Raw genomic sequence first — 54504 nt, 5'->3', positions numbered from 1 at the left:
GGCATTGATTTTTGATGCCTACTATGATAATTATCGCGGTGCCATCTGCTTTATACGGATTATGGACGGAACGATCCGTCCCGGAATGAAAATGCGTATGATGGCTACCGGCAGTGAATTTGACGTCGTGGAGGTAGGTACCTTCGATCCCGGTTACAGGCCCTGCGATGAGCTGAAGGCCGGGGACGTCGGTTATGTTTCCGCTTCCATCAAGGATGTGCGTGACACACGTGTCGGCGACACTATTACCGACGCGGCGCGCCCGGCTTCGGAACCCCTGCCGGGCTACCGCAATGTGACTCCGATGGTTTACTGCGGTATTTATCCTGCTGACGGTGCTGATTATCCGGCGCTCAAGGACGCCCTTGAAAAACTGAGAATGAATGACGCTTCCCTGTCCTTTGAGCCGGAAACATCCGTTGCCCTTGGATACGGTTTCCGCTGCGGATTCCTCGGCCTGCTGCATATGGATATTATTACCACACGCCTGGAACGCGAATTTGACCTGAATCTTGTCACAACTGCGCCGAGTGTTATTTACCGTGTGATTAAAACAAACGGAACCGAACTGATGATTGACAATCCCACCAATCTGCCTCCGGTCGGTGAAATCGCCGAAATGGAAGAACCTTTTGTCCACGCCACAATCTATACTCCGCAGGAATATGTAGGCACTCTGATGGAGCTTTGTCAGGATAAACGCGGCATTTTCATTGATATGCAGTATGAAGGCACCCGTGTCAAGCTGAATTATGACATGCCTCTCAACGAGATCATCTTTGATTTCTTCGACCAGATCAAAAGCAGGAGCCGCGGCTACGCTTCCTTTGATTATGAGCTGAAGGATTACCGTCCCAGTGATCTTGTAAAACTGGATATCCTGCTTAACGGAGAAATCTGCGATGCTTTCTCCATCATTGTCCACCGTGAAAAAGCCTATGCCCGCGGACGGGGCATCGCTGAAAAGCTGAAGGATGTTATTCCACGCCAGATGTTTGAAATCCCGATTCAGGCTGCCATCGGCGGAAAAGTGATTGCGCGCGAAACCGTTAAGGCCATACGCAAGGATGTTCTTGCCAAATGTTACGGTGGAGATATTACCCGCAAGAAAAAGCTGCTCGAAAAACAGAAGGAAGGTAAAAAACGCATGCGTCAGTTCGGTACCGTCCAGGTGCCCAGCGAAGCCTTCCTTGCTGTTCTTAAAATGGACTGACATATGGACAGGGAACATGATCTCCTGCCGGAAGGAATCCGTGAAACAGCCTTTTTTACAGGTCACAGATACCTTCCTGCCGATGAAAAAGCACATATTCAGCAGCGCATTGCTGACGCTGTTGTCATGGCATATAACGATGGTTACAGGCGTTTTATCTGCGGATGCGCCCTTGGTTTTGACACCCTTGCCGCCTTACAGGTGCTTCAGCTGAAAAAAAAGTATCCGGATATGATTCTCTCCCTGGCCATTCCCTGTGAAATGCAGGCAGACCGCTGGCATGATAAAGACAGGGAAATATACAGTAGGATCCTCGAACAGGCTGATGAAAAAACAGTTCTTTCCCCCTGCTATTTTCAGGGTGTTATGCTCACAAGAAACAGGTATATGGCTGACCGTTCCTCCCTGTGCATATGTTACCTCTATCATATGCGGGGAGGAACCGCTTCCACAGTCCGCTACGCGCTGAAACAGGATCATATCAGAATTATCAATCTGGCTTCCGCACAGGATTACAACACCGGATTGCTGAGGGAAAAAGCATGGAATTATATGTCCACATCCCCTTCTGCAGGAAAAAATGCCGCTACTGTTCATTTGTTTCTTTCACAGAGAAAGAATCTGACTATGAAGCATACATCGATCTTCTTCTGAAGGAGGCGGAATGGCGTGCGGATGAAGCAGAGGAACCGGTCCGAACCGTTTATATCGGCGGCGGAACGCCTTCCCTTCTTCCTCCCCGGCTGTTCAGCAGACTGATCCACGGACTTGATTCCATATATGATTTCAGCAGCGTATCAGAGTTCACATCGGAAGCCAACCCCGGAACAGTCACGAAGGCCTGGCTTGACAATGCCTGTGAACTTGGAATAAACCGTCTCTCTTTCGGAATGCAGGCTGCCCAGGATTCATTGCTTCTGATCCTCGGAAGGATTCATCATCAGGAGGATGTTATCCGTTCTGTGGAACTGGCAAGGCAATCCGGTATAACGAATATCAATCTCGATCTCATCTTCGGTATTCCTTCCCAGACAGAGGAAAACTGGATAGAAACGCTTAGGGCGGCGGTTGAACTGAAACCGGCTCATATCAGTGCGTATGGACTGATTCCGGAGGAAGGCACGCCGCTTTATGAGGATCTGCGGCTGAACCGTCTTCAGCTGCCGGATACAGATACGGAAAGAAATATGTACTCTTCCGCCGTATCTTTCCTCAGGTCAATGGGGCTTGAACGTTATGAGATATCCAATTTTGCCACGCCCGGCTTTGAATGTATTCATAATATCGGCTACTGGACACAGGTCCCGTATACCGGCCTTGGCATATCTGCCGCATCCATGACCAGGCTTTGTTCCCTTCCGGACGGTGTAACCTATATACGGAAAACCAACCCTGACAGCTGGCCGGAATACGCCGCAATGATCCGGAACCGTATTTCTCCGCCTGATGAAATCATATCATGCCGGGAAGCTCGTTTTGAGTCCGTTATGCTGGGGTTCAGGCTGGCGGAAGGAATAAATGAAGACACCTTTATGAAGATGCATAAGGTGTCCCTGGAAGAGAGCTATGGAAACAGGCTGAAGCCATTTGTTGATAACGGACTGATCATCCATGAAGGAAAACAATGGAGAATGTCCGAACGCGGTCTGGATATCCAGAATGCCATTCTGTCCGAACTGATGGATGATTAGTTAAGGGCAACGTTATATTCTTTTTCCCTGAAAAACTGTACAGCGTTATTCCTGATCTGATCAAGCAACGCTTTGTCGGAAGGATTTCGTGTTATCTGCTGGACACATTGTGCCACTTCGTCCAGAAGACGGACATCGGCAAACAGGAACTGTTTTCCCGGTTCTCCTGACTGACGCGTTCCGATAAGGTCCCCGGGGCCGCGAAGTTCCAGATCTTTCTGCGCAATCACAAATCCGTCATTTGTGGAGCAGAAAAGCCTCAGTTTTTCAGAAGGCTCCGCGAACAGGAAGCACCAGCTTTCCTCCTGTCCGCGTCCAACCCTGCCCCTCAGCTGATGAAGCTGGCTCAGGCCGTACCGTTCCGCGTTTTCAATGATCATAATCGTCGCGTTTGGATTGTTGACACCAACCTCGATCACAGTTGTGGATACCAGGACGTCAAACAATCCAGCCGCAAAGTCATGCAGCACCTTGTCTTTTTCCGCCGGTTTCTGCGACCCCCAGGTCAGGCCGATACGGAGGCCCTTCATCTCATGATCCTTCAGTTTTTCAAACAGGGCTTTCGCGCTGTGCAGTTCGCTGCTTTCATCTTCATCCTCTTCCACCAGCGGACAGACAATATAAGCCTGTTTCCCTTCAGCGATCCGGGTGCGAAGGAATCCATACATATCCTGTCTTTTTTGTTCAGGTACAATTCTTGTTTTGACCGGAATTCTGCCGGCAGGCATCTCATCAATCACAGACAGATCCAGGTCTCCGTACAGGATCAATGCCAGGGTCCGGGGAATCGGTGTGGCTGACATAACAAGCACATGCGGCAGAATGGTGTCTGTTTTTCCCTTCATCTGCAGGTTTGTCCGCTGCCTGACACCAAATCGATGCTGCTCATCGGTGATGACCAGGCCGAGCTTGCCGTATTCAACATCTTTGCTTATCAGGGCATGTGTACCGAAGAGTACGTCACATTGATGTTCTTTCAGCTCTTTCAGGATCTTCTTTCTTTCTGAAGACCGTGTGCTTCCTGTCAGAAGACGGCATCGTAATCCAAGCTTTTCAAACATCCTGCAGGCATTTTCATAATGCTGCACAGCCAGGATTTCCGTAGGAGCCATCATGCACGCCTGGTATCCCGCGTTGTATGCCAGCCATATGGCACCAAATGCAACCGCTGTTTTTCCGCATCCGACATCTCCCTGTACAAGTCTGCTCATGGCGCAGTCTCTTCGCAGATCAGAAGCGATATCGTTCAAAACCTTTTTCTGCGCGTTCGTTGGTATAAAACCAAGGGACTGCCAGTAACGGTCAATACAATCGTTGCTGAACTGAAAAGGAAATCCGGACTGTCTTTCCGTACCCGCGCATGAAACATAAACCAGATAAAGCAGTATCCGTTCAAATTCTATTCTTCTTCTGGCAGCCTGAAGCGCTTCGGGGCTGTCCGGAAAATGCGCCTGCCTGACAGCGTAATTCAGTTCACACAGATGATACCTGACGCGGAATTCGGCAGGAAGCGTCTCCGGGCAGCAGTCATCCAGCAATTCCAGTGCGTTCCGGATCAGTTTCCTGAAAGATTTGGACGGAAATCCCTTCATTGCCCGGTAAACAGGAATAAAGCCTTCTTCCGGTCCGACGATCTGAGGATTCTGCAAAACCCTTCTGTTGTTGCGGATAACAAGGCGTCCGTAGAGCCTGACAGTCTCCCCTTCCTGAATCCTGTCCCTGATCCAGGCAGCGTTATACCAGCATACGGGCATTTTACCGGTGCTGTCCGCTATGGTTACTGTTACCTTTTTGAGAGAATGGAAAAAGGAGATCTGGGGCTCTTTCAGGGCTTTTCCCTCCACAAGGATAAAGCCCTCATGACGGGTGCTGCACGGAAGTACAGTACTGTGATCCTCATAACGGACAGGCAGTGTAAACAACAAATCGCGCAATGAGAAAACTCCCATTGCGCGCAGTGTTTCAGCTCTAACAGGACCGATACCGGCCAGTTCTGTCAGTTCCATGTCTTACTCCACAGAAATCAGGTAATAATACAGGGGCTGTCCGCCATTATGATATTCCACATCGCAGTCTTCATACTGCTTTTCGATTTCTTCGGCTATCTGCTTCGCGTCTTCTTCCTTGACGTCCGCGCCGTAGTAAACGGTAATCAGCTCATCTTCATCCGTGATGATTTCCTTCATCATTTCAAGAACGACATCATGGATAGAGTGGCCCGAAAACTCAATCTGTCCGTTATGCAGTCCGATGATATCGCCCTGCTTGATCTCAATTCCGTTATACTCGCTGTCACGGATGGCATAAGTCACCATGGCTGTCTTCACATGCTGCGCGGCACCGATCATGCGCTGCATATTATCATCCGGTTCAGCTTCATTCTGGAAAGCAATCGCGGCAGCGATACCCATGGCTACATTTTTCGTCGGAATCACGCGTACATCCTTTGAGGAAAGCTCCGCTGCCTGGTTTGCGGCGAAAATAACATTTCCGTTATTGGGCAGGATAAACACGCATTCCGCGTTAACCTGATTAATGGCATTCAGCAGATCATCCACGGACGGATTCATTGTCTGTCCGCCTTCAACAATCTTGTCCACATTCAGGTCATGGAAAAACTGTGAAAAACCGGATCCAAGAGAAACGGCCACAAAACCGTATTTCTTTGCAGGTTCATCCGGCGCAGCGGGTTCCGCGTCCGATTCTTCCTGTCCGGCGGACTTTTCCAGTTCCCGTTTCATGGCGGCAAGATTGTCGATTTTGATATCTGTAATCTCAGCCAGTTCAATACCGTAATCCAGGGCAAAACCGGGATTATCAGTGTGAACATGGATTTCCGCTCCGCTCAGGTCTCCGTTGACAGATACGGCATCTCCGATCCGGTTCAGGCGGCGCCTGAACGAATCAAGATCATGTTCATCGCAGTCATCACGGAAACGGGTAAGCTTGAAGGATACACAATAGGTATAGGTAAGATCCTTTGTCAGATCGTGACAGTCATCAGATACAGCCTGAACATCATCATCCATCAGCGTATCGGCTGTGGAGATATCTTCACCCCGGAGGACGGCCGCGTATCCCTGGTAGATCAGCATCAGTCCGCGTCCGCCGGAGTCCACAACGCCGGCCTGTTTTAAAGCAGGAAGCATATCCGGTGTTTTTTTCAGGATGGCTTCACCGCTCTTCAGGATAACAGAAATCAGCTGGTCGTAATCCTCGGGGCTTTTCTGTGCCTGTTTCAGGGCATCTTCCGCAACAACGCGGGCAACCGTAAGAATGGTGCCTTCTTTAGGCTTCATAACAGCCTTATAGGCCATCTCAGAGCCTTTCATCAGGGCCTCTGCAAACTGAATCGGCGTTATTTTTTCAACCCCGCTCAGAGCCTTGGCAAAACCGCGGAGCAGCTGACTGGTAATAACGCCTGAGTTACCGCGGGCACCTTTCAGCGCGCCTTTGGCCAGTGCGCTTGCCGCTTCATCCGCGCGAAGATACTCTTTGCTGTTCAGCTCTCTTGTCGCTGACTGCATGGTCAGGGACATGTTTGTGCCGGTATCACCGTCCGGAACAGGGAATACATTCAGTGCGTCAACCGCTTCCCTGTTCTTTTCAAGTATGGCTGTTCCGGCCATCACCATATCACGCAGAAGCAGCCCGTCAATCGTTTTAAACTGTATCAAAGGATTATTCCTCCGTTATCCTAATTCGTCGCGTGAATCGGGTCAGATCCTGATTCCTTCAACAGAGATGCTGATTTTCCGAACCTTAACGCCTGTGGTGCTTTCCAGTTTATAACGAACTGTTTCCACAATGGTTTTGCAGACTTCAGAGATGGAAATGCCATACTCAACGATGATATAAAGATCAACGTCCAGCATATCGCCGACATTGCGGATCTGGACGCCTTTTGTCAGGTTCTCCCTTCCGAGCCACTCAACAATACCGTCCGTTGCCCTTTGTCCGGACATCGCAACAATACCATAGCATTCAAGCGCGGCATACCCGACAACTTTGAGCATTACATCTTCAGCAATATAGATTGTTCCGTATTCGTTCTTGATTTTACATTCCATGAGTTTCCCTCCCGCATATTACCGTGGCAGGTTTTCGGATTCACTGAAAATCCGATCAACAGGACTCAAGAATTATATAATAGAATCCTCTTTTTATCAAGTGGCAGGCATCTTGACAATCCTTATGTTTTCCAACATAATATATATAATGCAATGAAGGGAAGAGTATTCTGATCCCCTGTTTCACAGAGAGCTTCCGTACGCTGAAAGGAAGTAAACAGTTTTCAGAGGAAGTACATCCCGGAGCAGTCACCTGAAATCTTTCAGTAGGGATGACACGGTGCGCCGTATACAGCGCCTCAGAGAGCAGGACATACCTGCTGAATGGAAGTGGTACCGCGGTTTTCGCCTTCCGGCGAAAACTTTATTTTTTTATCAGGAGGAAACAAAGATGGACATATCCTCAATCCGGTATGCACACAGATTTGATCACGTTACGGGAAGCGCCATACGGGAGATTTTTAAAGTGATAGCGCAGCCCGGTATGATTTCTTTTGCCGGAGGCAATCCATCCCTTGACGCGCTGCCGGACCGCCAGGTTGATGAACTGGCGCATTATGTACTGGAAAAAGACGGCAAAGCTCTGCTGCAGTATGGTGCCACTGAGGGGTATCCGCCTTTTGTTGAAAGCCTGAAAAAATACGTTGAAAACCAGCTTGGTGTCGACATCCCCGCTGTTCTTCCCGTGACTGGATCGACACAGGCCATGGACCTCCTTTGTAAGGCCCTCATTGATCCGGGAGATACCGTACTTGTTGAGAATCCGTCTTTTCTCGGCAATCTTCAGTGCCTGAAGCTTTATCAGGCAAATCTGGTTGCCCTTGAGAGCGATGACCAGGGACTGATTCCCGAAGATCTGGAAAAGAAGATCAGGCAGTATCATCCGAAACTCCTGTATACCATTCCCACTTTCCAGAATCCGACCGGTAAAACGCTGCCTGAAGAACGGAGAAAAGCTGTCGCTGAACTGGCCAATCAATACGGTATGGTTGTCGCGGAGGATGATCCCTACCGGGATCTTCGTTATGAAGGGACTCCCTTCCATTCCATCAAGTATTATGACAGGAACGGATGGGTCATGTTCCTCGGCAGTTTCAGCAAGAATATTTCTCCCGGCCTTCGCGTTGGCTTTATCGCGGGCGACCCAGGAATCATCAGGAAGTGCACTGTCGGCAAACAGTCAACAGACGTCCATTCCGCAAACCTGAACCAGGCAATTGTGGATCAGTATCTCCGGCGTAATCTTCTTCCCGGCCATATCAGCAGCATCTGCGACGGATATAAATCCAAAATGCAGCTGATGCTGAAAGCCCTTGAAAATTTTCCTGAAGATGTTGCTTTTACCCGTCCGCAGGGAGGTTTGTTCATCTGGGCTGAACTTCCCGGGCATATGGATACCGTTTCACTGCTTTCCAAAGCCGTGGACCGTAAAGTCGCTTATGTTCCCGGAACTTACTTCTGTGTTGACGGCGGCCACCTGAATACGCTTCGTCTCAATTTCTCAAACAGTACCCCGGAACAGATCGTTTCCGGCATGAATGTGCTTAATGATCTGATCCGGTCAGAATTAAAATAATAAGGAGATACAAAAATGGAACATATTCTTGACATTCTGAAAGAACGCGGATTTATAGCACAGATGACTTTCGAGGATGAGCTATATGAGCAGCTTAAATCCCCCACGACTTTCTATGTTGGATTTGACCCCACCGCTGACAGTCTGCATATCGGACACTATATTCCGATCATGGCCATGGCCCATATGCAGCGGGCAGGTCATAAGCCCATCGCGCTCATGGGCGGCGGAACCGCAATGATCGGTGACCCTTCCGGAAAAACCGACATGAGAAAAATGCTGACCGTGGAAACCATTGACAGGAATGTTGAGTGCATCAAAAAACAGATGTCCCGTTTCCTCGATTTTGACGATGACAAAGCGCTGATCGTCAATAACGGCGACTGGCTCCGTCACCTGAACTTTATCGATTTTATGAGGGATATAGGTTCTCAGTTCTCCGTCAACCGCATGCTGACCGCAGAATGCTATAAAGCCCGGATGGCTACTGAAAACGGTCTCAGTTTCCTGGAATTCACCTATATGCTTATGCAGAGCTATGATTTTCTGGAACTGTTCCATCGTTACGGATGCCGCCTGGAAATGGGCGGAAATGACCAGTGGAGCAATATGCTCGGCGGCGCGGATCTTGTCAGGAAAAAAGAAAATGAAAAAGCCTTCGCCTGTACTTTCCAGCTTCTCCTGACCCATGACGGCCGGAAAATGGGCAAAACTGAAGCCGGCGCCCTTTGGCTGGATCCTCTGAAAACCACCCCCTATCAGTTCTATCAGTACTGGCGCAATGTGGATGACAAGGATGTTGAAAAGTGCCTGGCCCTCCTGACTTTTCTTCCCATGGATGAAGTCCGCAGGCTTGGCGCCCTCAGGGATTCTGAGATCAACGAAGCCAAGAAGGTGCTCGCATTTGAGGTAACCAGGCTCGTACACGGTGAGGAAGAAGCTAAGAAAGCCGCTGAAGCGGCAGAAGCGCTTTTCGGAAAAGGCGCAGCCGCGGCTAATGTTCCTACGCTGGAAGTATCCGCTGCTGATTTTGCCCAGGACGGCCGGGTATCCACAATGCTTGTGAAATCCGGCCTGTGCAAGAGCCAGAGTGATGCCAGGAAACAGATTGAACAGAACGCGGTATCCGTTAATGACCGGAAAATCAGTGATCCCGCTTCTGTCCTGACCGCTGAGGACATTGGCAAAGACGGCGCTATGCTGAAAAAGGGCAAAAAGGGCTTCTGCCGTATACAGCTCATATGACAAACGCCTATATTACTGTTTCCCATCCTTCCAGGGAGGAAACCGTCATCAATAAAAGCCGTTTTATCGGCTATGCCGCTCCCTGTACCTCTGAATCAGACGCCTTGTCCTTCCTTCAGGAGATCAGGGATGAACACAAAACCGCGACTCACCACTGTTACGCCTATATTATCGGGGAAAACAGCGGCATCATGAGGTACAGTGATGACGGCGAACCCGGCGGTACAGCCGGGCTGCCGATGATGGATGTCCTGAGGGCCCGGAATATTGTTAACTGCTGTGTCGTTGTGGTGCGATATTTCGGCGGTACCCTTCTGGGAACCGGCGGCCTTGTCCGTGCTTATTCACAAAGTGCGCAGTCCGCGCTGAATGCAGCGGAGATCGTCCGGATGGAGCAGACTTCCCTTCTTTCCTGTGAACTTCCCTATCAGGTATGGGATAAATTCCGCTATACAGTCGAACAGCTTCATGTCATGATCAGGGATGTTGAATACAGCAATATTGTTTCTTTCATTCTTGCCGTACGGTCATGCGATAAAGACTCTCTGATGCCAAAGCTTCTCGACTCCTCAGAACGGATGCTGAAAATCCATTCGGAGGAGGAATCCTATGAAGCATGGAAAGCCAAATGATATTTGGGCTTAAATAAAACAGCTGCCTGTTTGTTGCACAGGCAGCTGTTTTCGTTTATTCCTGTCAGATCAGTGACAATCCAAGTTCCATCATATTTCTGAATCCGACCTGTCTTTCCTCTGCAGGCAGTTCCTCTCCCGTAACCAGACTGTCAGATATGGAACAGATGGCCAGTGCGTTTTTGCCGGCTCTCGCGGCGTTCATATATAACGCAGCCGCTTCCATTTCGACCGCAAGCACGCCCAGACGTGACAGGATTTCTGTCTGGCTGCTGTCAGAATAGAAGGCATCGGATGAGAGCAACGGACCGCACACAACATTGCACGGGAGATTTTTCGCGTATTCCATAGCTCTGGAAAGCAGCTCATAGCTGCAGCATGGGGCGGCGTTGCCGCGGAAACCAAAGCTGTTTATATAACCGGAATCTGTATACGCGCTCATCGCCACAACAATATCCTTCAGTTTCAGTTTCGGGGAAATTGCTCCGGCAGAACCGATCCGGATAATATTTTTCACATCATAAAAATTGAAGAGTTCATAGGAATAAATACCGATTGAAGGACAGCCCATACCGCTCGCCATAACCGATACTTTTTTCCCTTTGTAGGTTCCCGTATATCCCTGAACATTCCGGACATTATTGACCAGAACAGCGTTATCGAGATACTGTTCAGCGATAAACTTCGCGCGGAGGGGATCGCCAGGCATCAGGACAGTCTCCGCAAAAGCACCTTCCGGAGCGTTGATATGGGGTGTTGGAATTCTGGAACTCATTTTTTTCTTCCTCCTTTGATTTACTGTCTGTTTGGCCAGTGCTGGTGAATAAGTTTGCACAGATCCCGCAGGCTGGCTATGTCTGTTATGCTGATTGCGCCGTATGGCAGCGAAAGAATACGGGAAACAGCGGTTCTGCAGCTGTCAGTCAGCCGAAGAAGCTCATACAGGTCGGTTTCCTTTCCCTGATCCTCAGCCATGATAATCATATCACATATACTGATCCACAGTCTGTTCACAACGGATAAAATGATATCCGTGGTATATTCAGGATCGGTGCAGAACAGCTGCTCCTGTTCCGCGGCCTTTTCGATCTGCATTCTGACCGAATCCCGAAACTGTTCCGAAAGTGCTTCACTGTAATAATTTCTGACAGTTTTACCTTCATGAAACCTGAAAAGCGGCAGAAGCATCAGAAGAAAAGACAGTTTTTCATCGTGAAACGGAATCATGCCGGAAATCAGATGATCCAGCAGCATCACGGCGTCTGTTGACTGTTCCGCTGTTTTGATGGTCATTTCGAAGTTTTGTTCAGCCCTTTTTCTGCAGATTCCCTCCAGCAGGGCTTCCTTGCTGATAAAATGATGGTAAAAACTGCCTTTACTGGAATGCAGAGCATCTATGATATCCTGTATGCTTGTTTTTTCATATCCGTTTCTGCAAAACATCATTTCAGCTGTTTTGAGAATTTCCTGCTTTCGGATATCTCCCTTTCTCAATGGCAATCTCCCTCCCCGGACATTTACACAGATTTTCCGGCGGCCAGCCCTGATGAAAACGCAAACATGAGATTGAAGCCGCCGCAGTCGCCGTCAACATTCAGAACTTCACCTGTCGCATATAAACCTGACATAACCGTCGATTCCATTGTTTTCGGATCAAATTCCCTGCAGTCAGCACCGCCGGCCGCTACCTGGGCATATTCAAATCCTCTGGTCCCTTCTATGCTGATCCGGTAATGAAATGCAGTTTCAGCGATCGCTTTCAGAAGCTCATCAGATAACTCTCCGGCTTTTTCGCCCTTCAGCGGAACACCGGCCTGCTTCATGACCGCATAGGCGATCCGGCTGACCAATACACCGTCAAGCAGTGAAACCGGAGAATACTCATGATACATGTTCCGCCGTCTTTTCAGCTCATGACAGAATTCTTCGGGCTTGTCATAATATCCATGCAGGAAATTGACGGACAGATAAGAACTTTTATCTTTTATAAATCTGGAACACTGCATTACGCAGATACCGCTGATGCCGTATTCCGTAAAAAGGATCTCCCCTTCTTCTGAATGAATCAGTTTATCCTGATCATAAAGAGAGACTTTTCCCCTCACTCTTATTCCGGACAACCCGGATATGCTTTTCCTGTCCGTGTAAAGCGGAACAAGGGACGGAACAGCGGGAATAATGCGATGGCCCAATGAGCTCAAAAGTTCATAACCGTTGTCTGTTCCTCCCAGTTTGGGCTGGGCAGGACTGCCGCATGCAATAATGAGTTTCGTCGACTGCCATTTTCTGCCGTTTGTATCGGTTACAGTAAATAGATCGTTCTGACGGGAAACAGAAGAAACAGTCGTATTGGATTTCAGTTGTACCCCGTTTATGCCCATGGCATTTTTCAGAACTGACAGAACAGATGCAGACTGAAACGTGGAAGGATAGATCCTGCCTTCATTCTCGGAAGCAAGCATCAGCCCGTACTGATTGAAAAAATGCCTGATATCATCCGCAGTGGAATTTTCCAGTACATGGTCCGCGAATTCCTGATCCCCGTAATACCTGAGCGCGCCGCTGTTCATCATATTGCACCGGCCGTTCCCTGAAGCTGAGATTTTGCGCCCGGGAGTATCATTTTTATCCAGGAGAAGAACGGATTTATGTCTTTCAGCAGCTTTAACAGACGCAATCATACCAGACGCGCCTGCACCGATGATCATTACATCAGGATTTCTGTTCAATCTTCTGTTCCTCATAATTAGAATTCGGTCTGTTCTTGTATATGATAAACAGACTTCAGTTCGTTTGTCAAGCTTCCGTCCTGATTGTAAATAATCAGCGGAGGACGTGTATGCAGTGTCGGTCTTGCGTCTTTAACTGCTTCTATCAGCACAAGATTGGCAGGTTTATGAATGTACGGATAGGCCAGCTGAAAAACCTTTGGCTCCAGATGATGTGACCTGAGCTTTGTCATAATACTGAACATTTGCGATGCCGGATAGACCAGAATGAATTTTCCCCTGCCTTTCAGGATGGAAAACGCGCCTTTCAGCATATGATCCAGCGTATCTTCCTTCTGGTTCCTGGCAATTGATTTCGATTCACTTGGACTGGCCAGTACAGCGCCCGGCTGACCGTACGGAGGATTACAGATCACCGTGTCAACGGAACAGGGTTGAATGTATTCAAGCGCGTCTCTGGCGTCAGCATGGATCACTGTCATACTGTCTTCCAGCCGGTTCAGCCGCACATTCCTTTCCGCAAGTTCGGCGGCTTCCTCCTGTATTTCAAATGCGTAATACCGTTTCCCCTTTTTTCTTCCCTTCAGGAGGAAAAGAAGCACCCCGTTGCCTGTACCGAAATCAGCAACTGTGTCAGATTCCCTGATGTTCGCAAAATGTGCCAGAAGCACTGAATCCATCCCAAACCGAAACGCGTTTTTCTTCTGGATCAGCTGCAGTCCGTCAAGCTGTAAATCTTCAATTGTCTCATCGTTATCCGGTATCATAGATATAATTTGCTCCTCTGAAAACAGGGATGCGCTGTGACAGCACATCCCTTTCTTTTGTGTTTCCCGCTTACTGTCTGTTAAATATCAACAACGACAGGATTGGGTTCATCACCCGCCGGTTTTTCCGCTTTTTTTGATTGAAAAAGCGATTCATACAGTTTCAGATACTCTCTGGCAGAATGATTCCAGCTGTAATCACCGCTCATGCCGCGTTTCTGAAGCGTCTTCCATATATCCGCATGATTCCTGTAATACTCGGACGCCCGCTCGATCGTATGAAGCATGTCATGAGCATTATAGTTGAAGAATGTAAATCCGTTGCCTTCCCCGTTGAACTCATTGTAACTCAGGACAGTATCCCGCAATCCGCCGGTTTCGCGAACAATCGGAATGGTTCCGTATCTCATTGCGATCATCTGGCTAAGGCCGCATGGTTCAAACTGACTGGGCATCAGGAATACATCCGTTCCTGCATAGATTTTATGCGCAAGCGTATGATCCATGGTAAACCTTGCCGCAACACGTCCCTTGTATTCTGTTTCCGCCCAACTGAACAGGTTGAAGTATCTACCTTCTCCCATACCCAGTACAACAAGCTGAACGTCAAGCCGCATAATGTCCGAAATGACATAATCCACAAGGTCGAGCCCCTTCTGGTTGCTCAGTCTTCCAACCATGCCGATCATCAGCTTGTCCGGGTTTACTTCAAGCCCCAGTTCCTCCTGAAGCTTTTTCTTGCATTCCGCCTTTCCTTCCGGCTTATCAAGACTGTAATTGACAGGAATCCGCTTATCGGTGGCAGGATCATATTCATTCATATCAATGCCGTTCAGGACACCGAAAAGTTCTTTATTCCTTGCACGGAGAAGCCCATCAAGTCTTTCACCGTAATATGCAGTCTGGATTTCCTCTGCATAAGACGGACTGACAGTTGTGATCAGGTCTGTGTATACGAGGGCCGCTTTCATGAAGTTGGCACATCCGAAGCATTCCAGCTTATCATCTGTCCACAGGCTGTCGCCCAGGCCAAGAATATCCTGCACTTCACGTATGCCAAAGATCCCCTGATATTGCAGGTTGTGGATTGTAAATACTGTTTTGATGTTCGCATAAAAAGGCAGATGCGCATACTGGATTTTCAGCAGCGCCGGTATCATACCGCTCTGCCAGTCATGGGCATGGATAACATCCGGCTGGAAACCGATGAGCGGCAGCATATTTAGCGCGCCGCGGCAGAAGAATCCAAACCGTTCATACTCATCCCCGCCCATACCGTAGATATACGGACGGCCGAAGTAATATTTGTTGTCCATGAAATACCATGTGACACCGTCTTTTTTGATCATTTCTATGCCGCAGTACTGTCTTCTCCAGCCAAGCTGCACTTCGAAATCACAGACATGTGTCATTTGCTGCAGGTATTCTTGCGGAATCGCGCTGAACTGGGGAATGATAACTCTGACATCATGTCCTTCCTTTGCCAGAACCGGAGCAAGCGCACCGACAACATCTGCGAGTCCGCCTGTTTTTACAAAAGGAACAGACTCACTGGCGGCAAATAGGATTTTCATATGAAATGCCCTCCCCTTAGTAATCAGATAACAACATTCTTGGCAATAACGATCGGATAGGCCTCCGGCCCGATCAGTTTGGAATTCCGTTTGATCACAGTCTGTTTGTCAAGTATGCAGTTCTCAATATATGCACCCTCCTGTACCTGTCCGTCCTGCATGATAATGCAGTTTTTAACATGTGCGTTCGGCGCGACCTTCACACCCCTGAACAATACACTGTTTTCGATTTTTCCCTCAATCTGGCATCCGTCTGCCACCAGGGAATTGATGGCATGAGATTCTTTGCTGTAGAAAGCCGGCATCTCATCACGGACTTTTGTATAAACAGGCAGTTCATCAATAAACAGTCTTTTTCTTATTTCCGGTTTCAGAATGTCCATGTTGAATTTAAAGTAGCTCTGAACAGAATCAATGTTCCAGCATACTCCTGTATATTCAAAAGCATTCACTTTTGCCTGTTTTTCCTGAACAAGGCGAAGGAGGATATCCCGGGCCAGATCATGAAGGCCGTGCGCAACGGCTTTGTCAACAAGATCCTTCAGGAATTCCCTTTTCATCACGCACACCTGCATAAATGTATTGCCATAGGACGGATGAGTCGGTTCCACTTCTATATCAGTGACATCCCCGTTATCATTGACTGAAATATAAGTGCCGTATTCATCCCGCTTCATGGATGGGTCTTTTGTGTAAAGCAGGGTAATATCAGCGCCTGTGGATTCATAATAATCGATCATCTGATCGAAATGAGCATTGTAAATAATTCCGCTGTTGCTCAGGACTACAAGCTCCTGTTTACTTCTGGTCAGATAATCTGTATTGGAACGAAGTCCGTCCAGAACACCCGGATAGAGGCCCACATTTTCCCTGGTCAGGAACGGCGGAAGAATGTGCAGTCCGTTATTTTTTCCGTGAAGATCCCATTCCTTTCCCGATCCAAGATGGTCCATCAGGCTGTGATAGTTTTTCTGCATAATCACGCCGATGTTCTTCATACCGCCATTGACCATGCTTGAAACAAGGAAGTCAATAACCCGGAAACGTCCCGCAACCGGCAAAGCCGCGATAGCACGTATAATCGTCAGTTCCCGCAGGCGGGCGTCATTTTCACCTGTATAAATAATTCCCATTACGTCTTTCATACGTTTTTACACCCTTTCATTCATTTTTTCCGTTCAGAAAGTGCAGGTTTCATCAACCTGCGTTCCCGCAGGAACGGAAACACCGGCCGGTAATGTGACGCCCTGTCCGATAACCGCTATATTTCCCGTATTCTCACCGATGATTGATCCGGCGCCGACTGTAGCGTTTTCAGCTACGATGGTGCGTCTGACAATCGAACCGCGTTTGATAATACTGCCGGGCATGACAACGCTGTATTCAACGTCTGCTCCCTCTTCAACAACAACGCCGGCAAAAAGAATGGAATGGTTTACTTTGCCATATACTTCGCAGCCTTCCGTAATGAGGGTGTCTGTCACGACAGCGCCTTCAGCGATATAATGCGGCGGCATCCCGGGATTTTTGGAATAGATACGCCATTTTTTATCATGCAGATCCATCGTGGTGGGGTTGTCGATCAGGTCCATATTGGCTTCCCAGAGGCTCTCGATCGTACCGACATCCTTCCAGTAGCCGTTAAAGTCATAAGCCATCAGGACCTGTTTGTCATTCAGCATGTCCGGAATAATGTTCTTGCCGAAATCGTTCGAACTGTTTTTGTCTTCCTCATCCAGCGTCAGATACTTACGCAGTTTTTCCCATGTAAAGATATACACACCCATCGAAGCCTTGTTGCTTTTGGGATTCTTTGGTTTTTCCTCGAATTCGATAATCCTGTTATCAGAATTGGTATTCATGATACCGAAACGGGAAGCTTCCTCCCACGGCACTTCACGGACTGCGATTGTGGAATCGGCACCGTTCCGGATATGATAATCCAGCATCGCGTTATAATCCATTTTGTATATATGGTCTCCGCTGAGGATCAGTACATAATCCGGATGGTATTGCTCAATAAACGCCATATTCTGATAGATGGCATTGGCTGTTCCCCTGTACCACTCTCCGCTTTTCCCTTTCTGATAGGGCGGCAGTACAAAAACGCCTCCGTTGGATATGTCCAGATCCCAGGGGGCTCCGCTTCCGATATAGGCATTCAGTTCAAGCGGCTGATACTGTGTAAGGACACCGACTGTATCAATACCGCTGTTTGTGCAGTTGCTCAGGGGAAAATCGATGATTCTGTATTTACCGCCGTAAGGAACAGCAGGCTTGGCAACATTTTTTGTCAAAATACCAAGGCGGCTTCCCTGTCCTCCGGCCAAAAGCATTGCAATACAGGTTTTCTTTCTTAACACGCTTCACACGCTCCCTTTTCCTTTATAGATATAAGAATCTGATTTTTCCTAAGAATTCATGTCCTTTTTGTTATTACATTTTACCTTTCCATGCTTGATTTCGTCAAGTGCTGATTCCCCCGTTTTTTCTGCAAAAACATGCAGACAGGCCATTGTGCAGATTGAAATGTATGCTATAATACATAAATGAAATTTTATTTTATTTTTTTTTAAATTGTTTGGAATCTTACCGGTTTCTGAAACGTTGATTAGATGGAAGAGGTGATCATGAATTGTCTCAGCAGCCTGAAATAACAGATCGCTCTTCCAGTTCCCTGTCCTTTGACCAGCTTTATGAGCTGTATGCAACGGATGTTCTTCGTGTTTCGTATTACTATCTGGGAAACAGGGAAATGGCTGAAGACGTAACGCAGGATGTGTTTGTCAAACTGATTATGAACAAGCCTTTCCTTGAACAGGGACGGGAAAAAGCATGGCTTCTGAAAGTCGCGCTGAACCGGTGCCGTGATCTGTGGAGAAGTTCATGGATCAAAAAAGTGGTGCTCGGACATCCCGGTTTTGAATGCTTTCCTGCGCCGGATGAGATCGGCCAGATCACAGACCGTCATTCCCTCGCCGAAGCGGTCAGCCTTCTGAAACCGGAATTCAAAGAAGTCGTCCTGCTTTTCTATTACCAGGGTTTTACGGTTACTGAGATTTCCGACATGCTGCAAATTGCTGAAGGAACCGTTTCCTCCAGACTGAGCAGAGCAAGGGAAAAGCTTCAGAAAGAATTGAAAGGAGATGAACAGCAGTGATGAAACTTGAAAATCTTCGTGAAGAAACTGAATCAGCTCTTTACGGCCTGACTGCAGATGATTCTCTGAAATACAGAATTCTTCAGAAAGCTGCTCAGACACCCGCCGAAACAACAAAAAAAGGATTCCATCCTTTCCCTGTCCTGTGCTCTGTTCTGGCAGTGCTTCTGCTACTGACTGTTGCACTGAATCATGTTCGTCCGCTCACTCCGGTTGAGCCCGGCGAAATGACCGTGTTTGCAGCCGGTGGAAAAGAAGAAGGAAGTACATCTGTATTCAGCAGCATTAACGCATCCGATATTGTTTCCATGGAACTGACATCTGTCGGAAAACTGGAATCATCAGAAAAATGCGCCCAGCTTCTCAGTATGCTTCAGCAGGAATCCTTCCCCGCAGCCGACGAAAAGTGGGATAATAATGAATACCTTATTATCAGCACTTCAGACGGCCAGAGTGTTAAATATCCCGTAAACGAACCGTATTTCCTCTACAATACCTGCTGGGAATGCCAGTCTTTCTTCGACCTGTTCCGTAACAGCATCGGTAAGTAAACCTGTTTCCTTTCAGGAAACTTCAATCTTCCATAAAAAACACCTCTGATGACTTCATAACATCATTCAGAGGTGTTTTTATATTTTATCCGGTCAGATACTGACAGTATATATCACATTATAGCGCCATGGTGCATGAACCGGCCTGTTGTTGATAAACGCACAGAATCGATGTTTCAGAAACGCCCGTTCTCTTCCAGGTATTTTTCCAGTTTCCTTTTGACCCTCTGTAAAGCATTATCGATTGATTTAACGTGCCGGCCAAGTGTTTCAGCTATTTCCTGATAGCTTTTGCCGTCAAGATAAGCAGACAGGACCTCCTGTTCAAGTCCCGAAAGGACTTCATTGATCTTCTGATGGATATTGCCAAGATCCTCCTGGTTGATGATCATATCCTCCGGATTGCCGGCTCCTCCCTCCATGATAATATCAAGCAGGGTCCGGTCACTTTCCTCGTCATATAACGGCTTATTGAGTGAAACATAGCTGTTTAAGGGAATATGCTTCTGTCTTGTGGCTGTTTTAATGGCTGTGATAATTTGCCTTGTGATGCAGAGCTCGGCGAACGCGCGAAATGAGCTGAGCTTTTCCGGCTTGTAATCACGTATGGATTTGTATAAACCGATCATACCTTCCTGAACAATATCTTCATGGTCCGCGCCGATCAGGAAATAGCTTCTGGCTTTGGAACGGACAAAATTCTTGTATTTGTTCAGAAGATATTCTTCCGCATGCGTATCTCCGTCATGACACATCTGAACAATTTCTTCATCAGTTTTTGATCCGAAAACATCTCTGAACGGAATCACATCGTCACTGCGCTCTTCTTCCATATGCACTTTTGTGTGTTCTTCGGGAAGATTATTCATCTCAGTTCCATGCTCATCTTTGTTCATCACAGTCCTTCTCCATTATCAGCATTTTCAGCCCCTGCATTCCATAACTCTGTACATCATGATACCGGCTGCAACGGAAGCATTGAGGCTCTCGATCTTTCCTTTCATCGGCAGGGAAACTGCATAATCGCACTTTTCAGCCACAAGACGGCTGATGCCATCTTCCTCGGCGCCTATAACAAGACCAACCCCGCCGTCAAAAGATGTTTTCCTGTAATCTGTTCCGTTCATTGTAACCGCATAAAACCATATATTCTTTTTCTGGAGATCTTCAATCGTCCGGGCAAGGTTACCAACCCTGGCGACCTTGACATATTCAACCGCTCCCGCTGAAGACTTTACAGCAGAAGGTGATAATCCGACGCTTCTGTGCTGAGGTATGATAATGCCGTGAACGCCCGTGCATTCAGCCGTACGGATGACCGCGCCGAGGTTGTGCGGATCTGTAATACCGTCCAGGATGATCACAAAAGGAGCTTCTCCCTTGCTGGCCGCGTCCTCCAGAATATCATCCACTGTTGAATACTGATAGGCTGAAGCCATAGCAATCAGACCCTGGTGATTGGGAGCAATGGCATCCAGCCTGCTTTTTTCAACAACCTGGATCTGGATCTTCTGTTCTTTTGCTTTCTGAACAATCTCCCTGGCCGAACCCGAAAGCTCTCCCTTCTGAACAAGGAGCTTTTCGAGATCATGGTGGTTTTTCAGCGCTTCCCGAATCGGATTCCTGCCCGTAAGGATATATTCATTTGACTGTTCATTATGATCAGGTTTATCAGAAAACTCTTTCTGATGATATTCATACTGACGATAGTCTCTTGTCCGGGGTTCAGCTTTTACATGATCCTTTCTTGTATTTCTGTCACCGGAATACGTTTTGCCTGATATACGGCTTCTTTCTGACGTAGCCCTGAATCCCCTTGTATTGTTCTTCTTCTTATCAAATGACATATATTTACTCCTTTTCATGCGCACGGATCATTTCTTCCCGTTCCTGTCTGATCTTCACAGCCTGACCGCAGCTTTTTTCACCTTCCGGGCATTTACCCCTCAGGCAGGCCGGTCCGGCGTTTTTAAACAGGGCCGGTGCGGTTTCGAAGCAAAGCCTGAACATCTCATTCGCCATCTCCCTTATTTCCCACTGGGCGCGGCTGCACATGCGCAATGAGAAGAAGTGCCTCAGTTCACGTACGTTCATGGTTACCATGATTCTGGTCTCACAGGCGTTCGGCAGCACGAACCGGGCGTCTTCATTTGATTTTTCACCCTGACATCCCAGTTCAGCCTGCCATTCCTTATACCAGGATTCTATAGTATCCATCTGTTCACTGTATCTTCTGACCGCGTCTTCACCAAGCGCTTCGATACTTTTCGGAATGATGTATCCGTACCCTTTTTCATAGGACACATACCGCTGGCTCTGGACGGAAAAACTGGCAATTCTGTGCCTTGTAAGCTGTGCGAGAAGAACGCGGCTGACACCTTCCACGCCAAAGGTGAAAGATGCGTGTTCCAGGACGGATTCATGTCCCATATCCATCAGTTTTTCAATAAATCCGGTCTGATCCTTCGCGGATATTTTTTCCTGTAAATCAGAGATGGATGATTTTGAATAACACAGTTTCGCACCAAGGGCTATCGCTTCCTCCGGAGACAGTGTGTGCCGCAGAAGCACAACCTTCATTCTTTTTTGCTCAGCCATCCGATATCACCTCTTCGATATGTTTTACAATCCGGCAGATCCTTTCATCCTGTCCGGTCAGATACAGAAAACCGAACAACGCTTCAAATCCGGTGGAAGCGGCATATTCATCCGGATCCTGATTCCGCGGAGCAGCATGTCTGGCATGCGCGTTTCTCCCCCTCCGGACAATCTCTTTTTCCGTCTCGGTCAGTTCATCCTGTATGGATCCGAGGATCATGTACTGAGAATGCGCGTTCACAAGACTGACGCATTTTTTGTGCATATGATGGACGTTGTATTTACGTGAAATAAGCTTATACCGGACAATCATTTCCCATACGGTGTCTCCCAGATAAGCCAGCTGTATGGCATTCAGCTGGGCGGCTTCCATTTCGTCCATTGTCTTTTCAAAGCGCAGACTCAATCACATAACCTCCATTATATGTTCTATAAATTATATCATAAAATTTCCTCAATAAACATTGTTTCTTTTTTGAAAAATTCTTCTTGACAGAGTTCGAATAATATGTATAATAGCTTTTGTTGCTTGAGCACCATTAGCTCAGTTGGTAGAGCACCTGACTCTTAATCAGGGTGTCTAGGGTTCGAGTCCCTAATGGTGTACCAACCGTGTCACATCCGAACACCAGAGTGACGATTTATCAAATCGCAATCTGAAACCGGATAAAAAGAGAGATGCTACAAAAATGTAGCATCCCTTTTTTGTTACCTCTGGCCGCCCATGCGATCCATGTCATCCCGCATGTCATCCGGTCTGCCGTAGTATCTCCGTCCGCTGTAGCCGTCCCGGCGGTCACCGTCACGATAGGAACGGCCATACATCGGATAATTCCCGCTGTATCCGCCCTCCTCGCTTTCCAGCATCGCGCATGTGGTTACCAGGCTTTTCATGCTGTGAGTCAGTTTGTCAATCACGTCCAGGTCAGATGTGCTGATCTTTCCGCCAGCGTTCTTGATCCGCTTGTTCGCTTCACCAATCTCATAGCTCACGGCCTCTTTCAGGTCATACAGTTCATCAATGATGTGTTTCATCTTTTACCCCTCCCATCAGGCCGCGGGAGTGTTGGGATTTGCCACCGTATAGCTCGGAATCGGATACGGAGCAACACGGTTCACGATGTACTGTGTCTGTGCAGTGTTGTCAGCAATCAGCGCTGCCGTCTGGGCCGTCTGACTTGCGGACAGGTTAAGCATGTTCACGCGGTTCTGAAGCTCCAGGTTCTTGTCCTTCAGCGCGTCAATCTCCTGCTGGCACATCTTGTCCAGGATCGCCTGCGTCTGCTGCTGAATGGCCATCCGTGTGGCCGCACCCTCGTTCTGCACAATGTTCTGTGTCTGGCAGGTAGCCAGCCTGTTGTCACAGCAGCACTGTGCCAGTTGGCTCTGGATAGCGCTCATTCCGGATGTTGCCGCAGTCTGCGCCGCAAAGCTCCGCTCCAGATCATTCATCTGGTAGTTGTTCAGTTGTGAGCCGATTCCGGTAATACCGTTCTGAATGCCTGTGATGTTGTCATTCAGCATCTGATTCTGGAAACCGGATGCCATCTGGTTGCTGTTGTTCATCCACGGATAAAGGTTGCCGTCCATTCCTCCGCCGAAACCGTTGCCCCATCCTCCCATCATCATAAACAGGAAGAACAGGACGATGATTGACAGATCTCCGCCGAACAGGTTACCCATCCCGCCGCCGGAATATCCGGACGGCTGCACCAGCATGGTTGTACCCATGCCATTCTCTTCAGTAAGTGCCATTTGTTTTTGATTCCTTTCGATTTATTTATCCTTTAATCGGTCTATGCGCACTCAACCGAAAAGAATCAATATGAATATTTACTTCCCGCCCATCATCTGCTTCAGTTGCTGTGCCATCTGCACAGCTTGCTGATACTGCTGCTGGTTTACTTTCCCTGTGTTGATCATCTGCTGGATCTGTTCCTGAGGATTTCCCTGAAATGACTGCCTAAACTGCTGAAACTTTTGCATCATGTTCATCATCGGATTACCCATCATGTTGAATAAAGGATTGTTCATCATTTCACCCTCCAGAAATATGTTGGTGTTAAAATCCCGCTGTCGAAACTGTCATAATAATCTCCGTCTATGCAGGCCACCGCATGATCTCCTGTGCCGATCACATAGATCCCCTCCGGATACCGTTCACAGAATGCCTGCACCGTGATGCAGTCCGGACAGCTCTCCGGCAGTAAAAACTGCCTCGCTCCCCGCTCCCGCAGATACATGCCCCATATAGCATTACTGTTCGGCAGATCCGCATGCTTTTCGCCCAGGTCGCACAGTTGCCGGTATACCCTCCGCCAGCTCTGGTCTGTGGCTATGGCAATGGCCCTGATCACGCAGTCCCCTGTCTGCTTGCCCAACGGATTCGGATTGCATCTGATCCACATGCTCTGTGTCCTCCGTTTCTTTCTGATAAAAGTGTATAAAAAAAGAGAGCCGCTTGCGAGTGCGCAAACGGCTCTATATATGCTCTTATTCAGTCCACTTTCAGCTCATCCCCCGGCAGGTACCTCCATATGTAAGCGCAGCGCTTAATGGCCCGCTTTACTGTCTCTTTTGATACATCGCACTCCTCCGCCAGCCTTTCCAGGCTTCCCGGATAGTCTGTCAGATAGACGGCCATGATCTCCCTGTCTCTTCTCACATGGATGTATTGATCCAGCACTTTCAGGATGTCATCTTTGCTGATGTCATTCTGGTGCTGTTCCATTCAGCACCTCCGTGATCGGTTCCCCGCAATGCAGGTGTGTAATGATCTCGATAATCTGTTGATCACGTTTTGCGTTTTGTTCGATTATCTGCTGCTCCCGCTGCGTGTTCTGTGTTGTGAAGAAAACAATGGCGATGATGAACGCAATGCATGTGATCACATGAGCGATCAGCAATCGCCTTCCGGCAAATGTCATATGAAGCAGCGCCTTGTCCGCGTCAATGGTTTTCCGGTCATTCATCCTTTTGATCCTCCTCCGGTTTCTTTTCTTCCGGAGCGTCACCCTTTTCCTTCATGATCTCCAACAGTTTCAGCAGGATACGCGGAACCGGCACCCCCATACTGGCCACATTTTCAAGAATGCTGAATCCCTCTGATGCAATGAACCAAAGGCATGTTGCTCCCATAACCGCCTCAAACTGTATACCCGCCCCCTTGCTTACCGCAAAGTCCAGCGCAGCCGCCAGCAGAACAACAAAAATAATCAGCACTTTCTTCATCAGTCCCTCAAAGGCCGCGTGACTGGCAATATATCCGTTTTCCGTTTTCTTGCTTTTGCCCATTGCCGCGCAGATCAGGCCGGTGATAAAGTCCATCGTCATCACCGCAACCAGAATCCACACCAGCGGAGGCATGGTAGTGAAGAATGATACGATTGCCCCGCCAATGGCCGCCAGAATTTCACTCACTTTTTTCCACATTGTCCTTTTCTTCCTTTCGTTTTTTGTTTTCATAGTATCTTTGCATCATCGGACAATAGACGCATACCTGGCGCATTTTCCTTCCACTGGCTCCCCGGCATTCGCCTTCCGGATCGTAGGTGAAACATCTCTCCACCTCATCCATTATTTTTCTTTCATAAGCATCCCCCCCTATTTATGAATTATTGAAGGCCGCCGGATTTCCCCGGCGGCCCTTTTACCTGGTTGTTGCTGACGCCGTGAATAGCGTCCTTTTCACGGCTCACGTATCAGCAGGAATTGTTTCCTCACTGTCTGAAATGCCAAGATCAAACAGCAGTTTGTTGGCAATCTTGCGGAAACCTTCATCTCCCGGATGGATTGCCGCATAGTACGTGCTAACAACGTGATAGATGCCTGTGACCGTAATGCTTGTGTCAGACGATGAAGTGTAGGAAGTATATGACGGTATCGTTGCCGTGTGCTGCACTCCGTCCACCGTGAACACAAGCGTAATCTGCCCATTGTTCACCGTGAAGGAATCAACGGTATACTCTTTGGTATAGTCTGATTCCATTTTATAGACAGTGCCAATAACAGACACATTCTCTGGCAGATAAAGCTGACGAATATCAACATATTCACAGCCGGTATTTGCCGTGTTTTCAAGTAGTGTTTTCACCCATCCACGCTCAAACCAGACACCCATCCATACAACCCTTGCTTTCGGACATTCCGTCCGTAAATGCTGAAGCAACCACATAGAAGATTCTGGGAACGTTGCGACAGCACTTGCATTGTCTACAACATTTTCGCAAAGCTGAACAACGATCAAATCAAGATCAGAAGAAAGCAACGGATCAATGTTGTTTGTTACCCATGTTTGAGCATCCGCAAGGGATGTTTTCTGTTCAAAGTTCGTTGACCACTTCCGGCTGAAAGTGTAATCACTGTCAAGGCCTGAAACCACATCACTAAACCTTGCAACAAAGTCCTTGTCTGATTCCGTTGCAGCTTCACCGAAGGTCTGCCAGCCGGAAGTCAGGCTGTTACCGATGAAAAATGCCTTTTTCGGTATAACTCTTGCACCCACAACAGAACCGTCATTTTTAATCATCGGCAGGAACTTTGTACCATCTGGTGAAATAATGAAGTCCTTTCTTGTGGTTGTGTCATCGTCTTTTCCGAATACGGTATATTCAACCGTAGAAGCAACGGCAGTATTACCGCTGTTCACAAACTCAATAATACCGTTCGGTACAACCTCAATCCTGTTATTCGATGCAAGCTCTTCCGGTGTGTATGTTTTTTCCGAATATGCGTCATATGAGAGAGTTGTTTCGTCATCATGCAGTCTTGCAATACACAACCCACTCAAATCACCAAGATTTGAAACGGAAGAAGCATAAACGATAAAGCACCCACCGCCAGGATCGGTGATACTGACTTTCATCGGAAACTGTTCTTTATACATGGTAGAGGAGTACACACCGTTTTCGTATCTCTTTACCATCGTATAAGCACCGACATTTCCAAGAATTACATAGTATCGTCCGGCAGGAAGTCTTACGGTCTTGATGCCTTTTTTCATCGTGTGATCTGCGTCTATCTCGACATCATCAACAGCGTTTTTATCTGCAACGTTCCTGCTCAAAATAGACCGAACCGTTGTGACGGTGTTCGCAATGTTCGTTACCCTTGCGACAGGTTCGGCGTTTCTCGGCACAACCTTTGTCCATGCAGACGATGAATCAATTTTTGCCCTTGTGATTTTATCAATTACGGAATCAATATCAGACAGGTCTTTCAGCACGTTGTCCATGTGATATTTACGCACTTGAATAATGTTTTTTAACCACAAACCACAATCGCTTCCGTTTGAGTTAATATATAAATAACCTGTCCTTAAAGCTGTATATTCCTTTTCTTCTGCCTGCGCTGTTTCATTCGTTCCCAACACATAATCAAACGTTCCCGGGTTTGCAATACCACCACTTGTAACAACAGAATCTGCAACAATCAACAGTGGTCTGACGTTTGTGCTGTTGCTATATCCTTTTACTTTGTATGTTTTTCCGATCTCAACAGGATAAATAATCATGTTGGTAGATGTCGGTTCAGATATTGACGCATAACCATATCCGTTAATGGTAGATCGTTTTCCATTGACAGTTGTGTTCGGTGTAACAGGTGTATACTCTGATGCTCCACCTTCTGTATAGGTTTCATGGTCAAGGATGTTATCAACGGAATTGCCCACGCCCTGTAAACCGCTCTTTACATCAGTTATCTCTGTGTCCAGTTTGTCAGCGCTCCAGGTCTTGTCCGTGTCCCCTTCGCCTGCGGTGTCATCAATCACGTCAGCGCCCTGGCCGTCTTCGCCGTCCAGGATCTGCGCGAGCTGATCACCGTCCGCAAAGATGGTTGTGGTTTTTCCGCTTTTGCTTGATGTCAGCACCGGGCTGTGTCCATCCTGGCCCTGTGCCTTCGTGTTTGTCTTTTCATATTCGCCGGTTCCCTGGTTCCATGTATACCAGTATCCATCCAGGCCGATGATCGGCTGATGAGCCTCCGCCGCCTCCAGATCGTCCAGCACTTCCTCCGCGTTGTCCACCCAGTCCTGAACAGGATCAGGAGCAGGCCCGTTCCCTACCAGTGACCGCTTGATGTCCGTCCTTGCGATGTAGGATTTCTCCACCATCGTATCATCAGTAAATGTGAGCTGAAGCTCTCCGCTTCCTCTGTGCGCTACATCTGCCGCCTTCACCTGCCAGATGACGGCATTCCCGTCCCTGGTCACTGTTGCCGGATAGATCCCGCCCTTCGGCGGCTGCACCTTCATTGTGACCTGTGCGTCCGGATGCTTTTTGAAAACCTCCTCCGCGTCAAAGATCACCCGCGTGAAGTCATTTTCTCCTACCATACCAATAGGAATGATGACGCCCTTCCGCAGATCCTCCAGCTTGTAGGAAACTGTGCCTGTTCTCATAGATCTTCACCCGTCCTTTCCCTGTCTTTTCTTATTCAGCGGCCATTGTGCCGCCGTATTTGCTGATGATTTCCTCCGCCTGGGCTTTTGTCTTGTTTTTGATCGTCACCGTGTAATATGTCTCCGTCACCGGTGCCGTCTGGTTCAGTGCCGCCCAGGTCTTCTGGCCTGTCACTCCGTCAGCCGTCAGTCCGTTTGCCTTCTGGAAGGCTTTCACTGCTGCAACCGTGTCATTTCCGTAGATTCCATCCGCGCCCTTGCTTCCGCATGAATAGCCGCGCATGATCAGCTTATTCTGGAGAATCGTCACCCAATCCCCGCGGCTTCCCTTCCTCAGCGTAGGCTCGTTTTCCTTCGGCTCTTCTTTCTGATCCTTGTCCGGCATTGGCTGTCCCTCCATTTCCACACAGGCCGGGATGGCCCAATGTGTCCACTTGTCTTTGCGTTTTGCGAAATACTGCACGCCATTCTGGCACTCAACCGTCTCACCGTGGAATCCGATACCGGTATGTGCCATTGTGCTTTTCTTATTCTTATCCTGCTGAAACAGGCAGACGATGATATCATCAGGGCATGTGTCTATTGTTCCCTGCGCCCTCCAGTTTGCTTTGGTGTTCCACTGTGAAGTCGCACCGGCACCCATGATCTCAAAGCCGTAGACGATTTTGAAAATCCAGTATGGAAAACCCCTGCAATCAAAAAACCGCGTCAGCAGGTTTCCCGGATACCACTTGCAGCCCTGGCACCCTTCTGAAGATGATCCGTTATAGTTCTTACATGCCGTCTTGATGGTCGGATGTGCGTCAGAGTATCTCGCCCTCCTGTTCGCCGGTGTGCAATACTGCCCCCGTGCGCCGAAAACGTATGCCCAGCCCACACAGGCCAGTGCGATCTTCCAGGCAATAACCATCAGGGCCGTACCGGCCTTTTTCAGCTCTTCAAGCAGATTACTGACATATTGTGCGCTGTTCATGTTTTCCCTCCTTTATTTCATCATTTCAAAGAGGATGTACTGCCCCATGCGCTTCATTCCGCTTGCGTTCGGATGAATTGCGCTGTCTCCGCAGTAGCTGGCCACGTTGCTCTGGTTGATGTCACACTTCCGCAGATCAATCACTTTGAAAACGCCGTAAAGCTCTCCCAGCGCCTTGATCCGCTCCGCCACCTTTTCCACCAGTTCCGCCGTATATTGCGGTGATGTTTCATGAACTGTGTCAATCTTCACAGGTTTCGGGATCAGCATAACGATCCTGGCGTCACTGTATGCCGCCTGGAGCTTCCTGATGGTCAGTGCGATGCCCTTCGTCGTGGATTCCGGCAGCGCCTCCAGCGCTGTGATGTCTGATTCGTATGTCATGCTTCCGATGTTGTTCAGGTACGGATCATTCGTTCCCATGTTCACGAAGATGTAGCTCGGATAGTGTACCGATCCCAGCCGTGCGATCCGCGTGCTGTCATATGCCGGCGGAAGGCTTTCGTCGTTCTGGTCAATGAACGTTGTCCGGCTGATGGCGCTCACCGTCGCGCTGTCGTATCCCAGCCGCAGGCCCTTTGCCACGATTGCCCACCATGTTTCATCCACCGTGTCCACGTCGCCGGACGGATAATATGCACCCTCGGAGTATCCATCGTATGTGCTGATGCTGTCGCCCAGCACCGCGATGTATGCAGGCGCGTATCTGTAGTTGTACAGGAATGTGAACTCCGGACAGCTTCCTGCGCTCGTCACGCCATCCACCTTGAAGGCGCTCATGATGTTCATATAGACAACCTGCGCACCGTTGGTCACGCCTATCAGGTACAGGTTCGGATCATCAATCGCTGTTACGTAGTCCCTTGTGACGATCTCATTCGTGTCCTTCTTGTAGTAGATGATGCAGCTCTGCTGGAGTTGTACGTCTCCCTGGATATTCAGATTTATTTTTTCACCGAAGGATGTGATCACCCGGCAATAGTTGTTTATCGGGAAGCTCAGTACCCATGTGTGCGTGTCCAGTTCTATCGGCACGCTGGCCAGGATGAACGCCTGCTTTACGATGCCGATTTCTGCCTCCGCTCCACTGACGATCTTCATGCCCATGTTTGATCCTTCTGAAGGAACGATGGTTCCCCAGTTCGGTTCCGTACATACCAGCGCTACATAATCCGCCTGCGCTGTGATGTATCCGCTTACGCTGTTTTCACTGCTCACAAACTGCGAAGCGTTCGCTCCGTTGTACCATCTTACGTGCCCTCTGTATCCGTTGCTCGTCGTGATCTTGATCACGTTTCCCTTGCCCACGTATATGAACCCGGTGCGGATCTGGATTGTGCTTGTGTTGAATGCACCCGTATCGCCATCGATGCCGCCCTGTTCCCAGGACAGTGTCTGTGTCTGTATGCCCGTCTGCTGGAGCCGCAGCGCCTTGTTCACATTGCTGTAGTCCAACGGAATGGTTGCCTCCGCTGCCGCAATCTCTGCCAGCATCGCTTCCACGCTCGGAATAATCGTTCCCGGATCTACCGCGCTTCCGCTGCTTGTCCGGCTCACAACGCCGTCAACGATCCTCATTGTGACCGTCTCGCTGCCGTTTATCACCTTAATGGCAAGGCTGAAAACACCCTCCACCGCGTAACAGGTTTCCGGCAGTATTACATATGCAACATTTCCCTCAACCACTCCGTCCGTCACGGTCACTGTTGCACCGTCCGCTCGGATGAAAAAGCCCTTACAGCTCCCGCCCAGCGTCACCGGTTGCCCGTTTCTGTACACCCGCACTCCATACCGGTTTGCTTTCGCGTCACCCTCTCCGATGCTGTGATGCAGGAAACTCCTGTGCAGTGTTCCGTTTTCCAGTTCAATATTGATGATATCCTCTTTGTAGTTTGCCATGCCTTATCATCTGCCTTCCTCTTCTATGCTGCGTCTGTTCGGTAACGGCTGGTAATTCTGCGCGATCCAGTTTTTTATCTGAGAGTCATATCCGTTTATGGCGTCATCCGTGTCCGCCGCGGCCTGCTGCCGTGTCTGGTAGGCCTTCTGGTCTGTATATTCCGTTGCACTCTCTGTGGCGCTGTTCACCGCGCTGCTGATGAGCTGTTCCCCTGCTTCGTCCGTCAGTTTGTCCCCCGTGATGCTGTTGTCCAGCACATTGAACCCGCCTACATTCTTCACGTTGTAGGCTTTGTAGTTCGTCAGCTTCGCCGCCGTGATCTTTTTCTTTACGATATCAAACTCCAGTTCGTCCACCGTCACGCTGGCGCTCAGGCCCGTGTCTTCGTCAATGGCGATCACGGTATCATACAGCACCATGCTCTGGAGCGCTTTCAGCCACGGATATTCCGCCGTATCTCCCATCATCTCGAAGGCCACCGTGATCTCATCGCTCGGAACGTCTACATGGTCGACATCAAAAAGGCTCTGCGCCTGCTTCCGCATTTCCGCCCGCAGCGTTGCCGCCGTCCATTTTGTATCCGTCTCTGTTCCGTCATCCTTGCCTACCTGGCCGTTGACCTTCAGCCTCTCCATGTATATGGTGTCATAGTCATTGATATGACTGCTGTTGATCCATTCTGTCGGCGTCAGATACAGGTCGCTCCCGTCCTCATCCTTCGCCACCGGCACGATCCGCGTTTTCAGGCTGCTGCTGTCCGTCTTCCACTGAACGCCCTGCATGTTGTTGCTGTATCGGATGCGGAAGCCCCTGTCTGTGTTGGTTTTCGCCATCACAAACAGATCCCAGTTGTCCCGCCTGAACTCCGCTCCGAAACACGGCACAACGCCCTTGTCCGGATCGATCAGCGCATACATGCCGCTTTTCCCGCTGATCTCCGCGCTGTATGTCGCGTCCGCGTTTGTCGGCATGTTTGTGGCTATCGTCCCCGGATATGTGATCATGAACGCCTGCTCAATCCATGCCAGCGCCTCCGCCGGAGACTTCCGGTTTATTTTCGCGTTTTTGATCAGCACCCCGTTCATGTCATAGCTGATATGCTTCGCGTTTACCGTCACGGTATTGTTCATTTTGTCCCTGTTCACCGTCTTGATCCGGAAAAGCTGTTCCGTGATGGTTCGTGGCTGTGTCTCCGCCGGTGTCAGGTGCCTGCTGTATGTGATCTGCGTCCCTTTGATGTATCCCTCCAGGCCGTATGTTGTACACATCGTGTACCATCCGTTGCCGTCCGGGCCGGATACGTAATACAGACTTGTCCCGCTCTTCAGATTCACCAGCACAGGATCGCCGCTCGTTGTCCTTGCGATCTCCGTCCACCAGCTATTTGCATTCGGCGGGATGACGCTCTGCGGGCTTGTCGCGTCAAACTGATTACACTGATAGTTTTTATTCAGGTATGTTACCTTACTTCCCGCTGTGTACGGCGTTTCAGGGTTTGCAGTCCATGTCGGATAATTGATCGTGCTTGGCTCGTTTTTCCCGCTCCGCAGGGCCGCCGCCTGGTTCGTTACATACAGGTCAACCTCCATCCCACTGTAAGCGGTTTCGATTGTTTCCTTCGGCACCGGCGCCTTGACAACCGCCTCCCGGATCAGGTGCTTGTATCCGCCCTCCGCGTCCATCGGACAGACCATCTGAAGCTCATAGTTGCCTCCGGCTGCCATCCTTACCGTGCCGTTCTTTGGGAAAAGGATCACATTGCCGTTTTTGTCATAGGCGCTGTTTCCTTTGTCATATACATGAATCACAGGAACCGCTCCCTTCGGTCGATCACCAGCTTGCTCCATCCGCTGCCGGTGATCGTATTGCTTCCAGGCGCCAGCATCGGGAAACTCCCAACGCTGTCTTTTGTGATCAGTGCCGTCCTGGCCGCGTTGCTTACCTCCATGATCTCGCTGTCAATGATGTATTCGCTCCCGCTTGTCAGTCCCGTGATCGTCAGCGACTTCCCGCCGATGGTGATCGTCATGCTGCTTGCGTTTGCCTTCGCTGTGATCTTCGGCCTGCTCTCCACGTCCCCGGCGTTTATCACCGCAGTACCGCTGCTTGTGACCGTCACCGTGTCCTCCGTCAGCTTCTGCTTCAGCGGCTGGCAGTAAAACTGAACTTCACCCACCCACCAGTCCAGGTTCCGGCTGTGTTTGTTCAGCGTAATAGCGCCCACGATCCGCGCCGCTTGTTTTCTATCTGGTTCTCCGTGGAATGTGACATACCCGGAGCCTTTCAGCCAGTTGTATATCTCCCGCACCCGGTATCCGCCCTGTACCATGATCGTGGCCGTCTGGATGTAGCTGTTGTATACCTGCGTCCCTTCCAGCTCTGTTAGGTCGCCGCTCCGTCCCGGGATCTCCACATGCTGAACCCTCTCCTCCGGGCGGATGATCGGCACAGGGCCGGACAGTTTCACGCCCATATCCCGGCAGTCAATGCCTTTCCAGATAAAATAACTCTGTGCCATTTCATACACCTCTTACATGCTTCCGTATCCGCTCATTTCTCTCCGCTGCTGGGCTGTGATCCTCGCCGCCAGTCCCTCCGCGTCCTGTCCGTTGTTCACGTTCACGTTCTCAAAATACATATTGCTTGTGAAGTTCCGGCTTGCCACCTGCCGCGCAGGCACTACCTGCTCACCCTTATGGAGCAGTGCCAGATAGCCGTCATAAGGCACCGCCCATATGCCGTTAGCTTTGGGCATCGCAACGTTAGGCCGTCCGCTTCCTCCGCCTCCGCTCGCTCCCTGTACGTATCCGTTCATCAGCGGAACGATATCCGCGTATACCGTCACCGCGCCGATCTGCTCTGCCAGTTTTGCAGCCGAATCTTCCGGAGCTTCCGGCGTAATCTCTACCGGCACCGTTCCGCCTGTCGCTTCCCGCAGTGCGTCCTCTATTGTCCAATCATCGCCATATGTGTTTTCGCCAGCGATCTGGATATATTTCCCTGCTGTCTGTGCCGTTTTTCCTGCATTTGTATAGAACTCATTCCAGAAGTTGATCGCGTTTTCGTATCCGTCAATGATCGGCTTTATCAGTGCATTGTTTTTCCAGTCATCCGCGAATGTGTTTGCGTTTTCCTGTATGTCCTTCCATGTGCTTCCCTTTTCCCTTGTACCCAGGAACCACTCCTGGCCCAGTGATGTATTATGGACAAACCAGTCTGCAATCACAGGAATATTGTTCATCGCGATCTGGTTTCCCATCACGGACATCGTTTTCCCAACTGTTTCAGTTATTTTGCTTGAAATCGTTGTGCCGATTCCTCCGGCAGCGCCAGCGCCTGCTGCCGCACCTGCTCCCGCGCCTGCTCCGCCGATTCCCATCAGGTCTTTCAGTCCGTTGATAACTTTTAACACGTCCAGTATTCCGCCGGTGAGCTTCAGCGCTCCCCATCCGAGCACAATATACTTCAGCGCTTCAACTACTCCGTCTTTGTTGTCTACGAGCCACTGGATGCTCCCCACAACCGTGTTTAATACATCCGTGAACCCTTTGACAACCTGATCCGGATCAATCTTGCCCAGGTCTTCAAACAGGCCGCTCACGGCTGTTCCCAGGTCTTCAAGCGCTTTCTGTCCTTCAGGTGTCTTCAGATAGTCCAGCACACTTGTCAGCAGACCGTCCAGTGCCTCTGTCGCTCCCGTCAGCGCCGGAGCCAGCCCGCCCACAACCTCCACCTTCAGGCTTTCAAAGTCGCCCTGTAGTTTGATCAGTTTGTCATTCAGTTCCGCGTTCGCTTTGATTGCTTCCTCGCTGGCCGTCTTCTGAGTGTTTACTTCTTTTTCAAACTCGCTCCGGCCCATTTCAAACAGGTTGTTCAGGTTCCCGTAGCTTCTGCCGAAGAGTGCGTTTGCGTATGTGTCCGCCAGATCCTGCGTCATCTCGCCGCTTTTTACCTTTTTTCGCAGCGCCTCCCCGATTTCCCAGAAAACCTCTTCAAATCCTTTCGCCGCTCCCTGAACCTCTCCCAGTTTCCCCTGTTCGATTTCGTGCGTCTGAATACCCAGCAGTGCCAGGATATCCACCTGCTCATCTGTCGGATCATTGATGGCCTTCTGAACCTTCTGCTTTGCCTTCTGCCATTCCTGGACAGTGATCTCGCCTACCGTGTCGAATACCTTTTTGTATGCCTGGTAGTCCTCAATGTCCATGTTCAGGATCATGGCCTGTGTTGCGGTGTCATCGCTGAACCGCGCCACGTCCGTGATGTTTTCCCAGATAGCCTTTCCCAGGTTCACGGCCTTCTTCGCCGCGTTCTCAAGGCCCTTGTCAATGGCGCTGATTCCGCTGCGCACCTGTTCCAGGCTGATCTTTTTGCTGATGCCGTTCAGGTTTGTCTCTAATTTTCCTACCCCTCCGGCTGCCTCTTCCGCGCTCTGGCCCATGTTGTTCAGCGCGGCCTGCGTTTCCATCATGCCGGTCTGTGCCGCCAGCAGTTCACGGCTCATTTTCTGATAGGCTTCGCTGGTCGGCTTGATGCCGTTGTCGCTCATGGCCTTCAGCGCTGCCTCCGCCTGCTGTGCTATGCTCTTCTGTGCCGCCATCCGGCTGTTCAGCGTCTGGGTTTGCAGGTTGAGACTCTGTTCGCTCTTTCCCTCCGCCTTCATGGTAGCGTCCAGCATCTTCATCTGCTGGTCGAGCGTCTTTACCTCGCTTTTCGCTGAAGCTATGCCGCTCTTAAAGCTGCTCATTTCAACGTCAAATTTTGCGCTTGGCATTCTCTCACATCCTTATTCCCAGATTCGCGTCATACTTCTGTCTGTAATAAAAAAGATCCAGGATCTCTCCCGGTCTTGATCTGTCAATTTCTTTTCGGTTCATTCCTGCTATCAGGCCGTAGGAGACTAACCGCAGGTATGTTAGTTCTCCGGCTGTTTTTTTGCCTTTTCTTCCTCCAGGATCACGTCTGTCTCTTCACCCTTGTTATCCTCCGCCCTGGCTTCCATCATGTTTCCGGCGGTTATCACCGCCATCATGGTCATGGCGTAGATGGTGAGCATTGACGGCCTCATGTGCCTCAGTATCCATTTGTCCGTCAGATCCGGCTCCTGTCCTTCTTCTTCCAGTCCGGCGTTGCCCAGGATGCGGATCAGCTTTGCCAGCTTCTCCATCTTTTCCGGATCGTCCACAATGTTCAGCCGGATGTTGCCCAGGGTTTCATCCCCGTCCTCGTCAACTTTTTCCACGCCGAAAACCTTGTCTTTCAGTTGGAAGGCCGTGCAGCCTATATCCCGCTGAATGGCGATGGTTTCATACGTGGAATAATACATCGGGATCTCCCGACCGCCGATCTTCAGTTCCGCCAGCTTTTCCATATCTTGTCCTTTCTGTCTTATGCTGAAAAACTCCGGAGGGCCTTCCGCCCTCCGGAGTCTCATGTGTGTCAGGTGGTTACCACGCTTACGTTCAGCAGGCCGTTCAGCCAGCTCTTCGCCGCGCCGATTGTGTCGAAAGTCTTGTGCAGCCGGAACCGCTGATGTCCGCCGTCCACGTCCAGGGCCGCGCCCCGTCCGCTGAGCTGCGGTGTACCCCATGTGATCTGGTTGCCTTCCTTTGTCCGCGTCTCCTGCCTGGTTTCCTGGAATTTGATTTTCAGTACCAGCCACGCCTCATACTTCGTGGTACTGGTACCGTCCTGTCCTCCGCCAACCCGCATCTTGCGGATGTAGCCGAAGCCGCCGTAAGGTGTCGCGTTGTCGCTTTCCCACTGTCCGCCGGTCACCGTGTTGGCGTTCGTTTCCTCGCCGAAAATTGCGATGCGGTCATCGTCCGTCAGGCCGGTGCTTTCAAACTCGACCTGCAGGCCGGTCAGTCCGTTGTCTTCATCCTGAATGGTGTCATCGCCGTACAGCGGGTTTTCGGTGAACTCCTTCGTGATGGTCGCAACCCGCGCCTCCTGGATCACGCGGCCCGTGCCGTATGTCGGCATCGATCCCGCCGTGTGGCTCGTCAGCGGTGCAAATACAGGATAAAGCATACCTACACTTGCATAGCTCATTATGATTGTCCTCCTTTGTTTTTAGTCCAGCTCAAGCTCGTCCTCACGGCTTTTGATGCCGGCCTCGATTGCGGCCAGTGCCGCGTTTTGGTTCTGTGAAAAGGCTTTCCTCAGGAACGGCTGTTTCTGCATGAAGCTCGTTCCGTGGTTGATTGAGTTGGCGATCAGCGGAACCGGCTTCATGCTGTCTCCGCTTCCCTGGCTCGCGTGAACCATGTGGCCCTTCTTGCCCATTTTGTATTTTGTCCTGACGTTCGTCCGCGCATGGTTCCATGTGATTTTTCCGTATCCCGAATTTTGGAAACCCACGCTCGTCTGTACGGATGTTCCTGTCTTTTTGAATTTTGCAACTCCGTGCTTTGCGCTCATCAGGATCTGCTTTTCTTCCGGGGAAGGCTTTCGTTTCTTTCCGCCCTTTGCGTATTGAAACTTTTCTGTGGAGATCCCGCGGATCTCCCGGCTGACCGCGTCAGCCATCACCCCGGCGCCCTCGTAGAGCGCCTCCGCCGCTATCTTTTCGGCTTTCTCCGGGAGCTTGTCCATCTTGCGGAGAAGCTCATCCGCGCCTTCCCATTGAACATTGAAGGGCATCTTCCTCACTCCTCGATCTGGAAAACCCATTCCCACCGAAACATCCTTGTTTCCGTTTCGTATTCGTGCAGGTCAAGCCTCCAGCAGTTATCACAGTATTCTGTCAGCGTCTGCTCGATCAGCGCGGGCCATCCCTCGCCGTCCCGCTTCCGGCTGTACAGATCCATGCTGCCTTCAAAGGCCCTGTCCTTTTTCCGGTTGTCCCCGTCCAGGCTCCCCGCTTCAAACTCCAGGTAAATCTCGCCGTAGCTGTCCGCGTCCGGCCTGGTGTTCCAGCCGTCCTCCGCCACCTTCAGAACCTTGTCCGGTTCGCTGGTGACGGCGCTTGCCTGTGTCAATGCCTTCATAGCGGTGACAAGACTTGTGTAATCTTCAGGCATTCGTCACCGCCTCCTTCGCGCTGTTGCCCTTCTTCCGTGCGATCCGCAGGATCACTCCGTTGTAATCGTTGTACGGATTAACGCTGATCACTTCATAGCGCTCGCCGTTGTAGATCAGCTCCCGCTCTCCGTGATAGTCCTCATCCATCGGAATCAGGATCTTCGCTTCCGTTTTCAGCCCCGTTCCCCCGGCCTCCGTGATGTCCGCCAGGTTCAGGCTCATCTCTTCCGCCTGCACCTGCGTCTGTTCGCTTACGGGATCGGTGCCTACCTCATGGGCGTCAGGGCTGAAGGCGATCAGCACAATGTCGACCAGCTTTCTCATCCCTCCGCCTCCTTACTTGTACTGGCTGCTCATCCTCATCTGCCCCTTCAGGCTTTTGTAGGTGGCCAGCAGGTTGTCATGGTTCGGCGGATTTCCGATGTTCATGCTGCAATACGCCGCGCAGGCCGCGAATACCAGCTCGTCCTCTATGGAGCTGTTGTCGACAATCTCCCACACGCCGTCATTCTGTTCCATTTCGATGTCGCATACCCCGTCCAGCACGATCTGATCCATTTGCAGATCTCTCACAGCCGCCTTTGTCCACAGAATGATCTGTGCGTCATAGCTGTTTCCGCTGATCCGGTTCTGGAGCATCCTTTTCACTTCCGCAAACATGCTCTCACCTTCTTTCCGCCATATACTCCTCATACAGTTTCCGTGTGTATAGGTGCCTTGCCGGACAATGGCTGTCAATCCACAGCTCAAAGCCTGCGCAGGCCGCTCTCACGCAGAAATGCCTGTCTTCTCCCCGCAGTGCTGTGTGGATGTTCGGTATCTTCGCGTAGCTCACTCCGGCCTCGAAGACTTTGCGCTTCACCAGCGTCAGCGCTCCCGTCATCCCGCATTGGTACAGTCCCGGCTTGTGCCATTCCTCCGGCATCCCGAAGCTCTGGTCAAACATCCAGGCGTTGCACCAATATTTTCCGTTCGGTGCCTGCGTCCAGAAGATCTCGCTCACAATATCCTTGTCCGCCTGTATCAGGTGATACAGCGTCCACGGATCAAGCACAATGTCCGTGTCAACTGAGAGCCAGTAATCATATCCGCCGTCCAGCATCTCGCGGATTGTCCTGTTTCTCAGTTCGCCCATCTTCCACATCAGGTCAAGCGTCCACAGGTGGTCATTGTGCGTCTTTTCGTATGCCTCGCCCGTCTCCGTGACCTCAATCTTCGCGTCCCTGATATACGGGATCACTTCATTGCAGTCATTGACCACGAAAAAGCGGTCAACCTCAAAGCCTTCCGGCACCTCCAGCCGGTCAAGCCCGTCCTGGTATGCCTGGAATACATCCACGTCCTGCCGCAGTGGTGCGGTGATCAGGATCTTCTTCATGTGGCAGGCTCCTCTCCCGGCCAGATCGGCACATGCGCTATGTGTCCGCATCTCGCCGTAGGCTCGCACCAGATTTCAAATCCGCATTTCCTCGCCCGCCAGCAGAAGGCCGTATCCTCCCCGAAGGTGATATCCTCAATGATGGCAGGATCAAACGGATTGCCGTACTGGCTCTGCACTTCCTTGATGATCTCTGTGCTGATCATCGTGCAGGCCATCCCGCACCCTTCCACCTGGAAAGGCTCTATCCCGTATTCCTTCACCCGTCTCACAGGCTTCAGGCTGGAGAATATACAGCTTCCATATGGCGCCCGCCTGCTCTGGAAAGCTCCGCACACGAAATCCTTCCCGCAGAAGCACAGCGTTTCCACGATGCTCTCATCGAAAACCATGTCGCTGTCGAGAAACAGGATATGTGTATATCCCTCACAGGTTGCCTTGCTGGCCAGTTTGTTCCGTGCCAGGTATACCAGCGTCCCGCTCAGGATCTCCGTGTGGTAATTGATGCCTTCCCTTTGCAGGTGCTGGCACAGCTTCAAAAGGCTGTTCACAAAGTCCACGTGCATGTAATCCATGCACGGCACCGCGATCAGGAGCTTGAAAGGCTTCTTCATTTTTTCGACCTTGTAGACTTCGGTTTGTTTTTGGCTTCCGGCGTTTCCTTCGCTTCTGCCTCTGCCTCCGGAGTCTCTTTCTTCGCCTTCGTCTCCGGCTTTTCAGCCTTCACCGGTTCGGCGTATTCCACTGCGCTGTTTGTGGAAAACAGAAAACCGGCCTCCGCCGGGGAGACCTCTACGATCTCCCCGGCTTTGTGCCGGATTCGTGCTTCCCGCAGAAGTTTAACCTTCATCGGTCAGCCCTCCTGTGTTATTAGGTGGTTACGGCAGCCGCCTTCTTGACGTTGCACAGCATGCCGGGGCCGGTTACGCCATGGCCAGCGTACTGGCGTCCATGCACCTTCACCATGTCCTTCTCAGCTTCGGTCACATCGTCATACTTGGTGATGATGCCCTCGCCTTCCGGATAGTTCACCTGCACGGCATTCAGATCGCCCACGATCATCCACACCGCGTTAGCGTCCGCGCTGGAGTATGCAGGCAGAGCGGAGCTGTACAGCACCGTCAGGCCATCATACGGATCAACATTGAAGTTACCCGCGACCCGTGCCTGATGGAACGCAGCGGAAGTCTTGCGGTTGATGATCACAACCACGTTTTCCGCCTCGTCAGTCAGTTCAGCTTCCGCAGTCACAACCACGGACAGGTCAGGCTCGCCGGAGATCTTCGGAATACCCACTGCGCTGCCGCTGTGGCTTGTGCTGGCTCCGGTAATGTCACCGATCACCTTGGAACTCAGCAGCTTGATAATCTGGTGAGCCAGTTCACGGTACACATAGGAAACCAGCGGCTCTCCGCCGATGGCAACGATCTCGTCACTGAGCCGGATATACTTCTTGATGTTCTTCGGCTTCAGTTCGACCACGCCCAGGGTCAGGTCTTCCTCTGTGATGGCTGTGGTGCCTTCACCGTGTTCATAGGCAGGATCGGCGGCCCGTTCAAACGGGACTTTCAGGTTGCCCTTGAAACCGGTCTTCCGGACGCGGTTCAGGATCTCATCCTTTTCCCAGGCAGTGCGGATGATGGTATCCACCAGCGTAGGCACCGGAAGCTGTCCGTTGTTCGCCGCGTTCGCGGTCAGCAGCGCACGGCATTCCTTGTCATCTTCGCTGATGATGTACCGTGCGTAAGCATCCATGTACTCCTTGCTGGAGCGGATCTCGTCCACGGTCTTTCCTGTGGTTTCAGCCTTGTGGCTTTCGCCCATAGTGATCCCGGCGGCTCCGCTGGCAATCTGCTTGCGGATTTCCTCCGCCTTCTGGGCCGCGTTGCGCAGGTCTTCGGCGTTCTGCCGCAGTTCGTCCATTTCTTTCTTCAGAGCGTCCAGATCGGCGCCCTCCGCTTCCATCTCCTGGAGGATAGCGGCTTTGCGGGTTTCGATTTCCGCGAGAGTCTTGTACTTCATCGTTTTGTCCTCCTTAAATCATTTCCGCCATAATGGCAATCTGTTCTTTTTTCCGCCGCTGGGCCTCAATGGCAAGGCGCTCCTCCTTAACCTCCGCGATTACTCCCTCGCTGAGATTCCTTGCGGATATGCTCGTTGCATCGTTTGCTGGCTGCGATACAACGGAAACATCAAAATGTTTTGCGACCTCCATGATTTCACGATGGACGTCAATCCTGCCTTCGGCTGTGTTTTCCACAACCGTCCGCTTTTCTGTCTTCCTGTTGGATCGGAATCCGTGGCTCATCTTTGTCAAATATCCTCCCTGGATCTCTTCAAAGATCTTTCGCCCTTCTTCCGTTCCTCCCAGGTATGCCCGCACCTTCAGGCCGATTTCATCAGGAGCTACAACCAGCGTATTGTTGCTTGTCCTTGCGAATACGCGGCCCTCATGGTTTAGCAGGAAAATATCGTCAGAGAAATCCGTGCTGTCGAATGAATGCTCGTTGAACCGCTCAAACATACGGTATTCACCATCATCCCAGAGCTGGTATTCATTCCACTTTGTCGCATATCCCTCGACAATATACTGGCCATCGTCCTGCTTTCGCAGTTCAATGTCTTCCATGCTGATGTCTCTGTATTCCCGCTCATTCAGTTTCACCGGCATCTGTATCCCCTCCCAAATTCAGCTTTTTTCCGAATGTAAAAACAGCGCTTCTGTCATCCACATAGACATCCGCGCTGATCTTGCGTGTGTTCCCTCTGTATGCCCTGATGCGCTCCGGCAGGTTGTCATTGACTCTGTCAAACTTCAGTCCCTGTTTCCCGCACCATTTCACGGCATCCTTCAGTTTCTGTCCGTCCCGGCATGTGAACAGGATCACCGCCGTCCCTTTTTTCCGTTCCTCCGCCAACTGCTCAATCAGTTCTTTGTTCGGCTCGCCGATTTTCGGATATTTGTTTTCGCACAGTGTCCCGTCAAAGTCCACGGCGATGACTCTTTTCATTCTTCACCACCGTCCGGCTCGTTCACGTTGTAATATTCACCCCGCGCCGGGATCTGGCTGCCATACGGCTCCTGCAGCGGTGCCAGGTTCTCGATCTCCCGCAGTTCGTTTCTCGTCATCAGTCCCCTGTCTGCGTTTGTCTTGATGGCTTCCAGCTTGTCCTTGTTGCTCATGTACTGGAGCCGGTTGCTGGTAAAGAAGATCTCATTTCCGTATCCCATGCGCTCCCGGTCTGTGTAGAACATTCCGCTCATGGTTTCACTGAGCTGTATGGCGATCCATTCGATCAGGCCCTCATAGAACGCCAGCCATTCATCACCGATGGCCTTGTTCTGGATGATGTTTTCGTTCACGCCGAAATAGTCATACACGTTCTTTTCAATGTGAGCCTGCTGTTCTTTGTCAATCGTGAACCCGCTGGCCTTCATCTCGTGGATATCGTCATAGGTATTCGGGAACAGCAAAACACCCCCGGCTGCTTTTTTGTTGCCGAAGGTGAATTTGTTATACCGCTCCATTTCCTCGCCAATGTCTTCATCACTGGCCCAGTTGTCGCTCTTCGCGTAGAACCGGTAGCTGTTGCCGTTTTTGATACCCTCCGTGATGCCCTGGCGCTGCATACTGATCAGATCCAGCACCGGCTTCATGGCTTCGTTGTTTTCCCCGAAAAGCTCATTCCTGTACTGGAACCGTGTCGAAATGCCAACCTCCGCCAGCCGTTCAGCCCGCCGCTTGTTATTCGGCATGATGAATCTGATCCACGGTTCTCCCTCATACTCGATCAGTTCCCAGCTCTCCGGCACGATGTTGATAACGCCTGTCGGCGTTCCGTCCTCCGCCCTGGTCTTCACCAGGAAAGATGTATTCCTCGCGCCCAGCACTGTGGCGTACTGATAAAGGAATTTGCTCCATTCCTGAAAGCGGTTCGGCCTCACCTTCAGTCTGTTCTGAAGCTCCGGCAGCGCTGATCCCTTGATGTTCGGTTTCAGCTTCGCCGTGTGCCGTCCCCATGCGTCCAGGGCCGCCCTGATCAGCTCACTCTCATAAATTGATCCGCGCCATGTTGTCCATGCAGGCGTATATCCTTCCAGCATCCGGAAGATCTGTGCGTTCTTCAGCTTTGCGGGCTGCTCCCGCTTGCCGAAGATCATCTCAAGCATTCCCATCAGTTAATCACCCCTCCGCCTGCTGGCGTTGTCTTTTTCTTATTCTCCAGTCTCTTTCCCAGCTCGTTCCACTTGAACTGTCTCATGGCCATAGCGTCCAGGATTGCCGCCACGCCGTCCACATGTGCCTTGTTGCTGATCTTCACCAGCATTTTTCTCGGATGCGCCCTGTCCGCCCCGCTTTCCATCTTCATGGCGCTGTCCGCCATGTGGATCTTCAGCAGGTCATTGTCATCCATGTCCCGGATCTTCCCCTCCCGCAGCAGGCCCTCAAACGTGTCAGACACGCTGGAAAGGTTGAATCCCTGTGTCACGCTGTCCATCTTGAAGTGCTTCTTTTCCAGTTCATGCACCGTCTCCATCGCGCTCCATCGGTCATATCCGATGATCAGCGGATAGATCTTGTACTTCTTCACCAGATCCATGAACCAGTTCCGCACATCCTCAAAATTGATGAACTCCTCACCAGACATGCTGAGGAATCCCTTCCGGATGTAGATCTCATACGGCACCTGATCCCGCTTTGTAGCTTCTTCCAGCCTCTTCGCCGGCAGCCAGAAATGAGAGTGTATCCACAGGATGCCGTCTACCTCGCAGATAAAGCAGGCGCTCGTCAGGTCTGTTGTCTGTGACAGGTCAAGCCCGCCCACAACATAATGGTTTCTCAGCTCTTCCATCGGCTTCCGCCATCCAAAGGCGCTGTTGATGTGTTCGGCCTTCAGCCATGCCGTGGACATGCTCTGCTTCATGTTGCAGTATTTCGTCTTGAACTCGACTTCTTTGGAAATAGATCCATGAGCGATTGTGATTTCATTTTCTATAAACTCACGGCTCACGCTCACGCCTAAACCCGGCAGGCTCTTTTCCAGCTCTTCCAGGTCATCCCACTTCTCCGGATCATCTATCATGTAAAGCAGCGGAAGGATTCTTTGCTCTTTACTGTTCCCAAGCAAAAATCCCGTCCCGCGCTTCATCAGCTCGTCAAACAGGCCGTCATTCTCATATCCGCCTGAGCTGATGGCCATGCCCAGCGGCTCGTCACGTGCGCCTGTACCGGATGCCATAACCTCCCATTGCCGCAGGCCAGCGACTCCCGGCCACGCCGCCACCTCATCAGCACAATAGAACATCGGGTTATAACCGTCTGACTTTTTACTTGTGAAAGCCAGTTTCCTGATCATCGTGTTCGTTTCATTGATCATCAGTCCACGGTATTTTGTGCTGTGTGTGATCGTGTCCAGTTCCGGCTCCGCGTGAACATTGAACTCAAGCGCTGCGTAACACAGGTCGCTCTGATCCAGTTTCGGAGCCAGGAAATAGATTTCGCTGCCGAACTCTCCGGCAGCGTATCCCATGTATGTCGCTATGCCTGCCGCCAGGATCGTCTTTCCCATCTTCCGGCCTATCAGCCAGAAAACTTCCCTGAACTGCCGTTTGCCTGTGCTGTCAACAATACCGAACATGATCCGGATTGCCGCCTCTTCCCACAGGCTCAGTTCAATCCTCCGTGGTGCCAGTTTCCCCTTGTAGTGATGGCAGTACCGCTCTATGAACCGAACAGCGTTATCCGCCAGCCGCTCATCGTAAAACCACCGTTTGTCCTGGAGGCCCTGAAGGATCACCTCATACAGCAGCTTTATCCACTTGCCTGTATTGATGCCGCCGCTGTTGATTTCTTCCCAGTATTGGACAATGGCGTTTTCCGCTGTCAGATCCGCTATGGTCTTGATCTTTTTTCTTACCCCATCCGGCTCACCTTACCCGCCCGGATCTGTCCCTCCGTCCTTTCTGTCCGGTTTTTCACGTCCGCCCTCCGCGTCCTTTTCATGCCGTCCGCCTCACGCATGAAGCCGGAACTGATCCAGATCCCGTGTCGGTTTCTGTTTCTTTGCTCCCCGCTCCTCAATCATGCTGCTGATGGTCATCAGGCACTTGTTTGCGCTTTCCACATGCCGCGGAAGCTCACTCAACAGCGGATGCGCCACCTCGCAGTCCCCGGTCTTGTAGGTTTTCATTACGGTCAGGCCGTCCTCTTTCAGCCTCTTCCGCATCTGATCGATCAGCGCGGCCTCCTCGCTGTAGATCCTGGCCGCCTCCCGGAAGTCCTGCTCATTTTCGATCTGATAATCTTTGCCGAAAGCAATCAGCTTCCGAAGTATAGACGCGGAAGTGATCTTTTCAGTTGGCTGTTTTGCCTTCGCCCTGGCGCTTTTCGGCTTCTTCGCCGGTTTCTCCTCGGCTTCTGAACCCTCCGCGCTCTTCCGGACGCTCTTCTTCGTCACTTCCGCGCCGTTTGTCCTGATATCTCTCGCCTTCTCCGGCAACATATCGGCCACTTCCGCCAGAATCGGCTTCGCTTTGGCCTTCATCCTGAAACCTCCTGTCAAATTCATCAAAAAAATGATGCCATTTAGCATCATTTTTCAGCCTTATGTAACCCTTTTCTTCATTATCGCGCGCCCGTGGACGCGCGTCCTCCGCGCCTCCGGCGCGCTTATTGTTACTCACCCAAAGCCCTGCGCCACATTCCTCCGCAATTTTCACCCAAGGGGAGCTATACGGTTACGTGACCATCCGGCCCAATCTTCCAGCGTTTCTCTTTCTTCTTTCTCTTCATGTCGTGATGCTTCTTGCACAACAGTTCAAGGTTGTCCCAGTTCAATGTGATATTCGGATCGTTTATGTTCTCGTCTGTCAGTTCAATCTTGTGATGTGTCTCCAGCGGATTCTCTTTGCTTCCTGTCTCAATGACTCCCTCTTTCAGACATTCCTCACAGATCTTCCCGACTGATTCGGCGTATGCTTTTCTGCACCTCCGCCATTTCCATGAGACGTAGAAAGCTTCGACCTCTGCCGATCTGTTCATCTTGCCTCCTACTCCATGCTAATAATTTAATACATTTTCATTTACAATCGAATATGAATCTTATATATCTGTGACTTTATTCAGCATGTCAAAAAATTCTCGCCTCCGTTTGTAAAATGTATTTGCATCACTTGTTGGTAGTAACTCTGGCTTTGTTTCTTTTATTACTTTCCAGGTAACATCTCTACATACGTGTTCAATCAATGCCTCATACCATGCACCATTGTCGCTTGCTTTTGCACATCCCTCTACAATAGACATCTTCGCAAGCAGTCTTTCTCTTCTTTCTGCCGCCCTGGCCACAGGATCACTAATCCCTGATCCATGCGGAAGTCCGTCCATCTTTATAGCTCTTATACCCAGCAATGTTTTTGCTTCTCTGTCCCAGTCATCATATTGCCTGCAAAAATTCCTCAGTTCTTTATATCTTGCTTCTGTGATCCCGATCTGCTCCGCTACCGGCGTATACCTCATAGACCTCCGCCTCCTATCTTCCGTAATGCACACCTGATATACACACCCGGCACATAGTCCGAATACTTAACCACCGTCTCCGTCAGCACATAACCCGGATACAGTTTCTCCATGATCTCCTTCGCCTGGTTCTCAAAGTCATATGCGATCCTTCTGACTCTGCTGTTCGGCATCTTCGCGTCCCTTGCTCTCCTCACCGGCTGCGTCAGGTTCCGGCTCGGTCTGTATCTTTTCACGCCCATCTTCGGCGGCCTGTCCTGCATCTGCTTTGTGAAATATGTTGCTATCCCGCCCAGCCCGCTGTCTCTCGGTTGCAGCCTGTGAGTGTTCGCGTGTCCATGCCCCCACAGTTGCTCAAGCTCATCACGGTCAATCCCGCCGTTCATGATCACATGCACGTGCGGCCTCTTACCGCTGTACCCTGCCGCAGGCATCTCGTCCCCGCCTATGGCAACTATGTACTTCAGTTCCGGCAGACCTCTCGCCCTCCGCCGTCTCCTCACCTTTGCAAAGAAGTTTGTCAGATCCTTATCAATCCGCTCCGGTGTCGGTGTCTTCCCGTCATAGTCCAGCCCGATTGACAGATCCTGCTCTGTGAAGTTTGCTTCCACCAACTGGATCAGCCGTATCCTGCTCCGCTCCGCGTTCGCCTTCTTCTGAGCTTCCACGGTTCCGTTTCCCGTCCTGGCCCTCCGCAGCGCTCCCCGCATCTGCCGACCGAACACCGGGAAAACCTCCGCGTCAATTCGCGGCCCGCTTACGGTTGTCCGTCTCCTGTACCCCATAGAACCCACAGGAATAAAGCACGGCTCTTCCAGGAAACCTCCGTCCCCCGTCCGCTTGTTGTTGAACAGATCTTCAAACTCCCAACTCATGAGCCGCTCCGTCCTTTCCTGTTTCTCCGTCTTCCAAGCCGGGAGGCGCTTACGCCCTCCCGGCACCCTCCCGTCATCATCACCATTTTTCTGATGACGATGATCAACATCCACAGCCTTCCCTTTTCTTTTCCGTTCCTTCTATTGAAATGCGTCTAATGTTAATACTCATATACAAGCCTGATATTAGGGAATCCATCCCCCGGTTCTCAGCGCTGGCCGCTGATGGATACCTTGCCGTCTTTCCGGCTGCCATATGCTTGAAATGATCCCGCTGGATTACTGCCGCCAGCTTCGGCATATTTAGGCTTTCGCCTATGTGGTGCAGGAAGGATTTGAACCTCCGCCCTCCGGCTTATAAGGCCGCTGCTCTTCCGCTGAGCTACTGCACCATAAGATCCGGATGCAGATCTCTGTCATGCTTAATCCGGATATATATAGGAAGTAATTGCATCACCTCCACCTTGCCGTGATTTTCAGCCTTTTCACGGTGTCAATTAAACTTCATTATTACCCTGTTTCTCGCACAAAATGCGAACATACAGTACCATTCATTAACCATCTGTTTATGTTCTTTACTCATGTCCGATTCGTCGATTTTTTCTTCAACAGATTTCATTGCATTTCTGACTTTTCTGCATTCTGAAACCGTGAATTTACCGTCACAATCAGAATGAAGAATGAACAAATCAAGGTCATCGTTGCATTTCTCATTCCATCTTTTTACATCGTCATCGTCCGCAAATTTCTTTTTCCATATTTCGTACAAATCCCAACCGTAAACGGCTTTGACGATTTCTCCACGGAACAGATTAAACTGCCCATATCCATAGTTGTGTCTTGGTAAGCCTTTCACTTCTACATCAAGGCTCATTCCTGCTCACCTGCCTTTTTCTTCCGATCCCAACACTTTTGGATGCTCAAACATCTGTTTTTATGTTTTTTACAATATGCGTATCCGGTCTTGAGTGTTTTATACTTGCGATATTGATAATGAACGCAATTCTCGCAATACTTCCGAACCTTTATTCCTGCTCACTCCCTTCTGGTACAATTTCCCATTCAATATTCCTTTCAATACATTCCCGACATTCTTTATTGGAATAATAGGTGCATTTGAACGGAAGAAAGCATGTTTTGCCCTCTGCAAGCATAAAGATGATTTCGCTCTTTTCTTCTTCCGTACAGGTTATCTTCATGTTTAACTGCACCTCCCTCTGGAGCCGTGAATACCGTCATATTCTTCTGGTTAACACGCGTAGTACTGACGGTACTGCATCTTCGTGTTTTCCTTGTTCATCACGATATACTCCATGGTTGTCTCAATCTTTTCGTGTCCCAGGATCGCCGCGATTGTCTGGATCGGCATCCCCCGCTTTGCCATGTTCGTGGCCAGTGTCCGCCTAAACTTGTGCGGGTGAACATGATCCACTCCGCTCCGCTCTTCCAGCCGCTTCAGCATGTCCCGGATGCCGCCCGTCTGAAACCGTTCTCTTGTCCTTGTCACAAACAGGGCCGGACATACGTCCCTCCGCGTTGCCAGATAGTTTCTGATGTACATTGCGGTCACGTTGTCCAGGTAAACCGTCCTCTCCTTGTTTCCTTTACCGCGTACAACGCATTCCAAGCTGTCCAGATCCAACGCGCTGCGGTCAAGTCCTACCAGCTCCGCCACCCTGCACCCCGTAGATGCCAAGAATGAAATGATTGCCCTGTCAACCAGTCTCTTGCAGCCCTGCCGCATCTTCTCCATGTCAATGTCTGTGAAGACCTTCTTTTCTTCTTTGGCTACTTTGATACTGCCCAGGTTGATCACCGGATTTTTCTCTATCAATCCTTCCCTGAACAGCCACCCGAAGAAACTGCTGAACACCTCCCGGTGATGTGCCAGTGTGCTGTCCTTCAGTCCCCTCTCTTTTTGCTTTGCCAGATAACTCCGCAGGTGATGCACCGTTATCCTCCGCGCTGACACTTTCGCCTCTGCCATCATCTTGCTGATGATCAGCCTATAATGTGTGATCGTCTTCCTGCTCCGGCCCTGTACATCCATGGCCTGAAGGAAGCACTCCAGCATGTCATCCTGTTCTTCTTCAATGTTCATCTCCCTCATATCAAAGCCTTCCATCACATCCGCCATGATTGAAAGCACCTTTGACATCGTTTCTGCTGTCACTTCTGTACTGAGCTTCTTTTCTGCCATCCGTAGAAAGCTCGCCTTAGCTTCAATAGCCATAACTTTGCACTCCTCAAAGTTTTTCTTTTTCGGCTTTTCTCATGCATGTCCATGAACAGTAGTTCGTCACATGCGTGTCCTTTATGATCTTGTATGCCCAGTGTTCTCTGAATATGTATGTCTTTCCGCACATCGGGCATGTCTTTTCTTTCAGTTGCTTCTTCGCATCTGCCATTCTTTCACGCTCCGATCACTTTCGTCTGGTCAGCCACCTGATTAAACAGCACCATCACCCCGCCCACTTTCCTGGCGATCTCCGCGGCCCTTTCCTTGTCCCGCGTCTTCCATGCCTGATGACGGTACTGCGTCCACTTCGGCTTGTTCGTAAAGCACTCTTTTCCCTGTAGATACAGGTTGTTCTTCCGTATGATAATGAATGTCTGCTTCCTGATATCCATCATTCATCACCGCACAGCACTTTCAGTATGCGCGGGATCTGCTCCGTCAGCTCTTTCCAGCTCTTGTAGCTCATGCAGATCTTGTCCCCGCTGTTCCCCGTCCAGTAGATCAGCCCGTTCCGGCTGTCTGTGTTAAACTCGCCCAGGCTCGTCCTGATGGCCGTCACCTTGAAGTCGAAATCCGGCTTTTCTTCCACTGGAACCCCGGTAAACTCCGTCTTATTCTCCACCGTCCTGGCTGTGATTACCGGCTCCTCTTTCTTCTCTTCCGGCGGATTTTCTTTCACGTCCTCCGCCATTTCCTCCAGCGGTTTCTTTTCTTTCCGCTTACTCAGCGCATGCATCAGCTCCAGGCATTTGTTCGGATTCTCTTTTGCCAGAGTCTCCTTTATATAGTCCCATGCCGCGCTCGGATTCTTTGCTCCGCATTCCTTCAGGTATTTCAGAAAGTCCCCTCCGGCCAGCGCGATTTCTACTGCTTTCTCCTTCTGCTCCGCCGTCAGCTTGTTGTTCGGCATATCATCCTGTCCTTTCGGTTTATTTTTCTTCTGTTCTTCCTCTCTCAGGCACTTCCATGAGCAGAGATAGTCATATCCTCCGCCTTTTGCCTTCGGTTTTTTGTATGCCCACTGCTGCGGATAGAGAACATCAAACTTCTTTCCGCAGCACCGGCACGTTTTCTCAATCTCATATTCAGCCATGACCTTATGATCCTTTCAGGCTGTACTTCGCATACGTTGTTTTTTCCCCGTAGCGGTTCCGGCCCGTCTCCCTGTCATGCTGGATCTCCCAGCCCTCCGCCTCCAGGTCGCTGATCCTGGCCGCCAGCCGCATCACTCCCAAATCCTGCATTGCCTGCACTGGCGTAATGCTTCCGAAGTCATGCAGGTATTTCACGATCTTCATGCACTGTGTCAGCCGCTGTTCCTTTGCCGGAGGATCAAAAATGCTCATCTGTCTCGCTTCACTCATTCCAGGCACCTCCATGAAAGCTCTGTTCCCAACTGACGTTAGCGTTTGCCATCGGATAGCTTGTCTGCCATGTCGGCGGCTGGTTGCTCTCCTCCACCGCGTTCCACACCAGCCCGATCACGATCGCCAGTATGATCATGATCACAAAGATGATTTGCCCTTTTGTCTCTTTTTTGATATACTTACTCATGAAAGATTTCCTTTCTGCGCTTCATGCGCCGCCGTTGATGTGCCAGCATCAGCGGCTTTTTTGTTTTCCAGATAGATCAGGCCGTTTTCTTCTTCCCACTCTCTTTCCGTCTGCTTTTTCCCTCCCATGCAGATGATGATGACCATCATTCCGATGATTTCACCAACCACGCCACAGATCAGACCAACCCACCATGGAATCATCCTGCTTTCCCCTCCTTCCTCGCCTTCCATTCCTGGTATGCTTCCTCGTTTTCCGGTTTGCTATAAAATTCCCTCAATGCGGTTAATAGCATCCCACTCGTTTTCTGGTATTCCGGCCTGCTGGGCGATGTCTCCAGTATGATCGGCATCTCGTTCACGTATTCTCTCCCCCTCCCTTGTGCATTCATGATCCTCCCGGATGTATATCCCGTATTGGATGCAGAATATGCTGCCCTCCGAGAAGCGCTTCCCCTCCGCGCACTCTTTACACTTCATTGCAGTGATGCGGCCTGTATGCGTATTCCGGCCCGCCAGGTATTCCGTATGTCGCTTCCTCTTCAAAGTCAGCTTTCCGTCCTCTGATCTTTGACCCATCAATCCTGATGAATGTGTCACCCAGCTTGTCAGGCATCACCAGCAGCGTCTCCGCATCCACGATGATGCTCCTGTATACTCTTGCTCTTATCACGCCTATCGGCCTGCCGCACTTCCGGCACAGTCTGAATGTGTCCTTCATGTCTGCGTCCTCCGTTTCGGATAGTTGATGTATGCCACCGGCCTTGGCTGATTCACCCGCCTGTCATAGATCTCTTTGTGTCCGTCTGCGAAGCTCACCCGCACCCTGTCCGGATATTTGCTTTCAGGCCGGTCATAGTATGTGGCAGGCTCCGGCAGCGCTGCCGGCCTCCGCCGTCTGCGTCTCTCTGTCATGGCGTACCTCCGGCATCTTCAATAACCTGCTTTGCCATCTGGTAAAATTCCGTCAGCAGTTTGATTTTTAGCTCATACATTCTGTCCGGCTTCGCTCCGTTTTCCCGCTCGTCCCACAGATCCAGCAGCTTGTCCATCTGCTTCTCTGTGATAAAGCCATACCCGTAGGCTTCCTGTATTTCTTCTCTTTTTGCGTAATCTGCCAGTTTGTCCTCGCTTCTCGCTTTGGCTTTTCCCTGGCGCCTGTCTTCCTCTGCTATGACGTTCTGTGTCACTCTTTTGATGACTCCCATCCACCATGTTTGAAGCTGGATGGCTTCTTTTTTCGTGCTATTCATTTTCCATCCACCTCCGCCCACCATTCCTGATTAGCTTCTGGCGGAACGATGACGCCCATGTCTGAAGCATCCCATTTGATGCATTCAAAAATCCGTCCGTCCTGGCTCACCCTCTGGCCCACCGTGTAATTCACCTGCGGCCCATTCAATGTGTAAGTCCATTCCGGTACGGTCTTTTCTGTCCTGATCGGTGCCAGGACTGCCATGATAATCATGGCGATGATCAGAAACTTTTTCATGCAACAATTCCTCCATTCGTCTGCACTTTGTCGCTTGTCAGGCTACTTCATTTGCAAAAAAATATCTGGCAGGTTCTTCAATTTTAAGAAGCTTGATCATTTTATCAGCTTCATCAAGACCGAATTTTCCTGTCTTCATCTTGTCACAGAATGTCTTTGCAGTCATTCCAATTTCTTTGGCCACCTGCTGCTGTGTCATTCCGTTCTCTACTATCTTTGCCCGGATAAGATTCGCGTTGATCATTTTCCCACCTCTTTTCAGTTGTCGCTTCTCAAGCTACTGTGACTATATCACTATAATTGTATCCTGTCAAGCTACTTTTTATAATTTTATTTACTTTTTTGTAAACTCATAGTATTATCAAATTGAAGGAGATGATTTTATGAAGACCGCAGGCGAACGCATACGCGAGTTGCGGCTACAAAATAGAATGACTTTAGACGATGTTGCTCGTCAGCTCGGTGTAGGCCGTCAGGCAATCTATAAATATGAGCAAGGCACTGTCACAAACATTCCCCTTGAGAATCTTGAAAAAATGGCTGAAATGTTTAACACTACTCCCGGATATATTGCCGGTTGGGAAGATTCTAACAGAAACACCGTTTCATCCTCCGAATCTTCTCCTCAAACCGCAGAGGCCCGCATTGTCTCCGGCGCGATGGATAAACTTCCTCAGGAACAGCGTGAGCAGATTCTAAACGTTGTCCGGGCAATGTTAACCCAGCACCCTGAATTATTTGAATAAAGGAAGGTATAGATCTATGACCCCTGATTATGAACTCGCGGCCACAGCAGCCCTCCGTACTCTGTTATTTCACAATATAACCTCTGCCCCCGTTGTTCCTTTGCCTATTGTCAAATCAACTCCCGGTGTTCTGGCAATGCCTTTCTCTGATCTTGCCAACAATGCCGGAATAGAAAGGAACAAACTTGTTCCCATGTTTAGTGAGAACCAGGACGCTGTCACCTTTTTCGTCAACTTTGAAAAGGTGAAATATGTTGTTGCTTATAATCAGTATCTTCCTTTCGATTCCATCCGGCGCGGTCTGGCACGTGAGCTTGGTCACATCGTCCTGGGCCATGACGGCACCCGTCCGGCAGATGTTCGCCTTGATGAGGCGATGTGTTTTGCTCGTCATCTCATTTTCCCCCGGCCTCTTATCCACGCGATCCAGAATGCAGGATTTCCGCTGACTGTTGAAGTCCTCGGATCTATCACTGGCTGTTATGAGCGCTGTCTCGCCGGTTTGCAGAAAACACCTGCTGTTCATGTTCCTCCTGAACTCAACCGCGCACTGAAAGAACGCTTTTCTGATTTTATTCACAACTTTATTGATTTTCAAT

69 protein-coding genes, 2 tRNA genes and 1 other annotated feature (2 of these 72 only partly in view) are annotated in these 54504 nt (G+C 50.2%); of the genes, 11 read left to right on the top strand and 60 right to left on the bottom strand.

Annotation, left to right across the window (positions count from 1 at the left end):
- The 3 genes in view from lepA to hemW are tightly spaced (at most 3 nt apart) and all read left to right on the top strand, a layout consistent with a single transcriptional unit that may run on beyond the window.
- Positions 1-1213 carry the 3' portion of a translation elongation factor 4 gene (gene lepA, locus JYE50_RS04145; protein ID WP_084094618.1) on the top strand. Its footprint begins 587 nt before the window's first position, so the window shows 1213 of its 1800 coding nt (coding positions 588-1800); its start codon lies off the left edge, out of view; its stop codon occupies positions 1211-1213.
- Between the two features lie 3 nt (positions 1214-1216).
- Entirely contained in the window at positions 1217-1867 is a 651-nt protein-coding gene (locus JYE50_RS04140; RefSeq protein ID WP_084094617.1) for an SLOG family protein, read from the top strand.
- Entirely contained in the window at positions 1756-2904 is a 1149-nt protein-coding gene (gene hemW, locus JYE50_RS04135; RefSeq protein ID WP_179138203.1) for a radical SAM family heme chaperone HemW, read from the top strand. The genes JYE50_RS04140 and hemW overlap by 112 nt, the downstream gene beginning before the upstream one ends.
- Here hemW and recG read toward each other — a convergent pair.
- Genes recG through JYE50_RS04120 form a run of 3 tightly spaced genes read right to left on the bottom strand, consistent with a single transcriptional unit; the run spans position 2901 to position 6974 of the window.
- Positions 2901-4910, bottom strand: a complete 2010-nt coding sequence (recG, locus tag JYE50_RS04130; RefSeq protein WP_084094615.1) for an ATP-dependent DNA helicase RecG — start codon at positions 4908-4910, stop codon at positions 2901-2903. The two genes, hemW and recG, sit on opposite strands and share 4 nt — an antisense overlap.
- Positions 4911-4913: 3 nt before the next feature.
- Positions 4914-6581: a DAK2 domain-containing protein gene (locus JYE50_RS04125; protein ID WP_084094614.1), complete on the bottom strand. Its 1668-nt coding sequence runs from the start codon at positions 6579-6581 to the stop codon at positions 4914-4916.
- A gap of 42 nt (positions 6582-6623) precedes the next feature.
- On the bottom strand, positions 6624-6974 hold the full coding sequence (locus JYE50_RS04120) for an Asp23/Gls24 family envelope stress response protein (protein WP_084094613.1): 351 nt from the start codon (positions 6972-6974) through the stop codon (positions 6624-6626).
- Between the two features lie 144 nt (positions 6975-7118).
- Positions 7119-7330, top strand: a binding site (T-box leader).
- Between the two features lie 35 nt (positions 7331-7365).
- On the opposite strand from JYE50_RS04120, the gene JYE50_RS04115 reads away from it, so the two are divergent.
- Genes JYE50_RS04115 through JYE50_RS04105 form a run of 3 tightly spaced genes read left to right on the top strand, consistent with a single transcriptional unit; the run spans position 7366 to position 10427 of the window.
- Positions 7366-8550 (top strand): aminotransferase-like domain-containing protein, encoded by a 1185-nt coding sequence (locus tag JYE50_RS04115; RefSeq protein WP_084094612.1) that lies wholly within the window; start codon positions 7366-7368, stop codon positions 8548-8550.
- A 15-nt stretch (positions 8551-8565) separates the two neighbouring features.
- Entirely contained in the window at positions 8566-9795 is a 1230-nt protein-coding gene (tyrS, locus tag JYE50_RS04110) for a tyrosine--tRNA ligase (protein ID WP_084094611.1), read from the top strand.
- Positions 9792-10427 carry a YigZ family protein gene (locus JYE50_RS04105; protein ID WP_084094610.1) on the top strand — a complete coding sequence of 212 codons (636 nt, stop codon included), beginning with the start codon at positions 9792-9794 and terminating at the stop codon, positions 10425-10427. Before tyrS ends, JYE50_RS04105 begins: the two co-directional genes overlap by 4 nt.
- Positions 10428-10491: 64 nt before the next feature.
- Here JYE50_RS04105 and deoD read toward each other — a convergent pair whose 3' ends face one another.
- The 7 genes from deoD to JYE50_RS04070 form a co-directional block, all read right to left on the bottom strand.
- Complete coding sequence (gene deoD, locus JYE50_RS04100; protein ID WP_084094609.1) at positions 10492-11202, bottom strand: purine-nucleoside phosphorylase; 711 nt, start codon at positions 11200-11202, stop codon at positions 10492-10494.
- Positions 11203-11222: 20 nt separating this feature from the next.
- Positions 11223-11921, bottom strand: coding sequence for a TetR/AcrR family transcriptional regulator (locus JYE50_RS04095; protein ID WP_084094608.1), 699 nt, complete (start codon positions 11919-11921; stop codon positions 11223-11225).
- Positions 11922-11944: 23 nt separating this feature from the next.
- Complete coding sequence (locus JYE50_RS04090; RefSeq protein WP_179138202.1) at positions 11945-13156, bottom strand: aminoacetone oxidase family FAD-binding enzyme; 1212 nt, start codon at positions 13154-13156, stop codon at positions 11945-11947.
- 17 nt (positions 13157-13173) lie between these two features.
- Complete coding sequence (locus JYE50_RS04085) at positions 13174-13923, bottom strand: tRNA1(Val) (adenine(37)-N6)-methyltransferase (protein WP_179138201.1); 750 nt, start codon at positions 13921-13923, stop codon at positions 13174-13176.
- A gap of 80 nt (positions 13924-14003) precedes the next feature.
- Positions 14004-15497, bottom strand: a complete 1494-nt coding sequence (gene glgA / locus JYE50_RS04080; protein WP_084094605.1) for a glycogen synthase GlgA — start codon at positions 15495-15497, stop codon at positions 14004-14006.
- 23 nt (positions 15498-15520) lie between these two features.
- Positions 15521-16642, bottom strand: coding sequence for a glucose-1-phosphate adenylyltransferase subunit GlgD (gene glgD, locus JYE50_RS04075; RefSeq protein WP_084094604.1), 1122 nt, complete (start codon positions 16640-16642; stop codon positions 15521-15523).
- A gap of 33 nt (positions 16643-16675) precedes the next feature.
- Positions 16676-17860 (bottom strand): glucose-1-phosphate adenylyltransferase, encoded by a 1185-nt coding sequence (locus tag JYE50_RS04070; protein WP_084094603.1) that lies wholly within the window; start codon positions 17858-17860, stop codon positions 16676-16678.
- A 272-nt stretch (positions 17861-18132) separates the two neighbouring features.
- Here JYE50_RS04070 and JYE50_RS04065 point away from each other — a divergent pair, with 272 nt between their 5' ends.
- Both JYE50_RS04065 and JYE50_RS04060 read left to right on the top strand, forming a co-directional pair.
- On the top strand, positions 18133-18657 hold the full coding sequence (locus JYE50_RS04065; RefSeq protein ID WP_084094602.1) for an RNA polymerase sigma factor: 525 nt from the start codon (positions 18133-18135) through the stop codon (positions 18655-18657).
- Positions 18654-19208: a hypothetical protein gene (locus JYE50_RS04060; protein ID WP_143763505.1), complete on the top strand. Its 555-nt coding sequence runs from the start codon at positions 18654-18656 to the stop codon at positions 19206-19208. Before JYE50_RS04065 ends, JYE50_RS04060 begins: the two co-directional genes overlap by 4 nt.
- 176 nt (positions 19209-19384) lie before the next feature.
- Here JYE50_RS04060 and sigH read toward each other — a convergent pair whose 3' ends face one another.
- The 4 genes from sigH to JYE50_RS04040 form a co-directional block, all read right to left on the bottom strand.
- Positions 19385-20041 (bottom strand): RNA polymerase sporulation sigma factor SigH, encoded by a 657-nt coding sequence (gene sigH, locus JYE50_RS04055; protein WP_084094958.1) that lies wholly within the window; start codon positions 20039-20041, stop codon positions 19385-19387.
- A gap of 90 nt (positions 20042-20131) precedes the next feature.
- Positions 20132-21055 (bottom strand): 23S rRNA (guanosine(2251)-2'-O)-methyltransferase RlmB, encoded by a 924-nt coding sequence (rlmB, locus tag JYE50_RS04050; protein ID WP_084094600.1) that lies wholly within the window; start codon positions 21053-21055, stop codon positions 20132-20134.
- Positions 21056-21059: 4 nt separating this feature from the next.
- Positions 21060-21806: an FAD-dependent thymidylate synthase gene (gene thyX, locus JYE50_RS04045; protein WP_283399144.1), complete on the bottom strand. Its 747-nt coding sequence runs from the start codon at positions 21804-21806 to the stop codon at positions 21060-21062.
- Positions 21799-22212, bottom strand: coding sequence for a Mini-ribonuclease 3 (locus JYE50_RS04040; protein WP_084094599.1), 414 nt, complete (start codon positions 22210-22212; stop codon positions 21799-21801). Before JYE50_RS04040 ends, thyX begins: the two co-directional genes overlap by 8 nt.
- A gap of 127 nt (positions 22213-22339) precedes the next feature.
- On the opposite strand from JYE50_RS04040, the gene JYE50_RS04035 reads away from it, so the two are divergent.
- Positions 22340-22415 (top strand) — tRNA-Lys (locus tag JYE50_RS04035).
- A gap of 99 nt (positions 22416-22514) precedes the next feature.
- Here the strand turns inward: JYE50_RS04035 and JYE50_RS04030 are convergent.
- The 46 genes from JYE50_RS04030 to JYE50_RS03805 form a co-directional block, all read right to left on the bottom strand.
- On the bottom strand, positions 22515-22841 hold the full coding sequence (locus JYE50_RS04030; RefSeq protein ID WP_084094598.1) for a hypothetical protein: 327 nt from the start codon (positions 22839-22841) through the stop codon (positions 22515-22517).
- A 15-nt stretch (positions 22842-22856) separates the two neighbouring features.
- Positions 22857-23561, bottom strand: coding sequence for a hypothetical protein (locus JYE50_RS04025; RefSeq protein WP_084094597.1), 705 nt, complete (start codon positions 23559-23561; stop codon positions 22857-22859).
- A gap of 78 nt (positions 23562-23639) precedes the next feature.
- Complete coding sequence (locus JYE50_RS04020; protein WP_143763504.1) at positions 23640-23843, bottom strand: hypothetical protein; 204 nt, start codon at positions 23841-23843, stop codon at positions 23640-23642.
- Positions 23840-24214 (bottom strand): hypothetical protein, encoded by a 375-nt coding sequence (locus tag JYE50_RS04015; RefSeq protein WP_084094595.1) that lies wholly within the window; start codon positions 24212-24214, stop codon positions 23840-23842. Before JYE50_RS04015 ends, JYE50_RS04020 begins: the two co-directional genes overlap by 4 nt.
- Before the next feature lie 89 nt (positions 24215-24303).
- Complete coding sequence (locus tag JYE50_RS04010) at positions 24304-24537, bottom strand: hypothetical protein (RefSeq protein ID WP_084094594.1); 234 nt, start codon at positions 24535-24537, stop codon at positions 24304-24306.
- Positions 24518-24778: a hypothetical protein gene (locus JYE50_RS04005; protein WP_084094593.1), complete on the bottom strand. Its 261-nt coding sequence runs from the start codon at positions 24776-24778 to the stop codon at positions 24518-24520. The genes JYE50_RS04010 and JYE50_RS04005 overlap by 20 nt, the downstream gene beginning before the upstream one ends.
- Positions 24771-25238 (bottom strand): phage holin family protein, encoded by a 468-nt coding sequence (locus JYE50_RS04000; RefSeq protein WP_179138200.1) that lies wholly within the window; start codon positions 25236-25238, stop codon positions 24771-24773. The genes JYE50_RS04005 and JYE50_RS04000 overlap by 8 nt, the downstream gene beginning before the upstream one ends.
- A complete protein-coding gene (locus JYE50_RS03995) occupies positions 25219-25383 on the bottom strand; it encodes a hypothetical protein (protein ID WP_179138199.1) in 165 nt (54 codons plus the stop codon). Before JYE50_RS03995 ends, JYE50_RS04000 begins: the two co-directional genes overlap by 20 nt.
- Before the next feature lie 117 nt (positions 25384-25500).
- On the bottom strand, positions 25501-28206 hold the full coding sequence (locus JYE50_RS03990; protein WP_084094591.1) for a hypothetical protein: 2706 nt from the start codon (positions 28204-28206) through the stop codon (positions 25501-25503).
- Positions 28207-28237: 31 nt separating this feature from the next.
- A complete protein-coding gene (locus JYE50_RS03985; protein WP_283399143.1) occupies positions 28238-29179 on the bottom strand; it encodes a peptidoglycan-binding domain-containing protein in 942 nt (313 codons plus the stop codon).
- A 12-nt stretch (positions 29180-29191) separates the two neighbouring features.
- The gene (locus tag JYE50_RS03980) at positions 29192-31078 is read right to left on the bottom strand and encodes an SGNH/GDSL hydrolase family protein (RefSeq protein ID WP_084094590.1); all 1887 of its coding nucleotides are present in this window, start codon (positions 31076-31078) and stop codon (positions 29192-29194) included.
- Positions 31079-31084: 6 nt separating this feature from the next.
- Entirely contained in the window at positions 31085-32887 is a 1803-nt protein-coding gene (locus tag JYE50_RS03975) for a phage tail spike protein (RefSeq protein ID WP_179138198.1), read from the bottom strand.
- Entirely contained in the window at positions 32884-33597 is a 714-nt protein-coding gene (locus tag JYE50_RS03970) for a phage tail domain-containing protein (RefSeq protein WP_084094588.1), read from the bottom strand. Before JYE50_RS03970 ends, JYE50_RS03975 begins: the two co-directional genes overlap by 4 nt.
- A 12-nt stretch (positions 33598-33609) precedes the next feature.
- Positions 33610-35853 (bottom strand): phage tail tape measure protein, encoded by a 2244-nt coding sequence (locus JYE50_RS03965; RefSeq protein ID WP_084094587.1) that lies wholly within the window; start codon positions 35851-35853, stop codon positions 33610-33612.
- Positions 35854-35994: 141 nt separating this feature from the next.
- Complete coding sequence (locus JYE50_RS03960) at positions 35995-36450, bottom strand: hypothetical protein (protein ID WP_084094586.1); 456 nt, start codon at positions 36448-36450, stop codon at positions 35995-35997.
- Between the two features lie 68 nt (positions 36451-36518).
- Positions 36519-37133, bottom strand: a complete 615-nt coding sequence (locus tag JYE50_RS03955) for a major tail protein (protein WP_084094585.1) — start codon at positions 37131-37133, stop codon at positions 36519-36521.
- Positions 37134-37154: 21 nt separating this feature from the next.
- On the bottom strand, positions 37155-37724 hold the full coding sequence (locus JYE50_RS03950) for an HK97 gp10 family phage protein (RefSeq protein ID WP_084094584.1): 570 nt from the start codon (positions 37722-37724) through the stop codon (positions 37155-37157).
- A 5-nt stretch (positions 37725-37729) separates the two neighbouring features.
- Entirely contained in the window at positions 37730-38104 is a 375-nt protein-coding gene (locus JYE50_RS03945) for a hypothetical protein (RefSeq protein WP_084094583.1), read from the bottom strand.
- Positions 38097-38429 (bottom strand): phage head closure protein, encoded by a 333-nt coding sequence (locus JYE50_RS03940; protein ID WP_084094582.1) that lies wholly within the window; start codon positions 38427-38429, stop codon positions 38097-38099. The genes JYE50_RS03945 and JYE50_RS03940 overlap by 8 nt, the downstream gene beginning before the upstream one ends.
- Positions 38430-38441: 12 nt before the next feature.
- The gene (locus tag JYE50_RS03935; RefSeq protein WP_084094581.1) at positions 38442-38765 is read right to left on the bottom strand and encodes a hypothetical protein; all 324 of its coding nucleotides are present in this window, start codon (positions 38763-38765) and stop codon (positions 38442-38444) included.
- A gap of 4 nt (positions 38766-38769) precedes the next feature.
- On the bottom strand, positions 38770-39483 hold the full coding sequence (locus JYE50_RS03930; protein ID WP_084094580.1) for a hypothetical protein: 714 nt from the start codon (positions 39481-39483) through the stop codon (positions 38770-38772).
- Complete coding sequence (locus JYE50_RS03925) at positions 39480-40097, bottom strand: glycosyltransferase family 2 protein (RefSeq protein ID WP_084094579.1); 618 nt, start codon at positions 40095-40097, stop codon at positions 39480-39482. Before JYE50_RS03925 ends, JYE50_RS03930 begins: the two co-directional genes overlap by 4 nt.
- Complete coding sequence (locus JYE50_RS03920) at positions 40094-40333, bottom strand: hypothetical protein (protein ID WP_084094578.1); 240 nt, start codon at positions 40331-40333, stop codon at positions 40094-40096. Before JYE50_RS03920 ends, JYE50_RS03925 begins: the two co-directional genes overlap by 4 nt.
- A gap of 20 nt (positions 40334-40353) precedes the next feature.
- Positions 40354-41505: a phage major capsid protein gene (locus JYE50_RS03915; protein ID WP_084094577.1), complete on the bottom strand. Its 1152-nt coding sequence runs from the start codon at positions 41503-41505 to the stop codon at positions 40354-40356.
- Between the two features lie 13 nt (positions 41506-41518).
- Entirely contained in the window at positions 41519-42154 is a 636-nt protein-coding gene (locus JYE50_RS03910; protein ID WP_084094576.1) for an HK97 family phage prohead protease, read from the bottom strand.
- Complete coding sequence (locus tag JYE50_RS03905; protein WP_084094575.1) at positions 42135-42494, bottom strand: HAD family hydrolase; 360 nt, start codon at positions 42492-42494, stop codon at positions 42135-42137. Before JYE50_RS03905 ends, JYE50_RS03910 begins: the two co-directional genes overlap by 20 nt.
- A complete protein-coding gene (locus JYE50_RS03900) occupies positions 42491-43660 on the bottom strand; it encodes a phage portal protein (protein WP_084094574.1) in 1170 nt (389 codons plus the stop codon). Before JYE50_RS03900 ends, JYE50_RS03905 begins: the two co-directional genes overlap by 4 nt.
- Positions 43660-45282, bottom strand: coding sequence for a terminase large subunit (locus tag JYE50_RS03895; protein ID WP_084094573.1), 1623 nt, complete (start codon positions 45280-45282; stop codon positions 43660-43662). Before JYE50_RS03895 ends, JYE50_RS03900 begins: the two co-directional genes overlap by 1 nt.
- A 216-nt stretch (positions 45283-45498) precedes the next feature.
- Positions 45499-46029, bottom strand: a complete 531-nt coding sequence (locus JYE50_RS03890) for a hypothetical protein (protein WP_084094572.1) — start codon at positions 46027-46029, stop codon at positions 45499-45501.
- Positions 46030-46214: 185 nt separating this feature from the next.
- On the bottom strand, positions 46215-46526 hold the full coding sequence (locus JYE50_RS03885; RefSeq protein ID WP_084094571.1) for an HNH endonuclease: 312 nt from the start codon (positions 46524-46526) through the stop codon (positions 46215-46217).
- A gap of 60 nt (positions 46527-46586) precedes the next feature.
- Entirely contained in the window at positions 46587-47000 is a 414-nt protein-coding gene (locus JYE50_RS03880; protein WP_084094570.1) for a hypothetical protein, read from the bottom strand.
- Positions 46997-47875 carry a rolling circle replication-associated protein gene (locus tag JYE50_RS03875; RefSeq protein WP_143763502.1) on the bottom strand — a complete coding sequence of 293 codons (879 nt, stop codon included), beginning with the start codon at positions 47873-47875 and terminating at the stop codon, positions 46997-46999. The genes JYE50_RS03880 and JYE50_RS03875 overlap by 4 nt, the downstream gene beginning before the upstream one ends.
- Before the next feature lie 320 nt (positions 47876-48195).
- A tRNA-Ile gene (locus JYE50_RS03870) sits at positions 48196-48267 on the bottom strand.
- A gap of 101 nt (positions 48268-48368) precedes the next feature.
- Complete coding sequence (locus JYE50_RS03865) at positions 48369-48749, bottom strand: hypothetical protein (RefSeq protein ID WP_084094568.1); 381 nt, start codon at positions 48747-48749, stop codon at positions 48369-48371.
- Between the two features lie 375 nt (positions 48750-49124).
- A complete protein-coding gene (locus JYE50_RS03860) occupies positions 49125-50108 on the bottom strand; it encodes a tyrosine-type recombinase/integrase (RefSeq protein WP_084094567.1) in 984 nt (327 codons plus the stop codon).
- A gap of 13 nt (positions 50109-50121) precedes the next feature.
- On the bottom strand, positions 50122-50283 hold the full coding sequence (locus tag JYE50_RS03855; RefSeq protein WP_143763500.1) for a DUF2256 domain-containing protein: 162 nt from the start codon (positions 50281-50283) through the stop codon (positions 50122-50124).
- Between the two features lie 4 nt (positions 50284-50287).
- The gene (locus JYE50_RS03850; protein ID WP_143763498.1) at positions 50288-50506 is read right to left on the bottom strand and encodes a hypothetical protein; all 219 of its coding nucleotides are present in this window, start codon (positions 50504-50506) and stop codon (positions 50288-50290) included.
- On the bottom strand, positions 50506-51207 hold the full coding sequence (locus JYE50_RS03845) for a hypothetical protein (protein ID WP_084094565.1): 702 nt from the start codon (positions 51205-51207) through the stop codon (positions 50506-50508). Before JYE50_RS03845 ends, JYE50_RS03850 begins: the two co-directional genes overlap by 1 nt.
- A 4-nt stretch (positions 51208-51211) precedes the next feature.
- Positions 51212-51478, bottom strand: a complete 267-nt coding sequence (locus JYE50_RS03840) for a helix-turn-helix domain-containing protein (protein WP_179138197.1) — start codon at positions 51476-51478, stop codon at positions 51212-51214.
- Entirely contained in the window at positions 51471-51668 is a 198-nt protein-coding gene (locus JYE50_RS03835) for a hypothetical protein (protein ID WP_084094563.1), read from the bottom strand. The genes JYE50_RS03840 and JYE50_RS03835 overlap by 8 nt, the downstream gene beginning before the upstream one ends.
- Positions 51665-51901 carry a hypothetical protein gene (locus JYE50_RS03830; RefSeq protein WP_143763496.1) on the bottom strand — a complete coding sequence of 79 codons (237 nt, stop codon included), beginning with the start codon at positions 51899-51901 and terminating at the stop codon, positions 51665-51667. Before JYE50_RS03830 ends, JYE50_RS03835 begins: the two co-directional genes overlap by 4 nt.
- A gap of 235 nt (positions 51902-52136) precedes the next feature.
- Positions 52137-52388, bottom strand: a complete 252-nt coding sequence (locus JYE50_RS03825; RefSeq protein ID WP_084094560.1) for a hypothetical protein — start codon at positions 52386-52388, stop codon at positions 52137-52139.
- Positions 52385-52582 (bottom strand): hypothetical protein, encoded by a 198-nt coding sequence (locus JYE50_RS03820; protein ID WP_084094559.1) that lies wholly within the window; start codon positions 52580-52582, stop codon positions 52385-52387. The genes JYE50_RS03825 and JYE50_RS03820 overlap by 4 nt, the downstream gene beginning before the upstream one ends.
- Entirely contained in the window at positions 52579-52920 is a 342-nt protein-coding gene (locus JYE50_RS03815; RefSeq protein ID WP_304588198.1) for a hypothetical protein, read from the bottom strand. Before JYE50_RS03815 ends, JYE50_RS03820 begins: the two co-directional genes overlap by 4 nt.
- Positions 52917-53159, bottom strand: a complete 243-nt coding sequence (locus tag JYE50_RS03810; RefSeq protein WP_084094557.1) for a hypothetical protein — start codon at positions 53157-53159, stop codon at positions 52917-52919. Before JYE50_RS03810 ends, JYE50_RS03815 begins: the two co-directional genes overlap by 4 nt.
- 37 nt (positions 53160-53196) lie before the next feature.
- A complete protein-coding gene (locus JYE50_RS03805) occupies positions 53197-53403 on the bottom strand; it encodes a hypothetical protein (RefSeq protein ID WP_084094556.1) in 207 nt (68 codons plus the stop codon).
- Positions 53404-53542: 139 nt separating this feature from the next.
- Here JYE50_RS03805 and JYE50_RS03800 point away from each other — a divergent pair, with 139 nt between their 5' ends.
- The gene (locus tag JYE50_RS03800; RefSeq protein WP_084094555.1) at positions 53543-53905 is read left to right on the top strand and encodes a helix-turn-helix domain-containing protein; all 363 of its coding nucleotides are present in this window, start codon (positions 53543-53545) and stop codon (positions 53903-53905) included.
- A gap of 16 nt (positions 53906-53921) precedes the next feature.
- Positions 53922-54504: the 5' portion of an ImmA/IrrE family metallo-endopeptidase gene (locus JYE50_RS03795; protein WP_084094554.1), read on the top strand. Its footprint extends 71 nt past the window's final position; 583 of the gene's 654 nt are visible here — the first part of the coding sequence; the start codon lies at positions 53922-53924; its stop codon lies off the right edge, out of view.

The organism is Aristaeella lactis (genome assembly GCF_018118585.1).
GTDB classification, from domain to species: domain Bacteria; phylum Bacillota; class Clostridia; order Christensenellales; family Aristaeellaceae; genus Aristaeella; species Aristaeella lactis.
Note: the sequence above shows the minus strand (reverse complement) of the source record. Positions and strands in the feature narration are given on the sequence as shown.

Excerpts from the sequence above, each read along its gene's own strand:
- JYE50_RS04140 (WP_084094617.1), top strand. The coding sequence starts at position 1,217 with ATGGACAGGGAACATGATCTCCTGCCGGAAGGAATCCGTGAAACAGCC.
- hemW (WP_179138203.1), top strand. The coding sequence starts at position 1,756 with ATGGAATTATATGTCCACATCCCCTTCTGCAGGAAAAAATGCCGCTAC.
- recG (WP_084094615.1), bottom strand. The coding sequence starts at position 4,910 with ATGGAACTGACAGAACTGGCCGGTATCGGTCCTGTTAGAGCTGAAACA.
- JYE50_RS04120 (WP_084094613.1), bottom strand. The coding sequence starts at position 6,974 with ATGGAATGTAAAATCAAGAACGAATACGGAACAATCTATATTGCTGAA.
- JYE50_RS04115 (WP_084094612.1), top strand. The coding sequence starts at position 7,366 with ATGGACATATCCTCAATCCGGTATGCACACAGATTTGATCACGTTACG.
- tyrS (WP_084094611.1), top strand. The coding sequence starts at position 8,566 with ATGGAACATATTCTTGACATTCTGAAAGAACGCGGATTTATAGCACAG.
- JYE50_RS04105 (WP_084094610.1), top strand. The coding sequence starts at position 9,792 with ATGACAAACGCCTATATTACTGTTTCCCATCCTTCCAGGGAGGAAACC.
- deoD (WP_084094609.1), bottom strand. The coding sequence starts at position 11,202 with ATGAGTTCCAGAATTCCAACACCCCATATCAACGCTCCGGAAGGTGCT.
- JYE50_RS04085 (WP_179138201.1), bottom strand. The coding sequence starts at position 13,923 with ATGATACCGGATAACGATGAGACAATTGAAGATTTACAGCTTGACGGA.
- glgA (WP_084094605.1), bottom strand. The coding sequence starts at position 15,497 with ATGAAAATCCTATTTGCCGCCAGTGAGTCTGTTCCTTTTGTAAAAACA.
- glgD (WP_084094604.1), bottom strand. The coding sequence starts at position 16,642 with ATGAAAGACGTAATGGGAATTATTTATACAGGTGAAAATGACGCCCGC.
- sigH (WP_084094958.1), bottom strand. The coding sequence starts at position 20,041 with ATGGAAGAAGAGCGCAGTGACGATGTGATTCCGTTCAGAGATGTTTTC.
- rlmB (WP_084094600.1), bottom strand. The coding sequence starts at position 21,055 with ATGTCATTTGATAAGAAGAAGAACAATACAAGGGGATTCAGGGCTACG.
- thyX (WP_283399144.1), bottom strand. The coding sequence starts at position 21,806 with ATGGCTGAGCAAAAAAGAATGAAGGTTGTGCTTCTGCGGCACACACTG.
- JYE50_RS04030 (WP_084094598.1), bottom strand. The coding sequence starts at position 22,841 with ATGAAACACATCATTGATGAACTGTATGACCTGAAAGAGGCCGTGAGC.
- JYE50_RS04025 (WP_084094597.1), bottom strand. The coding sequence starts at position 23,561 with ATGGCACTTACTGAAGAGAATGGCATGGGTACAACCATGCTGGTGCAG.
- JYE50_RS04020 (WP_143763504.1), bottom strand. The coding sequence starts at position 23,843 with ATGATGAACAATCCTTTATTCAACATGATGGGTAATCCGATGATGAAC.
- JYE50_RS04015 (WP_084094595.1), bottom strand. The coding sequence starts at position 24,214 with ATGTGGATCAGATGCAATCCGAATCCGTTGGGCAAGCAGACAGGGGAC.
- JYE50_RS04010 (WP_084094594.1), bottom strand. The coding sequence starts at position 24,537 with ATGGAACAGCACCAGAATGACATCAGCAAAGATGACATCCTGAAAGTG.
- JYE50_RS04005 (WP_084094593.1), bottom strand. The coding sequence starts at position 24,778 with ATGAATGACCGGAAAACCATTGACGCGGACAAGGCGCTGCTTCATATG.
- JYE50_RS04000 (WP_179138200.1), bottom strand. The coding sequence starts at position 25,238 with ATGTGGAAAAAAGTGAGTGAAATTCTGGCGGCCATTGGCGGGGCAATC.
- JYE50_RS03995 (WP_179138199.1), bottom strand. The coding sequence starts at position 25,383 with ATGGATGAGGTGGAGAGATGTTTCACCTACGATCCGGAAGGCGAATGC.
- JYE50_RS03990 (WP_084094591.1), bottom strand. The coding sequence starts at position 28,206 with ATGAGAACAGGCACAGTTTCCTACAAGCTGGAGGATCTGCGGAAGGGC.
- JYE50_RS03985 (WP_283399143.1), bottom strand. The coding sequence starts at position 29,179 with ATGAACAGCGCACAATATGTCAGTAATCTGCTTGAAGAGCTGAAAAAG.
- JYE50_RS03980 (WP_084094590.1), bottom strand. The coding sequence starts at position 31,078 with ATGGCAAACTACAAAGAGGATATCATCAATATTGAACTGGAAAACGGA.
- JYE50_RS03970 (WP_084094588.1), bottom strand. The coding sequence starts at position 33,597 with ATGGCACAGAGTTATTTTATCTGGAAAGGCATTGACTGCCGGGATATG.
- JYE50_RS03965 (WP_084094587.1), bottom strand. The coding sequence starts at position 35,853 with ATGCCAAGCGCAAAATTTGACGTTGAAATGAGCAGCTTTAAGAGCGGC.
- JYE50_RS03960 (WP_084094586.1), bottom strand. The coding sequence starts at position 36,450 with ATGGAAAAGCTGGCGGAACTGAAGATCGGCGGTCGGGAGATCCCGATG.
- JYE50_RS03955 (WP_084094585.1), bottom strand. The coding sequence starts at position 37,133 with ATGAGCTATGCAAGTGTAGGTATGCTTTATCCTGTATTTGCACCGCTG.
- JYE50_RS03950 (WP_084094584.1), bottom strand. The coding sequence starts at position 37,724 with ATGCCCTTCAATGTTCAATGGGAAGGCGCGGATGAGCTTCTCCGCAAG.
- JYE50_RS03945 (WP_084094583.1), bottom strand. The coding sequence starts at position 38,104 with ATGCCTGAAGATTACACAAGTCTTGTCACCGCTATGAAGGCATTGACA.
- JYE50_RS03940 (WP_084094582.1), bottom strand. The coding sequence starts at position 38,429 with ATGAGAAAGCTGGTCGACATTGTGCTGATCGCCTTCAGCCCTGACGCC.
- JYE50_RS03935 (WP_084094581.1), bottom strand. The coding sequence starts at position 38,765 with ATGTTTGCGGAAGTGAAAAGGATGCTCCAGAACCGGATCAGCGGAAAC.
- JYE50_RS03930 (WP_084094580.1), bottom strand. The coding sequence starts at position 39,483 with ATGAAGAAGATCCTGATCACCGCACCACTGCGGCAGGACGTGGATGTA.
- JYE50_RS03925 (WP_084094579.1), bottom strand. The coding sequence starts at position 40,097 with ATGAAGAAGCCTTTCAAGCTCCTGATCGCGGTGCCGTGCATGGATTAC.
- JYE50_RS03920 (WP_084094578.1), bottom strand. The coding sequence starts at position 40,333 with ATGAAGGTTAAACTTCTGCGGGAAGCACGAATCCGGCACAAAGCCGGG.
- JYE50_RS03915 (WP_084094577.1), bottom strand. The coding sequence starts at position 41,505 with ATGAAGTACAAGACTCTCGCGGAAATCGAAACCCGCAAAGCCGCTATC.
- JYE50_RS03910 (WP_084094576.1), bottom strand. The coding sequence starts at position 42,154 with ATGCCGGTGAAACTGAATGAGCGGGAATACAGAGACATCAGCATGGAA.
- JYE50_RS03905 (WP_084094575.1), bottom strand. The coding sequence starts at position 42,494 with ATGAAAAGAGTCATCGCCGTGGACTTTGACGGGACACTGTGCGAAAAC.
- JYE50_RS03900 (WP_084094574.1), bottom strand. The coding sequence starts at position 43,660 with ATGGGAATGCTTGAGATGATCTTCGGCAAGCGGGAGCAGCCCGCAAAG.
- JYE50_RS03890 (WP_084094572.1), bottom strand. The coding sequence starts at position 46,029 with ATGAAGGCCAAAGCGAAGCCGATTCTGGCGGAAGTGGCCGATATGTTG.
- JYE50_RS03885 (WP_084094571.1), bottom strand. The coding sequence starts at position 46,526 with ATGAACAGATCGGCAGAGGTCGAAGCTTTCTACGTCTCATGGAAATGG.
- JYE50_RS03880 (WP_084094570.1), bottom strand. The coding sequence starts at position 47,000 with ATGAGGTATACGCCGGTAGCGGAGCAGATCGGGATCACAGAAGCAAGA.
- JYE50_RS03875 (WP_143763502.1), bottom strand. The coding sequence starts at position 47,875 with ATGAGTTGGGAGTTTGAAGATCTGTTCAACAACAAGCGGACGGGGGAC.
- JYE50_RS03865 (WP_084094568.1), bottom strand. The coding sequence starts at position 48,749 with ATGAGCCTTGATGTAGAAGTGAAAGGCTTACCAAGACACAACTATGGA.
- JYE50_RS03860 (WP_084094567.1), bottom strand. The coding sequence starts at position 50,108 with ATGGCTATTGAAGCTAAGGCGAGCTTTCTACGGATGGCAGAAAAGAAG.
- JYE50_RS03855 (WP_143763500.1), bottom strand. The coding sequence starts at position 50,283 with ATGGCAGATGCGAAGAAGCAACTGAAAGAAAAGACATGCCCGATGTGC.
- JYE50_RS03850 (WP_143763498.1), bottom strand. The coding sequence starts at position 50,506 with ATGGATATCAGGAAGCAGACATTCATTATCATACGGAAGAACAACCTG.
- JYE50_RS03845 (WP_084094565.1), bottom strand. The coding sequence starts at position 51,207 with ATGGCTGAATATGAGATTGAGAAAACGTGCCGGTGCTGCGGAAAGAAG.
- JYE50_RS03840 (WP_179138197.1), bottom strand. The coding sequence starts at position 51,478 with ATGAGTGAAGCGAGACAGATGAGCATTTTTGATCCTCCGGCAAAGGAA.
- JYE50_RS03835 (WP_084094563.1), bottom strand. The coding sequence starts at position 51,668 with ATGAGTAAGTATATCAAAAAAGAGACAAAAGGGCAAATCATCTTTGTG.
- JYE50_RS03830 (WP_143763496.1), bottom strand. The coding sequence starts at position 51,901 with ATGGAAGGCGAGGAAGGAGGGGAAAGCAGGATGATTCCATGGTGGGTT.
- JYE50_RS03825 (WP_084094560.1), bottom strand. The coding sequence starts at position 52,388 with ATGAAGGACACATTCAGACTGTGCCGGAAGTGCGGCAGGCCGATAGGC.
- JYE50_RS03820 (WP_084094559.1), bottom strand. The coding sequence starts at position 52,582 with ATGACAGAGAGACGCAGACGGCGGAGGCCGGCAGCGCTGCCGGAGCCT.
- JYE50_RS03815 (WP_304588198.1), bottom strand. The coding sequence starts at position 52,920 with ATGAATAGCACGAAAAAAGAAGCCATCCAGCTTCAAACATGGTGGATG.
- JYE50_RS03810 (WP_084094557.1), bottom strand. The coding sequence starts at position 53,159 with ATGAAAAAGTTTCTGATCATCGCCATGATTATCATGGCAGTCCTGGCA.
- JYE50_RS03805 (WP_084094556.1), bottom strand. The coding sequence starts at position 53,403 with ATGATCAACGCGAATCTTATCCGGGCAAAGATAGTAGAGAACGGAATG.
- JYE50_RS03800 (WP_084094555.1), top strand. The coding sequence starts at position 53,543 with ATGAAGACCGCAGGCGAACGCATACGCGAGTTGCGGCTACAAAATAGA.